Origin of the sequence: Micromonospora sp. MW-13, from assembly GCF_003434305.1 — a bacterium.
Classification (GTDB): domain Bacteria; phylum Actinomycetota; class Actinomycetes; order Mycobacteriales; family Micromonosporaceae; genus Micromonospora.
This window is the reverse complement of record NZ_QKKX01000031.1, coordinates 1-57,671: the sequence shown is the minus strand read 5'-3', so window position 1 is coordinate 57,671 and position 57,671 is coordinate 1. Positions and strand designations below refer to the sequence as shown.

Annotated in this window: 48 protein-coding genes and 2 pseudogenes (1 of these 50 running past the window's edge); 26 read left to right on the top strand and 24 right to left on the bottom strand. The window is 74.7% G+C overall.

Annotated features, from left to right (window positions below):
• Positions 1-1,198 carry the 3' portion of a low temperature requirement protein A gene (locus C5N14_RS16825; protein WP_165878136.1) on the top strand. Its footprint begins 113 nt before the window's first position, so only the last 1,198 of its 1,311 coding nucleotides appear in the window; its start codon lies beyond the left edge, outside the window; it ends in the stop codon at positions 1,196-1,198.
• Positions 1,199-1,507: 309 nt separating this feature from the next.
• Here the strand turns inward: C5N14_RS16825 and C5N14_RS16815 are convergent, their stop codons facing one another.
• Positions 1,508-2,065 (bottom strand): DinB family protein, encoded by a 558-nt coding sequence (locus C5N14_RS16815; RefSeq protein ID WP_371685858.1) that lies wholly within the window; start codon positions 2,063-2,065, stop codon positions 1,508-1,510.
• 61 nt (positions 2,066-2,126) lie between these two features.
• Here C5N14_RS16815 and C5N14_RS16810 point away from each other — a divergent pair.
• The 4 genes and pseudogenes from C5N14_RS16810 (at position 2,127) to C5N14_RS16795 (ending at position 5,780) form a co-directional block, all read left to right on the top strand.
• Positions 2,127-3,120 (top strand): annotated as a pseudogene (locus C5N14_RS16810) (helix-turn-helix transcriptional regulator).
• Positions 3,121-3,286: 166 nt separating this feature from the next.
• Positions 3,287-3,952 carry a hypothetical protein gene (locus C5N14_RS16805; RefSeq protein WP_117669041.1) on the top strand — a complete coding sequence of 222 codons (666 nt, stop codon included), beginning with the start codon at positions 3,287-3,289 and terminating at the stop codon, positions 3,950-3,952.
• Positions 3,953-4,145: 193 nt separating this feature from the next.
• Complete coding sequence (locus C5N14_RS16800; RefSeq protein ID WP_117669040.1) at positions 4,146-4,772, top strand: class I SAM-dependent methyltransferase; 627 nt, start codon at positions 4,146-4,148, stop codon at positions 4,770-4,772.
• A 273-nt stretch (positions 4,773-5,045) separates the two neighbouring features.
• Entirely contained in the window at positions 5,046-5,780 is a 735-nt protein-coding gene (locus tag C5N14_RS16795; protein ID WP_371685857.1) for a VOC family protein, read from the top strand.
• A gap of 71 nt (positions 5,781-5,851) precedes the next feature.
• Here C5N14_RS16795 and C5N14_RS16790 read toward each other — a convergent pair whose 3' ends face one another.
• Positions 5,852-6,223 carry a DUF4259 domain-containing protein gene (locus tag C5N14_RS16790; protein ID WP_117669039.1) on the bottom strand — a complete coding sequence of 124 codons (372 nt, stop codon included), beginning with the start codon at positions 6,221-6,223 and terminating at the stop codon, positions 5,852-5,854.
• 230 nt (positions 6,224-6,453) lie between these two features.
• Between C5N14_RS16790 and C5N14_RS16785 the strand changes: the two genes are divergently transcribed.
• Positions 6,454-6,828: a nuclear transport factor 2 family protein gene (locus tag C5N14_RS16785; RefSeq protein ID WP_117669082.1), complete on the top strand. Its 375-nt coding sequence runs from the start codon at positions 6,454-6,456 to the stop codon at positions 6,826-6,828.
• A 25-nt stretch (positions 6,829-6,853) separates the two neighbouring features.
• Here the strand turns inward: C5N14_RS16785 and C5N14_RS16780 are convergent, their stop codons facing one another.
• The 5 genes from C5N14_RS16780 to C5N14_RS16760 form a co-directional block, all read right to left on the bottom strand.
• Positions 6,854-8,362: a SulP family inorganic anion transporter gene (locus tag C5N14_RS16780; protein ID WP_117669038.1), complete on the bottom strand. Its 1,509-nt coding sequence runs from the start codon at positions 8,360-8,362 to the stop codon at positions 6,854-6,856.
• Between the two features lie 329 nt (positions 8,363-8,691).
• On the bottom strand, positions 8,692-9,129 hold the full coding sequence (locus C5N14_RS16775; RefSeq protein ID WP_117669037.1) for a hypothetical protein: 438 nt from the start codon (positions 9,127-9,129) through the stop codon (positions 8,692-8,694).
• 269 nt (positions 9,130-9,398) lie between these two features.
• Positions 9,399-10,622 (bottom strand): S8 family peptidase, encoded by a 1,224-nt coding sequence (locus C5N14_RS16770; protein ID WP_117669036.1) that lies wholly within the window; start codon positions 10,620-10,622, stop codon positions 9,399-9,401.
• A gap of 106 nt (positions 10,623-10,728) precedes the next feature.
• Positions 10,729-11,505 (bottom strand): nucleotidyltransferase domain-containing protein, encoded by a 777-nt coding sequence (locus C5N14_RS16765; RefSeq protein ID WP_117669035.1) that lies wholly within the window; start codon positions 11,503-11,505, stop codon positions 10,729-10,731.
• 166 nt (positions 11,506-11,671) lie between these two features.
• Positions 11,672-12,109 carry a roadblock/LC7 domain-containing protein gene (locus C5N14_RS16760; protein WP_117669034.1) on the bottom strand — a complete coding sequence of 146 codons (438 nt, stop codon included), beginning with the start codon at positions 12,107-12,109 and terminating at the stop codon, positions 11,672-11,674.
• Between the two features lie 289 nt (positions 12,110-12,398).
• On the opposite strand from C5N14_RS16760, the gene C5N14_RS16755 reads away from it, so the two are divergent.
• The 4 genes from C5N14_RS16755 to npdG all read left to right on the top strand — a co-directional run bounded on the left by C5N14_RS16755 (position 12,399) and on the right by npdG (position 15,934).
• A complete protein-coding gene (locus tag C5N14_RS16755; protein ID WP_117669081.1) occupies positions 12,399-12,602 on the top strand; it encodes a hypothetical protein in 204 nt (67 codons plus the stop codon).
• Positions 12,603-12,684: 82 nt separating this feature from the next.
• A complete protein-coding gene (locus C5N14_RS16750; protein WP_243639677.1) occupies positions 12,685-13,560 on the top strand; it encodes a histone in 876 nt (291 codons plus the stop codon).
• A 160-nt stretch (positions 13,561-13,720) separates the two neighbouring features.
• Complete coding sequence (locus tag C5N14_RS16745) at positions 13,721-15,154, top strand: RNB domain-containing ribonuclease (protein ID WP_117669033.1); 1,434 nt, start codon at positions 13,721-13,723, stop codon at positions 15,152-15,154.
• Between the two features lie 81 nt (positions 15,155-15,235).
• The gene (gene npdG, locus C5N14_RS16740) at positions 15,236-15,934 is read left to right on the top strand and encodes an NADPH-dependent F420 reductase (protein ID WP_117669032.1); all 699 of its coding nucleotides are present in this window, start codon (positions 15,236-15,238) and stop codon (positions 15,932-15,934) included.
• Positions 15,935-15,982: 48 nt separating this feature from the next.
• On the opposite strand, the gene C5N14_RS16735 is transcribed toward npdG, so the two are convergent.
• From C5N14_RS16735 to C5N14_RS16725, 3 genes are all read right to left on the bottom strand, one after another.
• Complete coding sequence (locus C5N14_RS16735) at positions 15,983-16,504, bottom strand: hypothetical protein (protein ID WP_117669031.1); 522 nt, start codon at positions 16,502-16,504, stop codon at positions 15,983-15,985.
• A gap of 57 nt (positions 16,505-16,561) precedes the next feature.
• The gene (gene panB / locus C5N14_RS16730) at positions 16,562-17,407 is read right to left on the bottom strand and encodes a 3-methyl-2-oxobutanoate hydroxymethyltransferase (RefSeq protein ID WP_117669030.1); all 846 of its coding nucleotides are present in this window, start codon (positions 17,405-17,407) and stop codon (positions 16,562-16,564) included.
• A 177-nt stretch (positions 17,408-17,584) separates the two neighbouring features.
• The gene (locus C5N14_RS16725) at positions 17,585-19,345 is read right to left on the bottom strand and encodes an NAD+ synthase (protein WP_117669029.1); all 1,761 of its coding nucleotides are present in this window, start codon (positions 19,343-19,345) and stop codon (positions 17,585-17,587) included.
• A 245-nt stretch (positions 19,346-19,590) separates the two neighbouring features.
• On the opposite strand from C5N14_RS16725, the gene glnA (C5N14_RS16720) reads away from it, so the two are divergent.
• From glnA (C5N14_RS16720) to C5N14_RS16710, 3 genes are all read left to right on the top strand, one after another.
• Entirely contained in the window at positions 19,591-20,940 is a 1,350-nt protein-coding gene (gene glnA, locus C5N14_RS16720) for a type I glutamate--ammonia ligase (RefSeq protein ID WP_117669028.1), read from the top strand.
• A gap of 102 nt (positions 20,941-21,042) precedes the next feature.
• On the top strand, positions 21,043-21,468 hold the full coding sequence (locus C5N14_RS16715; protein ID WP_117669080.1) for a DUF350 domain-containing protein: 426 nt from the start codon (positions 21,043-21,045) through the stop codon (positions 21,466-21,468).
• A gap of 31 nt (positions 21,469-21,499) precedes the next feature.
• Entirely contained in the window at positions 21,500-24,775 is a 3,276-nt protein-coding gene (locus C5N14_RS16710; protein ID WP_117669027.1) for an NACHT domain-containing NTPase, read from the top strand.
• Between the two features lie 156 nt (positions 24,776-24,931).
• On the opposite strand, the gene C5N14_RS16705 is transcribed toward C5N14_RS16710, so the two are convergent.
• Positions 24,932-25,414, bottom strand: coding sequence for a hypothetical protein (locus tag C5N14_RS16705; protein ID WP_117669026.1), 483 nt, complete (start codon positions 25,412-25,414; stop codon positions 24,932-24,934).
• A gap of 184 nt (positions 25,415-25,598) precedes the next feature.
• Here C5N14_RS16705 and C5N14_RS16700 point away from each other — a divergent pair, with 184 nt between their 5' ends.
• The gene (locus C5N14_RS16700) at positions 25,599-26,480 is read left to right on the top strand and encodes a virginiamycin B lyase (RefSeq protein WP_117669025.1); all 882 of its coding nucleotides are present in this window, start codon (positions 25,599-25,601) and stop codon (positions 26,478-26,480) included.
• 4 nt (positions 26,481-26,484) lie between these two features.
• Here the strand turns inward: C5N14_RS16700 and C5N14_RS16695 are convergent, their stop codons facing one another.
• The gene (locus tag C5N14_RS16695; RefSeq protein WP_117669024.1) at positions 26,485-27,417 is read right to left on the bottom strand and encodes an LD-carboxypeptidase; all 933 of its coding nucleotides are present in this window, start codon (positions 27,415-27,417) and stop codon (positions 26,485-26,487) included.
• 128 nt (positions 27,418-27,545) lie between these two features.
• Here C5N14_RS16695 and C5N14_RS16690 point away from each other — a divergent pair, with 128 nt between their 5' ends.
• Together C5N14_RS16690 and C5N14_RS16685 are read left to right on the top strand one after the other, a co-directional pair.
• Positions 27,546-28,313: a type 1 glutamine amidotransferase gene (locus C5N14_RS16690; RefSeq protein WP_117669023.1), complete on the top strand. Its 768-nt coding sequence runs from the start codon at positions 27,546-27,548 to the stop codon at positions 28,311-28,313.
• A 6-nt stretch (positions 28,314-28,319) separates the two neighbouring features.
• The gene (locus C5N14_RS16685) at positions 28,320-31,469 is read left to right on the top strand and encodes a bifunctional [glutamine synthetase] adenylyltransferase/[glutamine synthetase]-adenylyl-L-tyrosine phosphorylase (RefSeq protein ID WP_117669079.1); all 3,150 of its coding nucleotides are present in this window, start codon (positions 28,320-28,322) and stop codon (positions 31,467-31,469) included.
• Between the two features lie 71 nt (positions 31,470-31,540).
• Here the strand turns inward: C5N14_RS16685 and C5N14_RS16680 are convergent, their stop codons facing one another.
• Positions 31,541-33,127, bottom strand: coding sequence for a hypothetical protein (locus C5N14_RS16680; RefSeq protein ID WP_117669022.1), 1,587 nt, complete (start codon positions 33,125-33,127; stop codon positions 31,541-31,543).
• Positions 33,128-33,171: 44 nt separating this feature from the next.
• On the opposite strand from C5N14_RS16680, the gene mptB (C5N14_RS32220) reads away from it, so the two are divergent.
• The 4 genes from mptB (C5N14_RS32220) (at position 33,172) to C5N14_RS16665 (ending at position 37,252) form a co-directional block, all read left to right on the top strand.
• Positions 33,172-34,584, top strand: a complete 1,413-nt coding sequence (gene mptB, locus C5N14_RS32220) for a polyprenol phosphomannose-dependent alpha 1,6 mannosyltransferase MptB (protein WP_207892765.1) — start codon at positions 33,172-33,174, stop codon at positions 34,582-34,584.
• 14 nt (positions 34,585-34,598) lie between these two features.
• Positions 34,599-36,134: a polyprenol phosphomannose-dependent alpha 1,6 mannosyltransferase MptB gene (mptB, locus tag C5N14_RS16675; protein ID WP_165878134.1), complete on the top strand. Its 1,536-nt coding sequence runs from the start codon at positions 34,599-34,601 to the stop codon at positions 36,132-36,134.
• 279 nt (positions 36,135-36,413) lie between these two features.
• Entirely contained in the window at positions 36,414-36,773 is a 360-nt protein-coding gene (locus C5N14_RS16670; RefSeq protein WP_117669020.1) for a helix-turn-helix transcriptional regulator, read from the top strand.
• Positions 36,774-36,787: 14 nt separating this feature from the next.
• The gene (locus tag C5N14_RS16665; RefSeq protein ID WP_117669019.1) at positions 36,788-37,252 is read left to right on the top strand and encodes an SRPBCC domain-containing protein; all 465 of its coding nucleotides are present in this window, start codon (positions 36,788-36,790) and stop codon (positions 37,250-37,252) included.
• 207 nt (positions 37,253-37,459) lie between these two features.
• On the opposite strand, the gene glnA (C5N14_RS16660) is transcribed toward C5N14_RS16665, so the two are convergent.
• A complete protein-coding gene (glnA, locus tag C5N14_RS16660; protein ID WP_117669018.1) occupies positions 37,460-38,884 on the bottom strand; it encodes a type I glutamate--ammonia ligase in 1,425 nt (474 codons plus the stop codon).
• A 251-nt stretch (positions 38,885-39,135) separates the two neighbouring features.
• On the opposite strand from glnA (C5N14_RS16660), the gene C5N14_RS16655 reads away from it, so the two are divergent.
• Complete coding sequence (locus C5N14_RS16655) at positions 39,136-39,534, top strand: RDD family protein (RefSeq protein WP_117669017.1); 399 nt, start codon at positions 39,136-39,138, stop codon at positions 39,532-39,534.
• 172 nt (positions 39,535-39,706) lie between these two features.
• Here C5N14_RS16655 and C5N14_RS16650 read toward each other — a convergent pair whose 3' ends face one another.
• Positions 39,707-40,396, bottom strand: coding sequence for a DUF4191 domain-containing protein (locus tag C5N14_RS16650; protein WP_117669016.1), 690 nt, complete (start codon positions 40,394-40,396; stop codon positions 39,707-39,709).
• 162 nt (positions 40,397-40,558) lie between these two features.
• Here C5N14_RS16650 and C5N14_RS16645 point away from each other — a divergent pair, with 162 nt between their 5' ends.
• The gene (locus C5N14_RS16645) at positions 40,559-40,807 is read left to right on the top strand and encodes a hypothetical protein (protein ID WP_243639673.1); all 249 of its coding nucleotides are present in this window, start codon (positions 40,559-40,561) and stop codon (positions 40,805-40,807) included.
• A gap of 203 nt (positions 40,808-41,010) precedes the next feature.
• A complete protein-coding gene (locus tag C5N14_RS33780; protein ID WP_256371524.1) occupies positions 41,011-43,902 on the top strand; it encodes an AAA family ATPase in 2,892 nt (963 codons plus the stop codon).
• A gap of 108 nt (positions 43,903-44,010) precedes the next feature.
• On the opposite strand, the gene lipA is transcribed toward C5N14_RS33780, so the two are convergent.
• Positions 44,011-45,021, bottom strand: a complete 1,011-nt coding sequence (gene lipA / locus C5N14_RS16635; protein WP_117669015.1) for a lipoyl synthase — start codon at positions 45,019-45,021, stop codon at positions 44,011-44,013.
• Positions 45,022-45,469: 448 nt separating this feature from the next.
• Here lipA and aspS point away from each other — a divergent pair, with 448 nt between their 5' ends.
• Positions 45,470-46,756, top strand: coding sequence for an aspartate--tRNA(Asn) ligase (gene aspS / locus C5N14_RS16630; protein ID WP_117669076.1), 1,287 nt, complete (start codon positions 45,470-45,472; stop codon positions 46,754-46,756).
• 443 nt (positions 46,757-47,199) lie between these two features.
• Here the strand turns inward: aspS and C5N14_RS16625 are convergent.
• The 3 genes and pseudogenes from C5N14_RS16625 to C5N14_RS16615 form a co-directional block, all read right to left on the bottom strand.
• Positions 47,200-47,478: pseudogene (locus tag C5N14_RS16625) on the bottom strand (VOC family protein); the annotation flags it as partial.
• 25 nt (positions 47,479-47,503) lie between these two features.
• Complete coding sequence (gene lipB / locus C5N14_RS16620) at positions 47,504-48,151, bottom strand: lipoyl(octanoyl) transferase LipB (RefSeq protein ID WP_117669014.1); 648 nt, start codon at positions 48,149-48,151, stop codon at positions 47,504-47,506.
• 66 nt (positions 48,152-48,217) lie between these two features.
• Positions 48,218-50,032 (bottom strand): DUF2079 domain-containing protein, encoded by a 1,815-nt coding sequence (locus C5N14_RS16615; RefSeq protein ID WP_117669013.1) that lies wholly within the window; start codon positions 50,030-50,032, stop codon positions 48,218-48,220.
• Positions 50,033-50,147: 115 nt separating this feature from the next.
• Here C5N14_RS16615 and C5N14_RS16610 point away from each other — a divergent pair, with 115 nt between their 5' ends.
• On the top strand, positions 50,148-50,534 hold the full coding sequence (locus C5N14_RS16610; RefSeq protein ID WP_117669012.1) for an SCO5389 family protein: 387 nt from the start codon (positions 50,148-50,150) through the stop codon (positions 50,532-50,534).
• 204 nt (positions 50,535-50,738) lie between these two features.
• On the top strand, positions 50,739-51,989 hold the full coding sequence (locus C5N14_RS16605; RefSeq protein ID WP_117669011.1) for a PHB depolymerase family esterase: 1,251 nt from the start codon (positions 50,739-50,741) through the stop codon (positions 51,987-51,989).
• Positions 51,990-52,037: 48 nt separating this feature from the next.
• Here the strand turns inward: C5N14_RS16605 and C5N14_RS16600 are convergent, their stop codons facing one another.
• From C5N14_RS16600 to sucB, 5 genes are all read right to left on the bottom strand, one after another.
• A complete protein-coding gene (locus tag C5N14_RS16600) occupies positions 52,038-52,937 on the bottom strand; it encodes a TIGR01777 family oxidoreductase (RefSeq protein WP_117669075.1) in 900 nt (299 codons plus the stop codon).
• A gap of 210 nt (positions 52,938-53,147) precedes the next feature.
• Positions 53,148-54,080, bottom strand: a complete 933-nt coding sequence (locus C5N14_RS16595; RefSeq protein ID WP_117669010.1) for an LLM class flavin-dependent oxidoreductase — start codon at positions 54,078-54,080, stop codon at positions 53,148-53,150.
• Positions 54,081-54,264: 184 nt separating this feature from the next.
• Positions 54,265-54,780, bottom strand: coding sequence for a hemerythrin domain-containing protein (locus C5N14_RS16590; protein WP_117669009.1), 516 nt, complete (start codon positions 54,778-54,780; stop codon positions 54,265-54,267).
• Between the two features lie 143 nt (positions 54,781-54,923).
• The gene (locus C5N14_RS16585; protein WP_117669008.1) at positions 54,924-56,261 is read right to left on the bottom strand and encodes a low temperature requirement protein A; all 1,338 of its coding nucleotides are present in this window, start codon (positions 56,259-56,261) and stop codon (positions 54,924-54,926) included.
• A gap of 134 nt (positions 56,262-56,395) precedes the next feature.
• Positions 56,396-57,671: 2-oxoglutarate dehydrogenase, E2 component, dihydrolipoamide succinyltransferase (gene sucB / locus C5N14_RS16580; protein WP_117669007.1), on the bottom strand; the 1,276-nt coding region annotated here is incomplete at its 5' end.

The window sequence follows — 57,671 nt, the reverse complement described above, 5'->3', positions numbered from 1 at the left end:
GTTCGTCTTCGCGTTCATCCAGGTCACCGCCTTGATGGGCGACGACTTCACCGGCCACGGCATGCTGAACGCGATGCTTGTGCTGGCCCTGCTGTGGTGGACATGGTCCGTCTACACCTGGTTGGGAAACACCCTCCAGGCCCGGACCGGGCTGATCCGGATCGCGTTGCTGGCCGTGGCAATGATCACCTTCGTGATGGCGGTGGCGGCTCGGCAGGCGTTCACCGATCTCCCGGGTGCGGCCATCTCCGGGCCGCTGGTGTTCGTCGCGTGCTTCGTGGTCGTCCGGCTGGTGCATCTGGCGCTGCGCTGGCACGCCGTTCCCGGCACGGGCCCACGCATCGTCCTGCGGGTCGCCGTGCCACTGTTCGTCGCCTCGGTCCTGCTGTCCGCCGCCGCCATCGTGCCGCAGCGACTGTTTCACGACCCAGGGATGGTCAAGGGCAGCCAGACCGGTCTCTGGATGCTCGCCATCGCCATCGACTATGGCTGCAGCCTGCTGATGCGGTCGTGGGGGTGGCAGGTCGTCTCGGTCCGGCACTGGGCGGAGCGGCATGGCCTCATCGTGCTCGTCGCGTTCGGCGAGTCGCTCATAGCGGTTGGCCTTATCAGCAGCCGTGTGCCGATGACTTGGGGGCTCGTCGCGGCCTCCGCCTTCGCCGTCGTCATCGCAGCCGCACTGGGCTGGACATACTTCGACGTCGTGGCCATCGCTGCGGAACGCACGCTGATCGTCAAACCTGTCCAGCGCCGGCTTGCCGCTGCCCGTGACGCCTACACCTATCTGCATCTGCCGATGATCGCGGGCATCATGCTGCTCGCCCTTGGTCTGGAGAAGGTGGTGGCGATCATCGAACACAACGAACTGCACCGTGCGTCCGTGCCGCTGGCAGGTCTCGGCCTCTACGCCCTCTACGGTGGGGTGTCCCTGTTCCTGCTCTCCCACGTCGGCTTCCAACTGCGGATGACGCGCTTGGTCAGAAGGATCATCTGGTCACGACTGACCACCGCGGCGCTGCTGGCGGGGATCATCCCGATCGCCAACCAGTTCCCGGCGGTGGCAGCGCTCGGCCTGCTGGCGACCATCTGTGTCGGCATGGTCATTACGGAGGTCATCCTCGCCGGCGGACAGCGTAAGGAACTGCGCGAGGCCGCTCTGACCGGAAGCCTCTGGTCAGAGCGGCCAACGCGTCCCTGACCGCGATGGCGGGCAGGACCCTTCTTGGGTGTGGCCGGCGGATCATCTTGAATGCCGCAACCGGCACTCCCACTCGTTGCCATCCCGATGCCCTTATGGAGGTCAGGTGGTCAGGGCAGCGAAGTCGGCGACCAGGGCGGTGTAGACGTCACGGACGATGTGGCGCTTGAGGCAGCCCGGGGATCGCGGCACCTTCCCTCCAGGCGGGCGATCCATTGTGAATCCACCCGAGTGTCTCGGCCCACCAGTCGGCGAGCGGGTGCGGGTCGGCGCTGTCCTGCGTCACCTGGAACTGGTATGCCACTGCGGCTACCTCCGGTCTCGGTAGAGGTCACGGAGGAGGCAGACCTCGGCTCCGTGATGGATCATCTCCCGGTTGATGTGGAGCACGAGCATCGCCAGCGGAGAATCGGCGTACGGCCCCTCGGTCGGTCCGCAGGGGCGAACCAGTCCGTCGTCGCCCAACTCTCGTACGCCCCTGATCCAGGTGGCGTACGCCTCGTCGAGCTGTCGGAGTGCGTCGTCCGCCGTGCCGGCGTATTCGAAGCTGTCATAGTCGCACGGTGGGCCGCCGAAGTGGGCGGCGCTGCGCTGGCCGAGGACGCCGACGATGACGTGGCCCAGCCGCCAGGCGATCGTCGTGACGGGTGGCGGCTCCGGCGCCGGCCACTCGTACTCGATGACGTACTCGCCGGAGCCGTGCGCGGCCTCGGCGCGGCACTCCGCGCGCGATCGCACACTCCAGGATCCCGCGACGGGCTCCCATCCGTACTCGTCGTCGGTCAACCCGTCGAGCCGGCGCCGTAGCTGGTTGTGCCAGTGCCAGTCCAACTGGTCGGCAAGCTGCTCGTTCCAGTCGATGTCCATGCCCCTACGCTACGGGCAATTGCGGACAGATTCGGTCCTCGTTGTCTGGCAAGCTTGATTCATGCTCGACACGTCGGCCCGCCTGCTGCGGCTGCTCTCGTTGCTGCAGACACGGCGGGAGTGGGCCGGTCCCGAGCTGGCCGAGCGGCTCGACGTCACCGTGCGGACACTGCGCCGTGACGTGGCCCGGCTGCGCGACCTGGGCTACCCGGTCCGGGCGACGCCCGGCGTGGCCGGCGGCTACCAGCTCGCCGCAGGGTCGGCGTTGCCGCCGTTGCTGCTCGACGACGAGGAGGCGGTCGCGGTGGTGCTGAGCCTGCGGACCGCGACCAGCCACACCGTGACCGGCATCGCCGAGAGCTCGCTACGCGCGCTGGCCAAGCTGGAACGCGTACTCCCGGCCCGGCTGCGCCAGCGCACGGCCGCCCTGCGGTTGGCCACCGTGCCGCTGGTCGGCCAGGCGCCCACCGTTGACCCGGACACGCTCACCGTGATCGCCGAGGCGTGCCAGGACCAGCGGTGCCTCACCTTCGGGTACCGCAGCCGCGACGGCGCCGCCAGCGTCCGCACGGTGCAGCCGCACCGGTTGGTGCACACCGGCCGCCGGTGGTACCTGGTGGCGCGCGACGAAACGCGCGACGACTGGCGTACGTTCCGGGTGGACCGGATCGACGACCCCCGGTCGACCGGGGCTCGCTTCACCCCCCCGCGACCCACCCGACGCTGCGGCTTTCGTCTCGGAGTCCGTCGCAGCCGGGCCGTACCGTTTCCGTGCCCGCATCCTGATCCACGCCCCGGCCGACGTGGTCGCCGAGCGCTTTCCACCCACGACCGGCATCGTCGAGACGGTGGACGAGAGGAACTGCCTGCTCACCACCGGCGCGGACTCGGTGACGCTCATCGCGGTGCACCTCGCCCTGCTCGGCCACGACTTCACCGCACTCGAACCCGCCGAACTGGTCAAGGAGCTGAAGTTGCTGGCCGATCGGCTGCACCGCGCACACCTGGCCTCGGTGACGCAGGCACCGGGACCGACGCCAGACCGTGCCACCTAGCGCACCGGCGTACCGGTCGACTCGTCCGTCGCCCACCGACCCAGGGTCGCGACCAGGGCTCTGAGCAGCCTGCCACCTGAGTGGCGAGGAGGGACGTCGGCCCGCTTGTGGACCGACGTTGGCGGAGCCGTACTACGCTGCGGCCCGCTCCGAGAAAGGACCTCCGATGCGCAGGACCCTGCTGCCGCTGCTGACGATTGCCCTGGTCACCGGGTTGGCCTGTGGTGCCGGTGACGAGAGTCCGGCCGAGAGCGAGCGGGTTACCGGTGCCACCTCGGGCCCGGGCAGCCGGGCCACCGACGCGGATGACGCCCCCGCCGACAGGAGAACTGCGGCACCCACCAACCACAGCACCGCGCCGGCGAGAACCAAGCCGCTGACCTGCAAGCAGTTGGAGACCGCGTGGCTGGGCAGCGCGGGACAGCCGTACAACGGCTATCACAGCCCGATCCGACTGACCGACGGGCTCTGGTCCGGCGAGGACGGTGTGGTCGTCCAATTGCAGTGGCCGTGCGCGGTCGGCGAGCTGACCGGGGACGATGCCGCCGACGCGGTGGTGCCGGTGCTGATGGACGGCGGCGGTACGGGCAAGTTCTGGCAGCTCGCGGTCTTCCGCAATGCCAACGCCGGGCCGGCGTATCTGACCATGACCGAGATCGGTGACCGGACGCCGGTCGAGCAGGTGTCCATCAGTGGACGGCAGGTGACGGTGACGTTCCTGATGCGTCCGGACGACCCGTCGTCGCCGGTCGACGTCATCCGACGTACCGCCGCCTACCGGCTCGATGGCGACCAGCTCGTGGCGACCGGCCACACCGACGCCCCTGTCTGACAGGCCAGCACAACGATCGTCGAGACAACACTAAACAGATTGATCAGGATCACGCGGCGCCGGTGGCTACCAACTGCTGAGTCTCATTTCTTCGGCCACCGGGTTACGAGACGTCCCTTGGTCAGGCGGCGACTGAAGGCCCGGCTGGCGCGAGGGACCGGCAACCGACCCCGGGAATCGTAGACTCACCGGGATGGGCGGCAACGACGAGCGGGACCTGGTCCGACGAGGGTATGACGCGCTCTCCTACCACTACCGCCCGGACGATGCCGACGACGGTCAGTACGCGCCCTGGCTCGCCGACCTGCACCAGCGCCTGCCGGCCTCGGCCGCGGTCCTCGACCTCGGCTGCGGCTGCGGCGTGCCGGTCGCCCGCTTCCTCGCCCGCGCCGGACACCAGGTCACCGGCGTCGACATCAGCGACGTGCAGGTCGAACGGGCCCGCCGCCTGGTGCCCACCGCCACCTTCCTGCGTGCGGACGCCACCCGGCTCGACCTGGCACCGGAGTCGTTCGACGCCGTGGTCTGCCTCTACGCCCTCATCCACATGCCCCTGCCCGACCAGCCGGGTCTGGTCGAACGGATCGCGACGTGGCTACGCCCCGGCGGCTGGCTGCTGACCACCGTCGGCCACACCGCCTGGACCGGCACCGAGAACGCCTGGCTCGACGGTCCCGCCGCCATGTGGTGGAGCCACGCAGACGCCCCCACCTACCGGTCCTGGCTACGGCGGGCCGGGCTGACGATCACCGCCGAGGAGTTCGTCCCCGAGGGCGCCAGCGGGCACACGCTGTTCTGGGCGCGACGACCGGCGAGCTGATCCGTCAGCAGGTGGCGATCGTCGACGTGGCACCCTGGTCGTGCTCACCGATCCGGACGGGATGGTCGCACTCCGGGCCGCCGATCAGGTCGACTCCCGTGGGCGGCTGCCGGCGCGTAGCACCGGTCGACAGGTAGCCGATACCTGATGCCGCGGGTGCTGCCGGGGCTGCCGTCGAAAACCTGGGTGCGGGGGACGCCGGCTCACCCTTAGGCTCCCGTTCGACGAGCTGGTAGGCGGCCCTGTCGACAGCGGTCAGTCAGTGGATCGGAGATGGGCAGAGGGATGACTTGTCAACTGTTCGCGATGAGTTTCGACGCGAGCCAACCTCTGCGTCTCGCACGGTTCTGGTCCGGGGTCCTGGGTTGGGAGGTGGCCGATGATCCACACGATGGTGTCGCGCTCCTGCCCAGTGATGACACCGGGTTCCGAATCCGCTTTCTTCCGACCCGGCGGCCGAAGGCCGGCCAGAACCGGATGCACTTCGATCTGACGAGTACTTCCCTGGAGGACCAGCAGCAGACGGTGGCCAGGGCGCTGGGACTCGGCGCACAGCACATCGACATCGGCCAACGCCCGGAGGAGGGGCACGTGGTGCTCGCCGACCCCGACGGCAACGAGTTCTGCGTCATCGGGCCGGGCAACAACTTCCTTGCCGACTGCGGATTCGTCGGAGCGCTGGCCTGCGACGGTTCGCAGGAGGTCGGGTACTTCTGGAGCGAGGCGCTGGGCTGGCCGCTGGTCTGGGATCAGGACCAGGAGACCGCGATCCGCTCACCGCTCGGCGGTCCGAAGATCACGTGGGGTGGTCCACCGCTGATGCCGAGGACAGGCAAGGACCGACTGCACTTCGACCTCGCTCCGCCTGTGCACGGTGATCAGCAGGCGGAGGTCGACCGTCTGCTCTCCCTCGGGGCGACCCGAGTCGACATCGGCCAGGGCGGGGCCAGTCGGGTGGTGATGGCCGACCCCGATGGCAACGAGTTCTGTGTGTTGACGCCCCGGTAGCGCGGCCAGTGTCCGGCGGGTGGTACTCAGCAGGTCGCGATCATCGCCGATCCCAGGGCCGGTGCGGTTCGTCAGCCCTCGCTGATCGCCAGCTCGGCCAGTTGGTCGAAGGTCCGCACGAGGACCTCGCGCCGCTGTGCCCGGTACTCCGGGCCGGGCTCCAGGTCGTCGATCGCCCCGTCCCAGACCTCCAGGTACCGGGTCTTCCAGGCGGCGATGGTGGCCGGATCGGGCAGGATGGCGCCGGCGTAGTTCTGCCGCGCGACGAGGTGGAGCAGCTCCAGGTTGCACGGCACCACGACGCCCCAGTAGTCGTCCGGCTCGATCCAGGACGGGTCGCCGGACATCGCCTCGGTGACCTCGGCGATCAGTCGTTTGGTCAGGTCCGACAGGTGGTCGGCCGCCGTGTCGTCGTCGAAGTTCCCGCTGCCCCAGGTTCCCATGCTCTCCGCACCCTCTCCGCACTCGAATCCGACCGGCATTGAACCAGACCCCACCGACCGTTTCTCCCCGCCCGCCGGTTGTCCGGTGCCGGCCGGGTGACTCGCATAGGGTCGTGACGTCGTCCCGAGGCATCGGTGAGCCCGGGACGGGCCGCGCCCGGCGGACGAGCGACAGCGCGTCGGGCAGCGGCCGGACCGCCCACGAGCTCTGTCCCGAGGAGGAGGGCACGATGCCGGACAGCGAGCGTGAGGCCGAGCTGCTCGACGCCGAACGCCGGCTTCAGGCCGCCCAACGGGCGGGAGACGTGGCCGCCCTCGACGGGCTGCTCGACGAGCGCCTGATCGCCTTCGGCCCGGCCGGGAACAGGTTCACCAAGCAGGACGACCTGGCCGCCCACCGCGACCGGGCCTCCGTCGTCGACGAGCTGGTGGAGGAGGAGCTGGACCTGATCGTCGAGGGGGCGACCGGGGTGACGTTCTTCCTGGGGCGGGTGACGGGGACCTTCGGCGGGGCCCCGGTCACGGCGAGGCTCCGGTACACCCGGACGTGGACGTACGGCGCGCACGGCTGGCTGATCGTGGCGGCCCACATCAGCCCGGCCTGAGCGCGGCCCGGGCCACGGGACGGGGTCACTCGCTGGCGTCCACCGTCCGGGGCCGGTCGTCCTCGGCCGGGCGCGGCGCGACGATCTGCACGGACACCCCCGCGTTGCGGTTGTGCGTCTCGATCCACGAGTCCAGCGCCGACCGGCAGGCGAGGTCCACGTGCCGCAGCCCGCGCAGGTCCAGCCGTACGGCCCGGTCGACCGGCAGCCCGTTGAGCGTGGTGAGGATGGTGGGCAGCCGCAGGAACGTCGCGTTCCCGGAGATCGCGACGTCGATCGGCCCGGCCCTGCCGTCCCGTACGGTGACCCGCACGTGGGACGTCTCCCACGCCGTCTTCACGATGGCCAGGCCGAGGCCGACGAGCACGCCGACGAACATGTCGGTGGTGAGGATGGCCCCGGCGGTCGCCGTCAGCACCACCACCTCCCCCCGGTGCCCCCGCCACAGCTCCGGCACCGCCCGCAGGGGCAGCAGCTTCACCCCGGCGTGGACGAGCACGGCGGCCAGCGCGGGCAGCGGGATCAGCCCGAGCAGGCCGGGCGCGGCGGCGGCGAACAGCAGCAGCCACACCCCGTGCAGCACCCGGGACGCCTTCGTTCGCGCGCCGGCCCGCACGTTGGCGGAGCTGCGCACGATGACCGCCGTCATCGGCAGCGCGCCGAGCAGGCCGCAGACGGTGTTCCCCGCGCCCTGCGCCACCAGTTCCCTGTCGAAGTCGGTGCGTGGGCCCTGGTGCAGCCGGTCGACCGCCGCCGCGCCGAACAGGCTCTCCGCCGACGCGACCAGGGTGAACGTCGCGATGGTGGCGAGCACGCCCAGGTCCGCCAGCGTGCCCAGGTCCCCTAGCGAGGGCCGGACCGCCTCGATCAGCCCCTCGACCCTGATCGTGTCCACCGGTAGCCGGAGCGCGGCGGTCACCCCGGCCGCCCCGACGACGGCGACCAGCGCGCCGGGGACCGTCCGCAGCTGGCCGGGCAGGGCGTCCCAGAACACCATGGTCACAAGGGTTGCCCCGCCGACGGCGACCGAGAGCTGGGCCGTGGTGGAGGTGACGAGGTCACCTGCCAGCCCGGGCAGGGCGGTGAACTTGCCCGGCCCGGAGTGCGGCGCGGTGCCACCGGCCAGAACGTGGAGCTGGCCGGCGATGAGCAGCAGGCCGATGCCGGCGAGCATGCCCTGCACCACGGCCACGGAGATGGCCCGGAACCAGCGGCCGAGCCGCAGCAGCCCGAGGCCGACCTGGAGCAGCCCGGCGACCAGCACGATGGTGCCGAGGCCGGCCAGTCCGTAGCGGTCCACGGCCTCGGCGACCAGCACGGTCAGCCCGGCCGCCGGGCCGCTGACCTGCATGCTGCTGCCGGGCATGAACCCCACGACCAGGCCGCCGACCACTCCGGTGACCAGACCCAGTTCGGCGGGTACGCCGGAGGCGACGGCGATGCCCACGCAGAGCGGCAGCGCGACGAGGAAGACGACGAGGGAGGCGGGCAGGTCGGCGCGCAGCGTGCGCCAGGGCAGGGCGGGAGCCAGCATGATTCACGTCCGGGAGGCTTGGGGAGGGCAACGGGTGAACCACCGTGCCCGCCGCCGGCCCGGCGACCGCCGGGGTCGGCGGTACACAGACGGACGGCGCGGGTGGTCGGCGGTCGACGGTGCGTGGGGGCCGCTCCGGTGTGGCCGGGCGAGCGGTCGCCGCCCGGACCGGCGCCACGTCGACCGGACGGCGGGCGGGTGGCTGCGATGGGCGCCCCGGGGCGGGGCCCGTCAGCGGCGGGCCCGTCAGCGGCGCAGGATGCTCGGCGGCGCAGGCTCAGCGACGCGGGGCGCCCAGCGGCGCGGGCGCGTCAGCGGCACAGGGGCGCTCAGCAGCGCAGGATGCTCAGCCGGACCGGGTCGGGGCCGGCGTCGACGGTGAGCGGACGCCCGTCGGCGGTGTTGTCCCGGCGCAGGTGCGTGTCGGGCAGCGCCGACGTCACCTGCGCCACGCTGTCGCGGCGGTCGGTCGACTGGGCGCCCCGGCCGGAGCGGGTGACCGACCCGCACGCCTTGCCGTCGAAGCCCGCCACGACGGTGCCCGCCGGCGACCGGTCGGTCCGTGCGTGGAGCGTCGCCACCGCCGGGCGCGCTTCGAGCGTCACCCGCCCAGGGTGCGCCGCCGTCTCCGGCTCGGGCGTCGCGGCGGCGTGCGCCGCGACGGGTCCCTGGGCGGTCGTGGTGAGCGGCGAGCGGCAGGCGAAGCTGACGTGCAGCAGGAGCGCGCAGGCGAGCAGCGGGGCGAGGGCGACAAGTCTGCGCTGCACCGCTCACCCCCAGGCCGGTACGCGTGCTCGCGCGACCGCGCGTCCACGTGGGGATCAACCCGCCTCGCAGGGCATCGGTTACGCCCGTTCCAGCAGGTGAACGGGGTTGTCAGGGGGTCGGCGGGTGGAACGGCTCCCGGGCCGGCCCCGCTGCGGCCCGGCACAGCCGGCCGCGGATCTCGACCCCGACAGCATGCCTGCCGGACACGGGGCACGGGGCGGCCCCGGAGCGATCGGGCGCTCCGGGGCCGCACCAGGGTGGGGGGTGATCAGCTGGCGGGGGAGAGGTACAGCAGGCGGTTCGGGGAACCGGTGCCCGGGCTGCCGACCGCGCCGGTGGTGGCCGTGGAGACCAGGTACGAGGCCACCTGGGCCGGGGTCCAGGTCGGGTTGTTCTGCAGGACGCGGGCGGCGGCGCCGGCCACGTGCGGGGCGGCCATCGAGGTGCCGCTGATGGTGTTGGTCGCGGTGTCGTTGGTGTACCAGGACGACAGGACGCTCACGCCCGGGGCGAAGATGTCCAGGCAGGTGCCGTAGTTGGAGAAGCTGGCCCGGGCGTCGTTGCTCTGCGTCGCGCCGACGGTGATCGCCGTGCCGACGGCGGCCGGCGAGGAGTTGCAGGCGTTGGCGTTGGAGTTCCCGGCGGCCACCGCGTAGCTGACGCCGTCGGCGATGGAGTTCGCCACGGCGGTGTTCAGCGACGAGTTGAGCCCGCCGCCGAGGCTCATGTTGGCCACCGCCGGCTGGCCGGCCTGGTGGTTCGAGGTCACCCAGTTGACGCCGCCGATGACACCGGCGGTGGTGCCGCTGCCGGCGCAGTTGAGCACCCGCACGGCCACCAGCCGGACGCTCTTGGCGACGCCGTACGTCGAGCCGCCGACGGTGCCGGCGACGTGGGTGCCGTGGCCGTTGCAGTCGGCGGCCGGCAGGGCGTTGTCGACCGCGTCGTAGCCGTCGACGGCCCGACCGCCGAAGGTGGTGTGGGTGGTCCGGATGCCGGTGTCGATGATGTACGCGGTGACGCCCGACCCGGTGCTGGTGTAGCTGTAGGCGCTGTTCAGCGGCAGGCTGGTCTGGTCGATCCGGTCCAGGCCCCACGGCGGGTTCGTCTGGGTGGTCTGGATGCTGACCTCGTGGTTCTGCTCGACCCAGGCGACCGCCGGGTCGGCGGCGAGCCGCTTGGCGGCGGACTCGGACAGCCGCGCCTCGAAGCCGTTGAGCGCCTCGCCGTACACCTGGGCGACGTCGCCGCCGTAGCGCTTCGCGAGCGTGCCGGCGGAGCTGGTGACGGCGGCGGCCTGGGTGCCGGCCCGGCCGCCGACGGCCGTGTCCTTCAGGACGACGATGTAGCTGGAGGGGACGGCGGTGGCGCCGCCGGCGTAGCGGATCTCACCGGTCGCCGGTGCCGCGGACACCGGGCTGCCGATCAGGGTCGTGGCCATCGCCGAGATGGTCAGCACACCTAGAGCGGCGACCTTGCGGGGGAGCGTCATCTGTCGGTCTCCTCTGCATCTGACCGCGCCCGAACTGGTCGTACGCGGTCCGAGAACTTGGTGACAGGTTATCGACAGATCCATGTCTGGCTATATATCAGTAGGGTCATAGCATCGCGCGCAGCTCGTCGAGGACGGCCCGCTGGAAGGCCCGCGCCGCCTGGCCACCCGGCGGCGGGCCGCCGTGCCGGGCGGCGATCGCCCGCTCGATCGGCGCCGCGTCGGGATGCCCCCGCTCCACCAGCCGCCGCCCGGCCGCGACCTTGGGCAGCCACACCCCGTCGCGGCAGCGCACCAGCGAGCGGCAGGCGCCGAGCACGGCGTCCTCGGCGCCGACCGCCGGCGCGTCGCCGGGCGGCGTCGGCAGCGCGAGCCACCAGGTCAGCGCGTCCACCAGCAGCCGGCGCAGGTCGGCCGGCGCCAGGTCGGCGAACGCCTCCGCCGCCGGGGGCCCGGCCAGGGCCAGCCCGCCGGAGTGCAGGATGCTGCGGTCCAGCCCGTACCAGAACCGGCCATCCGCCGCCGGCCGCCCGTCGCCGGACCAGGTCACCCGGAACGGCATCCGGGCGCCGGTGTTCAGCTCGACCTCGAAGCCCGGCTCCGGGGTGCCGGAGCGGGCCACCGCCCGCCGGTAGACGACCAGCTCCAACCCCCGCGCGGGGCAGGGCAGCGCCTCGTGCCGCAGCCGGGCCACCAGCTCCCGCTTGCGCCCGTCGGCCAGGGCGTGCGCGCAGACCAGCGCCACGTCGACGTCGCTGCGCCCCGCCTGGTACGCGCCGAGGGCGACCGAGCCGGCCGCGTACGCCCCCACCAGGTCGGCGCCGAGCACGTCGCGGGCCGCCCCGACCAGGTCCGTCAGGTACTGCCGTACGTCCGGGTCCATGCCGCATTGTGGTCCGCCGGTCCGGGGCGGGTCGGCCCGGGCCGGCGCGCGGCCGGGCGGCCGGTCGCGGCGTCGGCGCGGCCCGCGCGTGGTGGTGGGCCCCCGCCCGCCTGCTCCCGGTCCGCCTGCTCCCGGCCCGTCAGCTCGGCCGCGAGCGGGCGCCGGGTCACTGCCGGTGGTTCGGCGTCACGCCGTGGAGCAGGGCGGCGAGCCGCTCGGCCACCGCCGGGGCGTGCAGGTGCAGCCGGGCCACGTTGATGGTGTCGCCCCCGACCACGGCCAGCAGCGCCTGCGTGCCGACCGCGTAGACGCTGAGGTAGCCGAGCGCGTTGCGGACCGTGGACTGCTGGAAGTCGCCCTGCCCCAGCCGCAGGCCGACCTGGCGGCCCAGGCCGTACGTGGTCGCGGCCAGTGCCGCCAGGTCGCTCGGGTCGACGTCGGTCTGCATGTTGTGGGTGATCATCAGGCCGTCCACCCCGCCGAGCACGCAGCCGAGCACCCCGGGGATCTGCACGCGCAGCTCGGCCAGCGCCTGACCGATCCGCGGGTACGGCAGCGCCGGGTTCCCCGCCAGCGACGGCGGGAGCGAGCGGGGCGGCGGCATCCCCTCGGGCGGTCGGGCGGTGCGGCGGGGAGGACCGTCCCGGCTCGGGTCCAGCTGATATCAAGTTCCCCAGGACGGGCGGTAGGGGACAGCAGACCCCGTACCGGCCCTCGTGGTCAGTCCGCCGCCGCCGGCACGCCACGGCGGGCCCGGCGAGTCGCCGACGCACCCGGCCCGGCGGATTTCGCGGTTCCGTCCCGGCCGCTGACCTGCACGTCTACTGTGGAAGCCGCCACCGGTTCTGGTTGAACCGGTGGCGGCCGGGCGGTTCGCGGTGCACAGTGATCCCATGAGCGACAGCGGAAGTGGTGGGCACTACTACTGGTGCACGCGACACCACCGGGTCGAGACCGATGCCGACGTCTGCGCGGCGCGGCACGTGCTCGGGCCGTACGCCTCGGCCGCCGACGCGGAGAACGCCCTGCACCAGGTGCGGGAGCGTAACGACGCGTGGGACGCCGAGGACGCCCGCTGGGCCGGGGAGGACAGATAAACGGCGCGGGACCGCCCGCGTCGAGGAACTCCGTGCCCCGTGAGGAGGCACGCGAGAGCATGTCCCCAAGGAGGGAACCGAGATGGCCGAAGCACAAAAGGCCACCACCCGCCCGGCCGCCAAACGTACGCCCGCGAAGAAGACCACCACGGCCGCGCGGGCCACGGGCGGGACCCGTGCCACGGCCGCGCGCCCCTCGGGGACGGCCGGCGCGGCGGCTCGGGGGGCGACCGTGACCAAGGCGTCCCCGAACGCCTCCGGCGCCGGGGCGGGACGGGTGCCGGCGAAGGCGGCGGTCGCGAAGAAGGCCGCCGCGACGAAGATCGTCGCGCGAAGGGCCCCGGTGTCGAAGACCGCCACGAAGAAGGCCCCGGCCGGCAGGACCACGGCGAAGAAGACCCCGGCCGCCCGGAGCACGGCGACGAAGACGGCCGCCGCGGGCGCCGCGACGAAGCGGACGAGCGCCGCCGCGGGCGCCGCGACGAAGGCTGCGGCGAGGAAGACCACGGCGACGAAGGCCGCAGCGACCAAGACTGCGGCGAAGGCCGCAGCGAAGGCCGCGCCGAAGAAGGCCACCGCGACGAAGGCGACGGCGGCGAAGGCGACGGCGGCGAAGGCGACGGCGGCGAAGAGGACGGGCGCGGCGGCGAAGAAGGCGACCGCCGTGGCCAGGAAGGCCCCGGCGAAGAAGACCGCCGCCGCGACGAAGAACGCCTCGACCCGGCCCACCGGCGGCGCCCGCAAGGCCGCCGCGAAGGCCCCGGCGAAGAAGGCGACCGCCACCTCGTCGAGCACCACCCGCAAGGCGGCGGCGAAGAAGGCCCCGGCGAAGAAGACCACGGCGAGGAAGGCGACCGCCCGGACGGCGGCGCCCCGGACGGCGGCGCCCCGGACGGCGGCGGCCCGCGCGAGCGCGCCGCGCGGCGCCCGGGCGACGGCCCGCAAGGCCACCGGCTGAGCGCTGCCGCCCGGCGCTGACCGCCCGGCGCGGATCCGCCGCCCGTACCGGTGCGGGCCGCGTACCGGTACGGGCGGCGGATCCGGTACGCGGCCCGGGCGGCGGATCCGCGCCGGTGCCGGGGGAGCGGATCACAGGTTCCGCTGTCAGGATTGACCCCGTGGTGATCCGACGCGTACTGGCGCCCCGCATCGACTTCGGCGCGCTGCGCCGCGAGCTGGGGTTGCCCGAGCAGTTCCCGCCCGCGGCGCAGCGCGAGGCCGAGACGGCGGCCGCCGCGCCGCCCCGGCCCGCCGCCGACCGCACCGACGTCCCGTTCGTCACCGTCGACCCGGCCGCCTCGCGGGACCTCGACCAGGCGATGCACCTCGCCCGCCGCCCCGGCGGCGGCTACCGGGTCCGGTACGCCATCGCGGACGTCGCCGCGCACGTGCGCCCCGGCGGCGCGCTGGAGGAGGAGACCTGGCGGCGGGGGCAGACCGTGTACCTGCCCGACGGCAACGTGCCGCTGCACCCGCACACCCTGAGCGAGGGCGCGGCCAGCCTGCTCCCCGGCGAGGACCGGGCGGCCGTGGTGTGGACCCTCGACCTCGACCCCGACGGCGGCACGGTCGCCGTCGCGCTGGAACGCGCCCTGGTGCGCAGCCGCGCCAAGCTGGACTACGCGGGCGTCCAGGCCGACGCCGACGCCGGGCGGCTCCCCGAGCCGATCGCCCTGCTGCCCGAGATCGGCGCCCTGCTCACCGCGCGCGGGCTGCGCCGGGGCGCGGTGAACCTGCCGCTGCCCGAGCAGGACGTCGAGGCGGACGGCGACGGCTGGCGGCTGGTGCTGCGCGGGCCGGCGCCGATGGAGGACCACAACGCCCAGATCTCCCTGCTCACCGGGATGGCCGCCGCCGACCTCATGCTGGCCGGCGGGATCGGGCTGCTGCGCACCATGCCGGCGCCGAAGCCGGAGGCGGTGGCCCGGCTGCGCACCGCCGCCGCCCCGCTCGGCGTCGACTGGCCGGCCGGCGCGGGCGTGGGCGAGGTGCTCGCCGGGCTGGACGCCGCGGAGCCCCGGGCGGCGGCGTTCGTCGACCAGGCGGCCGAGCTGATGCGCGGCGCCGCGTACACGGCGTTCGACGGCGCGCCGCCCGACCGGCCGGAGCACGGCGGGGTGGCCGCCGCGTACGCCCACGTCACCGCGCCGCTGCGCCGGCTGGCCGACCGGTACGCCACCGAGGTCTGCCTGGCCCTGCACGAGGGCCGGGCGGTGCCCGACTGGGCCCGGGCGGCGCTGCCGAAGCTGCCGGAGGTGATGGCCGCGACCGACCGGACCGCCGGCGCGGCCACCCGGGGCGCGGTCGAGCTGGCCGAGGCGGTACTGCTGGAGCACCGGGTCGGCGAGACGTTCGACGCGGCGGTGCTCGACGTGGACACCCCGCTGAACGGCCAGCCGAAGCCGGGCCGGCAGCCCGGCGGCACGGTGGCCCTGGACGCCCCGCCGGTGCGGGCCCGCTGCACCGGCGAGCTGCCGCTGGGGGAACGGGTCCGGGTCCGGCTGGTCACCGCCGACCCGGTCACCCGGAAGGTCCTCTTCGCGTTGGCCTGAGCGCGGCCGGGCCGGTAGCAGCGAAGATTCTCACACCGGCGGGTGCTGCCGGGGCATCGGGCCGTTTGCGAGGATGGGCGGATGGCATACGACGCGAGCAGGCTGCCAGACGTGTCCGGGCTGACCGTCGGGATCATCGGCGGCACGGGTGACCAGGGCCGGGGCCTGGCCTACCGGTTCGCCCGGGCCGGGCAGACCGTGCTGATCGGCTCCCGGTCCGCCGAACGGGCCGCGCAGGCCGCCGAGGAGATCGCGGCCCTGCCCGGGGTGCCGTCCGGCGCGACCGTCACCGGCGCCGACAACGACGAGGTGGCCCGGGGCAGCGACGTGGTGGTGATCGCGGTGCCGTGGGACGGCCACGCCGCCACCGTCGCCGCCCTCGCGCAACCGCTCGCCGGCAAGATCGTCGTGGACTGCGTGAACCCGCTGGGCTTCGACAAGCAGGGCCCGTACGCGCTGGCCGTCGAGGAGGGCAGCGCCGTCCAGCAGGCCGCCGCGCTGCTGCCCGACTCCCGGGTCTGCGCCGCGTTCAACCACGTCAGCGCGCCGCTGCTGGCCGACCCGGAGATCGACCGGATCGACCTCGACGTGCTGATCTGCACCGAGGACCGCGAGCTGGTGGACGTCGTCGGGGCGCTCGCGGCCCGCATCCCCGGCATGCGTGGCGTCTACGCCGGCCGGCTGCGCAACGCCCACCAGATCGAGGCGTTCACCGCCAACCTGATCGCCATCAACAAGCGCTACAAGTCGCACGCCGGCATCCGCGTCACCGACGTCTGATCCGTCGCCCGCCCGGGCGAAAGATCCCGGGCGGCGGCGGCCCGGGGGCTACCGGCGCCGGGGCAGCGGATGGCGGCGGTAGCGGGGAGCGGGCGGACCGAAGGCCAGGGCGTTCTCGTCGAGGGCGTTGTGGACGACCAGGTCGCCCCGGGGGAAGGTGAAACCGAGCGCGACGGCGCCGTTGGCCAGGTCGCGCTTGCCGCCCCGCCACTCCAGCAGCGTGACCGCGCGCAGCTCCTGCCCGCGCAGCGCGGCCAGGCCGGGCAGTGGCTCCGCGCGCCAGGCCAGCCGGAGGCCGGGCCAGTCGGGCCCGCCGACCGGGGACACCGAGTTCCAGGTGACCGAGAGGTCGTCGAGCTTGCGGTGGTTGATCTCGACCTGCTCGCCGGCGAAGTCCAGCAGCACCGGGCAGTCGGCGAACCAGGAACCGTCGTCCAGGTCCCAGGCCAGCCAGGCCCGGGTCAGCGGGCGCCCGGCCAGCGCCGCGAGCCGGGCACCGTGGGCCGCCTCGACGGCCGCCCGCCCCTGGAGCCACGCCGGCCGGTAGCCGGGGACGCCGTAGTCGACCATCTCCCGATTGTGGACGCGGTGGGCGCCCGGCGGGCGCCCACCGCAGCCGCGTACCGGTCAGAAGGTGTGCTCGGCGGCCGGGAACTCGCCGCCGCGGACCTCGTCGGCGAACCGGCGGGTGGCGTCGGTCAGCGCGCCGGCCAGGTCGGCGTAGCGCTTCACGAAGCGCGGGGCCCGCCCGGTGCGCAGGCCGGCCATGTCCTGCCAGACCAGCACCTGCGCGTCGGTGTCCGGGCCGGCCCCGATGCCGACGGTCGGGATCGGCAGCTCCGCGGTGATCCGCTTGGCCACCTCGCCCGGCACCATCTCCAGCACCACCGCGAACGCGCCCGCCTCGGTCACCGCCCGCGCGTCGGCGAGCACCTCGTCGGCCGTGTCGCCCCGCCCCTGCACCCGGTACCCGCCGAGGGTGTGCTCGCGCTGCGGGGTGAAGCCGATGTGCGCCATCACCGGGATGCCGGCGTCGACGATCGCGCCGATCTGCGCCGCGTAGCGCTGGCCGCCCTCCAGCTTCACCGCGTGGCAGCCGCCCTCCTTCATGAACCGCACCGCCGTACGCAGTGCCTGCGCCGGCCCCTCCTCGTACGAGCCGAACGGCAGGTCGCCGACGACCAGCGCCTGCCGGGTGGCCCGTACCACCGCGCGGACCAGCGGCAGCAGCTCCTCGGCGGTCACCGGCAGCGTCGTCTCGTAGCCGAAGACGTTGTTCGCCGCCGAGTCGCCGACCAGCAGCGCCGGGATGCCGGCGGCATCGAAGATCGACGCCGTGTACTGGTCGTACGAGGTCAGCATCGACCACCGCTCACCGCGCTCCTTGGCGGCGAGCAGGTCGCGGGTGCGGACCCGTCGGGTGGCCGGGCCGCCGTACAGCGCCGTGACCTCGGTCGGGGTGGACTCCACCATGACTGTCTCCTTTCCTCGAGGCCGCCTGCGCGGTCCCCGGGCTCCGCCGATCGTCGCACCGGGCGGGCGGCGGCGGGAGGAGGCAGTGCAGGATCTCACTCTCCGGCGGCGGCGCGGTCCGGCCGCCGGGCACCCGGCGGACCCCGCTTCCGCGCCGCCCCGGCGACCGGCGCCGGGTCAGCCGTCCTCGCGCCAGCGGTTGGTGATCGGCAGCCGGCGGTCCCGCCCGAACGCCTTCATCGAGATCTTCGTGCCGGGCGCCGACTGCCGGCGCTTGTACTCGGCGGTGTCCACCATCCGCAGCACCCGGTCGACGACCGCCGGGTCGTGGCCGGACTCGACGAGCCCGGTCCGGCCGAGGTCGCCGTCGACGTACCCGATCAGGATCGGGTCGAGCACGTCGTAGTCGGGCAGCGTGTCGCTGTCGAGCTGGCCGGGGCTCAGCTCGGCGCTCGGCGGCTTGCCGATCGAGTTCTCCGGGATCGGCGGCGTCTCGCCCCGGCGGGCGGCGTCGGCGTTGCGCCACTTCGCCAGCCGCCAGACCAGCGTCTTCCACACGTCCTTGACCGGGTTGAACCCGCCGACCGAGTCGCCGTACAGGGTGGAGTAGCCGACCGCCAGCTCGCTCTTGTTGCCGGTGGTGAGGACGAGGTGGCCCTCCTGGTTCGACAGCGCCATCAGCAGCACCCCGCGTACCCGGGCCTGGAGGTTCTCCACCGCCACCCCGGACAGCGACAGGTTCGCCAGGTAGGTGTCCACCATCGGCTGGATCGGCTGGACCCGGTAGTCCAGCCCGGTGCGCTTGGCCAGGTCCTCCGCGTCCTCCCGGGAGTGCTCCGAGGAGTGCTGGCTGGGCATCGACACCCCGACCACCCGGTCCGGGCCGAGCGCGTCGACCGCGAGGGCCGCCGCCACCGCCGAGTCGATGCCGCCGGAGAGCCCCAGCACCACCGACGGGAACCGGTTCTTGTCGACGTAGTCGCGCAGGCCCAGCACCAGCGCCCGCCACACCTCGGCCTCGGCGGCCACCGGCTCGATGATCCCGCCGACCGCCACCTCGCCGGTGGCGGGCGGCGGCACGTCGCCGACGTCGGCGCGCACGATCCGCATCCCGTCGGCCAGCTCCCCGTCGCCGCCGACCGGTGCCGGCGCCGCCGGCAGCTCGACGTCGTGCACCAGCAGGTGCTCGACGAACTGCGGGGCGCGGGTCAGCAGCGTCCCGTCCGCGCCCACGATCATCGAGTCGCCCTCGAAGACCAGCTCGTCCTGCGCGCCGACCATGTTGACGTACGCCACGGCGGCGCCCGCCTCGGCGGCCCGGCGGCGCACCAGCGGCAGCCGGATGTCGTCCTTGTTCAGCTCGTACGGCGAGCCGTTGATCGTGACCACCAGGCCCACCCCGGCCCGCCGGGCCACCGCGAACGGGCCGCCGGCCTGCCACAGGTCCTCGCAGATGGTCAGCGCCACGTCCACCCCGCCGACCCGCACCACGGTCAGCGTGTCGCCGGGCACGAAGTAGCGGTCCTCGTCGAACACGCCGTAGTTGGGCAGGTGGTGCTTGAAGTAGGTGGCCACCACCTCGCCGCGGTGCAGCACCGCGGCGGCGTTGCGGGCCCCGTGGCCCGGCTGGGCGTCGGCGCTGACCTGGGGCGGGCCGTCCGCGTCCAGGTAGCCGACCACCACCGGCAGCTCGCCGAGGCCGTCGGCGGCCAGGTCGGCGGCGAGGCGGCGCAGCGCGGCCTGGGACGCGGCGACGAAGGACCGGCGGAAGACCAGGTCCTCGACCGGGTACCCGGGCAGCACCATCTCCGGGAACAGGACGAGCTGGGCGCCGGCGTCGGCGGCCCGTCGGGTCCACCGGCGGACCAGGCCGGCGTTGCCGGCGAGGTCGCCGACGCTCGGGTTGACCTGGGACAGGGCGAGACGCAGGGTGGGCATGCCCTCATCTTGCCCCAGCCGGGCAGACCCGACACGACCGGCGGCGCGAGACGGCGGACACCGGGCCGGGGCGCTCCGGAGACCCGGTCCACGGCCGTGGGGACTCGGCCCCGGCCCGCCCGCCAGGGGGGCGGGACACGACAGGACGGGGCCGGGATGGTCGCGTAACGTCTTCGTAAAGGACCCGGTGGAGACTGGGCGGTCAGGCCCGACCGGTGGTGGGCAGAGTGTCGCGAGGGGTGGAAGTGGACCGTCAGCAGGAGTTCGTCCTCCGTACGCTGGAAGAGCGCGACATCCGGTTCGTCCGGCTGTGGTTCACCGACGTGCTGGGCACCCTCAAGAGCGTCTCGGTCGCGCCCGCCGAGCTGGAGGCGGCCTTCGAGGAGGGCATCGGGTTCGACGGCTCGGCGATCGAGGGCTTCGCCCGGGTCTTCGAGTCCGACATGGTGGCCATGCCCGACCCGACCACCTTCCAGGTGTTCCCCTTCGAGGGCGGGGTGAGCGGCGAGAGCGCCCGGATGTTCTGCGACATCCTGCTCCCCGACGGCGGCCCGTCCTGGGCCGACCCCCGGCACGTGCTGCGCCGGATGCTGTCCAAGGCCGCCGAGAAGGGCTTCACCTTCTACACCCACCCGGAGATCGAGTTCTTCCTGCTGGAGAACGGCCCGCAGGACGGCTCGGTGCCCATCCCGGTCGACACCGGCGGCTACTTCGAGCACACCACCCACGCGGTGGCCCGGGACTTCCGCCGGCAGGCCGTGCTGGCCCTGGAGCGGATCGGCATCTCGGTGGAGTTCAGCCACCACGAGGTCGCCCCCGGCCAGCAGGAGATCGACCTGCGCTACGCCGACGCGCTGACCACCGCCGACAACATCATGACCTTCCGGCACGTGGTCAAGGAGGTGGCCCTGTCCACCGGGGTGCAGGCCAGCTTCATGCCGAAGCCGTTCACCGACCAGCCCGGCAGCGGCATGCACACCCACCTGTCGCTGTTCGAGGGGGAGCGCAACGCGTTCCACGACGGCGGCGACCCGATGAAGCTGTCGAAGGTGGCGAAGTCGTTCATCGCCGGGCTGCTCGTGCACGCCCGGGAGTACACGGCGGTCACCAACCAGTGGGTCAACTCGTACAAGCGGCTGTTCCCGCAGGCGCTGCCCGACCGGATCACCGAGAGCCCGGCGTTCGTCTGCTGGGGGCACCTGAACCGATCCGCGCTGGTCCGCGTCCCCGCGTACGGCAAGCCGAACTCCGCCCGGGTGGAGGTCCGCTCGCTGGACTCGGCGACGAACCCCTACCTGGCCTTCGCGGTGCTGCTCGGCGCCGGCCTCAAGGGCATCGAGGAGGGCTACGAGCTGCCCCCGGGCGCCGAGGACGACGTCTGGTCGCTGAGCAGCGCCGAGCGGCGCGCGATGGGATACGAGTCGCTGCCGGAGAACCTGTCCGAGGCGATCGACGTGATGGCCGGCTCCGAGCTGGTCGCCGAGGTGCTCGGCGAGCACGTCTTCGACTTCTTCCTGCGCAACAAGCGGGCCGAGTGGGAGCAGTACCGCCGCGAGGTGACCCCCTACGAGCGGCAGCGCTACCTGTCGCTTTAGGCCGCCGGCGACGCGGGTTGTCGGGGGGTTGCGGCGGGCCGCTATCGTCTCGATCACCGCGCCGGCACCCCCGCCGGGCGGTAGGTGGTCGGGAGGCAGTCGGTGCTGGAGGATCTGCTCAGCGGAGCCTGGCAGAGCGTCGTGTTCGGGGTCGTCGGGGTGGGGCTGATGGCGGCCGGCTTCGGCCTGGTCGACCTGCTCACCCCGGGGAAGCTGCGCGAGCTGATCTGGGTTCGGCGTAACGCCAATGCCGGGCTGCTGCTCGCCGCGAACCAGCTCGGCATCGCCGGGATCGTGTTCACCGCGATCCTCACCAGCTACAGCGACTTCGCCAAGGGGCTGGCCTCCACCGTCGTCTTCGGGCTGATCGGCCTGCTGGTCATGGGGCTGGCCTTCTTCGTGCTGGACCTGCTGACCCCGGGCCGGCTCGGTCAGATCATCTGCTCCGACGAGCCGCACCCGGCGGCCCGGGTCAGCGCCGCCACCCACTTCGGCGCCGCGCTGATCGTCTGCGCCTGCATCGCCTGAGGCCGGTCCAGCCTGGGGAGGGGTCGCCGTCGTGCCCGACGTGCTCAGCTACGCCGATGCCGTACGCCTGCTGGGCGGCGAGAAGAGCCGCCTCGTCGACTGGTTCGACCGGCTGACCGGGGGTGTGCTGCTGGCCGCCTCGGTGTCGACGCCGGCGCTGCTGGGCATCTTCGACGCCAAGTCGGAGTTCGTCCGGCTCGGCCACGACCTGGTGCGCTCCGTCGTCGAGCAGCGTTCCGGCCTGTCCCGGTACGGCCGCACCCGCCGGCTGGAGGCGGCGCACGCGGTGATCGCGGTGACCGCCTTCTTCGAGGCCCTCCAGGAGTGCGACCTCCCGCTGTCCCTCGCCGAACTGGGGGTCAGCAAGGCCGAGCAGCTCACGCTCGCCGGCTCCGGCGCCACGCTGCCGGAGACGGTCGTCCGCGACATGTTCGCGCTGCCCACGCCGGTGCCCCGGGCGGAGCTGCCCTACCAGCGGCTGCGGCATGAGCTGGCCGACTACTACCTGGGACTCGCCGCGCGGCTTGAGGCATTCCTCGAAGGGCTGACCAGGTGGCTGGAGGTGCCCGCGCACCGCCGGGCGGCCTTCAGCGCCGCCATGCGTGAGCTGCCGGCCCTGGCCGCGGACCGGCACCGGGACCTGCTCACCGCGCTGGCGGCGGACTTCCCGGAGGTCGCCTTCTGGGCCGGGATCCACGAGCACCAGGCGACCCGGGGCGAGGTGGCAGCCCTGGCCGTGGGGCTCGGCGAGCTGCGCCGGGAGCTGCGTGACCTGGCCGTCGGCCGGGCGCCCGACGCGCGACGGGAGGCGCTGGCCCGCGCGTGCGCCGCCCAGCTCGACCGGCCGGTCATCGAGTCGGGGGACGTCCCGGACGGGCTGCGGGTGCCGACCCTCGGCGCGGCGTACGTGCCGCCGCTGTGCCGGGTGGCCGCGCTGGACGCCGACGCCCGGCCCAGCGACGAGTCGTGGTGGGAACAGCAGCCGGTCCGCGCCGACCTGCCCGCCTTCCTGACCGGCCACCTGACCTCACCCGGGGCCCCGCACGCGCCGCTGCTCGTGCTCGGGCAGCCCGGCTCGGGCAAGTCGGTGCTGACCCGGGTGCTCGCCGCCCAACTGCCGGCCACCGACTTCCTCGCCGTCCGGGTGGTGCTGCGCGAGGTGCGAGCCGAGGCGGACGTCCAGGACCAGATCGAGCAGGCCGTCCGCGCGGCCACCGGGGAGCGGCTCGACTGGCCGGCGCTGGCCCGGTCCGCCGGCGACGCCCTGCCGGTGGTCGTGCTCGACGGCTTCGACGAGCTGCTCCAGGCGACCGGGGTGACGCAGACGGACTACCTGTTCCGGGTGGCCGCCTTCCAGCGCCGGGAGGCCGAGCAGGGACGGCCCCTGGCGGTGCTGGTCACCAGCCGGACCAGCGTCGCCGACCGGGCCAAGCCACCGCCCGGCACGGTGGCCCTGCGGCTGGAGCCGTTCGACGAGTCGCGGATCTGGCACTGGGTGCGGATCTGGAACGAGACCAACGCGGGCTCCTGGCGGGCCGCCGGGAAGCGTCCGCTGGATCCGTCCGTGGCGCTCGCCCACCGGGAGCTGGCCGAGCAGCCCCTGCTGCTGCTGATGCTCGCGCTCTACGACGCCGACGGCAACGACCTGCGGGCCGCCGGGGGCCTGCGCCAGGGCGAGCTGTACGAGCGGTTGCTGACCCGGTTCGCCCGGCGGGAGGTGGCCAAGCACCGGCGCGGCCTGCCGGACCGGGAGCTCGACCGGGCCGTGGACGACGAGCTGGGCCGGCTCGCCGCGGTGGCGTTCGCCATGTTCAACCGGGGCACCCAGTGGGTGACCGAGGACGAGCTGGAGGCCGATCTCGCGGCCCTGCCGTTCCTCGCCGCGCCCCTGCCCGAGGCCCTGGGGCCGGCCGGGTTCCGGGCCCCGCTGCGGCCCGCGGAGACCGTCTTCGGGCGGTTCTTCTTCGTGCACCGGTCCCAGGCCCTGCGGGCCGACGACCGGGTGGCGACCTACGAGTTCCTGCACGCCACCTTCGGGGAGTACCTGGTGGCCCGCACGACCGTGGCGGTGCTGACCGAGCTGGCCGCGCGGGAGGCCGCCACGAGCCTGCTGCGCACGAACCAGCTCGACGACGACCCGCTGCACGCCCTGCTGTCGTTCGCGACGCTGACCGGGCGGGTACCGATCGTGGGCTTCCTGTCCGACGCCCTGCGGGCCCTGGCGCCCGAGCGGCGGGCCGCCGTGGCCGACGTGCTGGTGCGGCTGTTCCGGGCGGCGCACGAGGCCCGCCCGCCCCGGCGCTTCGAGGCGTACCGGCCCCGGCCGCTGCCGGTGCCGGCCCGGCACGCGGCGTACAGCGCCAACCTGCTGGTGCTCGGCCTCTGCGCGGCCGACGCGCTGCGCGGGCGGGACCTGTACCCGGGGCACCCCGACGTCCGGTCGGCGTGGCGCGGTCAGGCCCTGCTCTGGCGCTCGCAGCTCGACGAGACGCAGTACCGCGGCCTCGTCGAGGCGGTCACCCTGCAACGGCTCGGGACCGGGGTGTACCCGGACGTCCGGCTGCGGCTGGCCGACCCGCGCTCGGTGCCGGAGCCGGTGGACCTGTCCTGGACGTACCCCGACCCGGAGCCGGAGGACCGCAACCGGGTCCGGTTCGTGCCGCAGCTCGAACAGTCGGCCGCGGAACAGGCGAACTTCGAGTGCGTGCCTCGGGCGGACGCGAACCGGCACGCCCTGGAGTCGTTCGTCGCGGCGTTTCCGGACGCGTTCCGGATGGTCGTGGTCACCGGCTCGGGTCACCGGTCGGCGGCGCGGGCCGTGATCGACCTGCTGCTGCTGCCGGTGAGCGACGTCGCCCCGGCGGTGCGGGCCGGGATCTACCGCACGGTCCGGGTCCTGCTGCACGCGACGCACAGCGTTTCGCAGAGCAACCGCCTGTTGGTCCTGCTGTTCGACGGGCTGGCCGTGGACCCGCACGTTCCGCCCGCGCTGGTGGCCGAGCTCGCCGACCCCGGCGCCGTGCCGAGATGGTCGTACCCGGCGCGGGCCGCCCAGGTCCGCTGCTGCCTGGCCTTCCTGGGGCGGGACGCGACCGCGGACCGGTTGCTCGGCGCTCGGGTGGTGTATGGCCTGACCGAACTGCTGGGCTCGGCCGATCCGGAGCACGCCCGGCTCGTCGCCGAGGCCGTCCGTCGTCTCGACGAGCGGAACCTGCTCGACGGCCACCGGATCCCGCCGGAGGTGGCCGACCTCCGGCACCCGACCCGGGTGAACCGGCGCGGCGCGGCGGAGCCGCCGGCCCCGTGACCGGCCCCGGGTCACCGCCCCGGCCGGTTCCAGCGTCGGCCCGGCGGCCCGGAGGGGACCACGCCCGCGGGCGCGGCCCCACCCGTTCCCGGGCGGGGCCGCGCCACGCGTCAGGTGTCACGCGGCCCGCGGCACGGGCGCGTCACGTGAGAGGCGTCACCTGCCGGCGGACTCGCCGCCCGCCGGGCCGCCGCCGTGGCCGCGGCCACCCCCGCCGGGGAAGACCCCGGCCTCGACGGCCTTGGTGATCGCGTCGGCCTGCTCCTGGGTGAGCCTGCCGTCCTTGACGGCCTGGTCCAGCCGATCCTTCAGCTTGGCCTGCCGGTCGGCGGCGTCGGGGCGCTCGCCCCGCTCGCCCCGCTCCGGCCGGTCGGCCCTGTGCTGCTCGCGCACCTTGTCCAGGGCCGCGGTCACCTTGTCCGTGGAGACCCCCAGCTCCTTGGCGAGCGCCTCGGCGAACTCGGACTGCCGGTCGGCCCGCTGCTGCTGCCGGTCGGTGCCCTCGCTGCTGCTCGCGCTCGGGGTCGGGGTCGAGCTGTCCTCGGTGAACGCGACGGCCGGCGCCGCGATCCCCACGGTGAGTACGCCCGCCGCCGCGAGGCCGGCCAGCAACTGCTTCTTGGAAATCGTGCGGGACATTCGTTCTCCACTTCGTCGCTCGGATGCGATGACCTCACCGACAGTGATGGAGTGAGCTGGGTGAGGGCCGTGGCGAACCTGTCAGGAAGCTGAAAATCCGGTTTCGAATCGGGGACAAACCAGTTGCCACGGGATGGTCCGGCATAAAGGGTGGGATCGAGTCGAGCAGAGAGGCGGGCACCCGTTGACCACCCCCACCATCCGAGAGACCGTCCTGCCGGACGCGGGCTGCGGGCCGTACGGGATCACCGCCGGGCCGGACGGCGCGCTGTGGCTGACCCTGGTCCGCACCGGCGGGATCGCCCGGGTGACCGCCGACGGCGCGGTGTGGACCCACCCCGGCGACCCGGCGAGCCGCCCGCTGGTCATCGCGGCCGGCCCGGACAACGCGCTCTGGTTCACCCGCTCCGGGGACGACCGGATCGGCCGGGTCACCACCGACGGGTCGGCCACGTCGGTCGCGTTGCCGGCCGGCAGCGCACCGTGCGGCATCGCCGCCGGCCCCGACGGCGCCCTCTGGTACGCGGGGATGAGCAACGACACCGTGGGCCGGGTCGGTACCGACGGGACGGTGACCGCGTACCCGCTGCCGGTCAGCGGCGGATTCCCGTCGATGATCACGGCTGGGCCGGACGACGCCCTGTGGTTCACCCTCAACCAGGCGAACGCCGTCGGCCGGATCGCGCTGGACGGCGCGGTGCGCCTGCACCCGCTGCCCACCGACGCCGCCGGGCCGGTCGGCATCACGCTGGGCGTCGACGGGGCCCTCTGGTTCGTCGAGATCGCCGCCGGCCAGCTCGGCCGGATCACCCCGGACGGCCGGATCGAGGAGTACCCGCTGCCAGACCGGGCCGCCCGGCCGCACGCGATCGTCGCGGACCCGGCCGGCGGCTGCTGGTTCACCGAGTGGGCGGCCAACCGCATCGGCCACGTCACCCCCGACGGCCGCGTCGACGCGTACGACCTGCCCACCCCGGACTCGGAGCCGCACGGCCTCGCGGTCCTGCCCGACGGCACGGTCCACGCCGCCCTGGAACGCGGCGCGGTCGCCCACCTGACCCCCTGAGGGGTCAGCGGACGGCGGGCGCGACCGTGAGGGTGCCGGCGTCGGCGTCGAGGGTGGCCGGGACGCCCACGCCGACCGTGAGCTGGCCCTGGCCGTGGCCGATCGGCAGGCCGCCGAGAACCGGGACGCCGAGGTCGCCGAGACGCTCGGTCAGCACGTCGGCGACGCTGGTGTCCCAGCCGTCGGCGCAGTCGGTGAACTGCCCGACGGCCACCCCGGCCAGGCCGGCCAGCGCGCCGGCCCGGCGGAGCTGGGTCAGCATCCGGTCCACCTTGTACGGCGGCTCCCCGACATCCTCGACCAGCAGCACGGCCCCGGTCAGGTCCGGCATGTCCGGGGTGCCCAGCGAGGCGACGACCAGGCAGAGGTTGCCGCCGAGCAGCGTCCCGGTGGCGCGGCCGGGGACGCGGACGGCGAAGGTCTCCTCCCCGGGCCCGGCGGCGACGGTGACCGGCTCGGTGGTCATCAGCGCGGCGTGCAGCGACTCGGACGAGCGCAGCGGGGTGCGCTCGTCCAGCCAGGCCGCGCCCGGGCCGTGCACGCCGGCCAGCCGGGCACCACGCCAGAGGGCGAACTGCAACGCGGTGATGTCGGAGAAGCCGGCCACCACCTTCGGGTCCCGGCGCACCGCCGCCATGTCGACGGCGTCCACCACCCGCTGCGCGCCGTAGCCGCCCCGGGTGCAGACCACCCCGCGTACCGCCGGGTCGGCGAACGCCGTGTTCAGGTCGGCGGCGCGCAACTCGTCCGCCCCGGCCAGGTAACCCCGCCGGGCGTACACGTTGGGCGCGAGGACCGGCCGCAGCCCCCAGCCGGTGAGCAGCTCGACGCCCCGGGCCACCCGCTCCGGCCGGGTCGGCCCCGACGGGGACACCAGCATCACCGTGTCCCCGGGCCGCAGGACCGGTGGGCGCAGGACGGCGTCGTCGGTGATCACAGCCGCTGAGCCTAGCCGCCGGCCGGGACCCCCGGGCCGGCCCGCCGGCGTCCGGCCGGTGCCGTCCCGGGAAGCGTCGCGCCGAGGCGTTCCGGGCCGCGGGCGGGGCACCCGATAGCCTCGACGGCGTGGCAACCGCACTGGTGATCGAGAACGATCCGACCGACGACCCCCGACGGCTGGGGGACTGGCTGGTGGAAGGGGGCCTGGAACTGCGGGTGCTGCGCCCGTACGCCGGGGACGAACTGCCCGCCGACCTCGACGGGTACGTGGCCCTCGTGGTGCTCGGCGGTCCGCAGCAGCCGTACCCGCTGCCCGACGGCACCCCCGGGGCGCCCTGGTTCCCGAAGCTGGAGGGGCTGCTGCGCAAGGCGGTCCGGCGTCGGGTGCCCACCCTCGGCATCTGCCTCGGCGCGCAACTCCTGGCCACCTCGCACGCCGGCCTGGCCGAGCGGAGCCCGTCCGGGCCCGAGGTCGGCCCCGCCGTGGTCGGCCGCCGCGACGCCGCCGAGGCCGACCCGCTGTTCCGGTACGTGCCGCTGATCCCCGACGTGTTCCAGTGGCACGTCGACGAGATCACCGAGCTGCCGCACGGGGCGACCCTGCTGGCCGCCTCCACCCGCTACCCGCACCAGGCGTTCCGCCTCGGCGACCGGGCCTGGGGGTTGCAGTTCCACATCGAGTGCGACACCGCGATGATCGCCGACTGGGCGACCGACTCCGCCCTGCTCGACGAGCTGGGCTACGACCCGGAACTGGTGGTGGCCGCCTGCGACCGGGTGATGGCCGACGTGGAGGAGGTGTGGCACCCGTTCGCGATCCGGTTCGCCGCCCTCGCCCTCGGTGAGCTGGGCGACGACGACGTCCGGCGCAACCTGCCCCTGCTCGGGCACTGACCCGTGATCAGCAGACCGGCCCGGGGCCGGCTGGCCCGCTACGGCTTCGGCGCCGCCGACGGCGACAACGGCTCCCGGGCCGCCGACCTGCTCGGCCCGGCCGGGCTCGGCCTGTGGCGGCCGGAGGAACAGGAGCCGGTCGACGAGCGGGCCGCCGAGCTGCTGGCCGCCCTGTCCCGGGCCGCCGACCCGGACCTGGCCCTGCGCCAGCTGCACCGACTCGTCGAGGCCGAGCGCCGCGCGGCCGGCAGCACCGGCGGCGGGTCGACGGGTGCGCGCCGGGCCGCGGGTGCCACCGGAGCAGGCGGCGGGCCGGCGGACCCCGCGCGCCGGGCCCCGGGGGGCACCGGCGTCGCCGGCAGGCCCGCCGACTCGGCGCTGCTGCACGCCCTGCACGCCGACCCGGGGCTGTGCCGGCGGCTGGTCGCCGTGCTCGGCGCGTCGTCGGCGCTCGGCGACCACCTGGTGGCCAACCCCGACCAGTGGCCGGTGCTGGCCACCGCCCCGGACGGGCTCGCCCCCGCCGCCGAGGGCCGGCTGGACCTGGCGGCGGCAGCCCGGGTCACCGCGTCCACCCAGCCGATCGCGGTGCTGCGCCAGGGGTACCGGCTGGCCCTGCTGCGGATCGCGGCGGCCGACCTGACCGGCGGACGCGCCCTGGAGCAGACCATGGCGGCGCTCTCCGCGCTGGCCGACGCCACCCTCGGCGCGGCCCACGACATCGCGGTGGGCGAGCTGCCCGAGGGCACGCCACGGCCCCGGCTGGGCGTGGTGGCGATGGGCAAGTGCGGCGGCGGCGAGCTGAACTACGTCTCCGACGTCGACGTGATCTTCGTCTGCGCCGAGGACGACGAGCTGCCGGCGGCCACCACGGTCGCCACCCGGCTGATCCACATCTGCGGGCTGGTCGCCTGGCCGGTCGACGCCGCGCTGCGCCCCGAGGGCAACCGGGGCCCGCTGGTCCGCACCCTGGCCAGCCACCTGGCGTACTACCGGCGCTGGGCGCGCACCTGGGAGTTCCAGGCGCTGCTCAAGGCCCGCCCGGCGGCCGGCGACCTGGCGCTGTCGCAGGAGTGGATCGACCGGCTCGCCCCGCTGGTCTGGCGGGCCGCCGAGCGGCCGGAGGCCGTCGAGGACGTCCGCTCGATGCGCCGCAGGATCATCGACAACATCCCGCCGAAGGAGCTGGACCGCGAGATCAAACGCGGCCCGGGCGGGCTGCGCGACATCGAGTTCGCCGTCCAGTTGCTGCAACTGGTGCACGGCCGGGGCGACGAGGCGCTGCGGGCACCCGGCACCATCCCCGCCCTGCGCGCCCTGGTGGCCGGCGGCTACGTGGGCCGGGCCGACGGCGAGGGGCTGCTGCGCGGGTACCGCTTCCTGCGCGGCGTCGAGCACCGCCTCCAGCTCCAGGGCCTGCGCCGCACCCACACCGTTCCGGCCGACCCGGCCGGGCTGCGCTGGCTCGCCGCCGCGCTCGGCTACGCGGCCACCCCGGGCCGCAGCGCCGTCGAGGAGTTCCGCGCCGAGTGGGTCACCCACGCCACCGAGGTACGCCGGCTGCACGCCAAGCTGCTCTACCGGCCGCTGCTGGAGTCGGTGGCCCGGGTCCCCGCCGACGGGCTGCGGCTCACCCCGGAGGCGGCCCGGCACCGGCTGGAGATCCTCGGCTTCGCCGACCCGGCCGGGGCGCTGCGCCACCTCCAGGCCCTCACCGGCGGGGTGAGCCGTACCGCCGCCATCCAGCGCACCCTGCTGCCGGTGCTGCTCAGCGAGTTCGCCGACGCGCCCGAGCCGGACCGGGGGCTGCTCAACTACCGGCAGGTCTCCGACAAGCTGGGCAGCACCCCCTGGTACCTGCGGCTGCTGCGCGACTCCGGCCCGGTGGCCCGCCGACTGGCCCGGGTGCTCAGCTCCTCCCGGTACGCGGCCGACCTGCTGGCCCGGGAGCCGGAGGCGCTGCGGCTGCTGGCCGAGGAGAACGAGCTGACCCCCCGCCCCCGCGGCGTGCTCTGCGAGGGCTTCGCCGCCGCCGCGGCCCGGCACGCCGACCCGGTCGAGGCGACCCGGGCGGTGCGCGCGTTGCGCCGCCGGGAACTGGTCCGGATCGCCTGCGCCGACGTGCTCAGCCGGGCCGGGTCGCTCGCCCCCACCCCGACCCGCCCCGACCCGGACGGGCGGGCCGCGCTCGGCCTCGCCGACGTGACCGCCGTCGGCACGGCCCTGGCCGGCGTCACCGACGCCACCCTCGCCGCCGCGCTGCGCGCCGCCCGGGCCGCCCAGCCGGGCCTGCCCGGGCTGCGGTTCGCGGTGATCGGCGTGGGCCGGCTCGGCGGGTACGAGTCGAACTACCTCTCCGACGCCGACGTGCTGTTCGTCTACGACCCCCCGTCCGGGGCGGACGAGGGCGCGGCCAGCGCCGCCGCCCACGCCGTCGCCGAGGAACTGCGCCGGCTGCTCTCCGCCCCGGCCCCCGACCCGCCGCTCGGGGTGGACGCCGACCTGCGCCCGGAGGGCCGGCAGGGCCCGCTGGTGCGCAGCCTCGCCGCGTACGCCCAGTACTACGCCCGCTGGTCGAAGGTGTGGGAGGCGCAGGCGCTGCTGCGCGCCCGGTTCGTCTGCGGCGATGCCGACCTGGGTACGGAGTTCGAGGCGATGGTCGACCCGGTCCGCTACCCGGCCGACGGGCTGACCCGGGAGCAGATCGTCGAGATCCGCCGGATCAAGGCGCGGGTGGAGACCGAGCGGCTGCCCCGGGGCGCCGACCCGGCCACCCACACCAAGCTGGGCCGGGGCGGCCTCGCCGACGTCGAGTGGGCGGTGCAGCTCCTCCAGCTCCGGCACGCCGGCCGGCTGCCGGCGCTGCGCGGCACGCGCACCCTCGACGCGCTCGCGGCGGCGGCGGACGCCGGCCTGGTCGACCCGGCGGACGCCGGCGAGATGGCGGTCGGCTGGACCCTGGCCGCGCAGGTCCGCAACGCGCTGATGCTGGTGCGCGGCCGGGCCGGGGACCAGTTGCCCCGGCACGGCGTGGAGTTGGCCGGGGTGGTCCGGCTGCTCGGCCGGGACGACCCGGGCGAGTTCCTCGACGAGTACCTGCGCACCGGCCGCCGCTCCCGCGCGGCGATGGAACGGGTCCTCGACGCCGGGGCCTGAGCACCGGCGCCGAGGACGGTTGGCCACCCGTCGATCCGAACGCGACCCAAGGGGGACGTTATGACGAGAAATCAGCCGGTGACGCGGTAGTTGCCGGCGCTCGGCACCGTCACCACGGTCCATGCACCGTCCGGGGCGAGCGCCGCCTGACCGTCCACCCGCAACCAGCGGCTGTGTCGTACCCGTACCCGGACCGTTCCGGGGCCCGACATGCGCAAGGTCAGCGACGCGGCATCCTGCCCCACCAACTCCCCGGGGGCGGCCACCAGCGGGGTCGGGTCGGACACCGCGTAGAGCCGCCAGTGCCGCTCGGACCAGACCTCGGTCAGGTACGGCAGGCCGCCGTCGACCAGTTCCGCCTCCGCGCGCCCCACCCAGGACAGGTCGGCGTCGGGCACGGCGACGTACTGCACGGCGTTGTCGGCCAGCCAGGCCCGGTAGCTGTCGGCGGTCAGCGGAACGCCGGTGCCGGCGGCGCCCGGCACGGTCGTGAAGAAGAGCGGATTGCGGGCGATGTCGGCCTGCCGCAACCAGCCCCGCGCCAGCGGGACGTCGCCGAGGTGGGCGGCCTCCCAGTAGTCGCGGGTCGGCGGCACCTCGACCCGCCCGGTGAGCCCACGCCGGGCGAGCTCGGCGCGCAGCGGGGCGAAGTAGGCCGGCTCGGTCGTCGGGCCGCCGACGCCACGCAGGTCGGCCGGCACCACCGGGGGCTGCCACCAGCAGACGGCGGCCAGCAGCGCCGCCAGGGCGGTGCCGGCCGTCCCGCCCCGACGCAGCGCGGCCGGCAGCCGACAGGTGGCCCGCTCCGGCAGCCGGGCGGCAGCGGCCAGCACCGGCAGCGCGAACATCACCACCAGGCGGGTCGCGTTCAGGCCAACGGGCGTGTGCACCAGCGCGGCGACGAGCACCCCCGCCGCCGACAGCAGCGCGCCCACCCGCACCGGCCGGTACGCCACCAGCGCGGCCACCACCAGGCTGGTCAGCGCGGCGCGCAGCGTGTCAGTGCGGCTGATGTTCATCCAGCCGCCCTCGCCGAACAGCAGCCCGGTCACGGCCAGCGGGGCCGCCGCGGCGACCCCGAGCAGCAGGCCGTCGCCGAACCGGCGGGTGAGCAGCAGCGCGGCCCCGGCCAGCCCGACGAACAGGCCGGCGACCGGGCTGGTCGCCGAGGCCAGCAGTGCCGCAGCAGCGACCAGCCCGACGCGCAGCCGGCGTCGCCCCGCAGCGGCGCCCGGGGGCAGGGTGAGCGCGAGCAGCGCGGCGAGCCCGAACGCCACACCGAGGCCGTAGGTGACCCGGCCGGAAACGAGGTTGCCGGCGATGGTGACCGCCCCGACCAGGCCGCCGAGCAGCGGGCGGGGCACCCCGGTACGCACCAGCAGCGCAGCGAACGCCGCCGCCGCGACCACCAGCGCGAGGACGCCGGTCACCCGGACGCCGAGGACAGCCATCACCGGCGGGGAGACCAGGCTGTAGCCGAGGGGCTGGATGCCGCCGTACCACCGCAGGTCCACCAGGGCGGGGCCGTGCGCGGCGAAGAAGTCGGCGCGGGCCACCTGGGCCGAGAGATCGGAGCCCATCGTCGGCAGGAGCAGGTACCCCACGCCCAGGACGGCCGAAAACCCGGCGGACACCGCCACCACCGCACCGCGTCGCATGCCCACCTCCGTACCGCGACCACCGTACTGGCAGCATGGCGGGCGTGCCTCACCACCTCGCGCGCTGGACGGGTCTGACCGGTTCCCTGCTGCTCGCCGTGTCCGCGTACCTCGGCGGGGCGTTCCCGAAGGGTGACCTGCGCCCCAACCCGGTCAGTATCTGGCAGGGGCCGAACGGGCCGCTGATCATCGCGGCCTGGCTGCTCGGCACCGCCCTGATGGCCTGGGCGTGGTGGTCGCTGCGGGACGGGCTGCCGTCCGCGCGCTGGGCCCTGGTCACCGTCGGGCTCTGGCTGCTGCCGCTGCTGGTCGTCCCGCCGATGGCCAGCCGGGACGTCTACGCGTACGCCTGCCAGGGCGCCAGCTACGCGAACGGGATCAGCCCGTACGAGCAGGGTGTGTCCGCGCTGCCCTGTCCGTGGCTGGACTCCATCTCGTACATCTGGCGGGACACCCCGGCCCCGTACGGGCCGCTGTTCGTGGTACTCGCCGGCGCGGTGATCAAGGCGACCGGGTCGTTGACCGCCGCCGTCGTTGCGTTCCGGGTGCTCGCGGTCGCCGGGGTGGCGCTGACCGCCGCCTGCCTGCCGGTGCTGGCCCGCCGCTGCGGGGTCCCCGTCGGGCGGGCGCTCTGGCTGGCCCTGGCCAGCCCGCTCATCGGCGTACACCTGGTGGCCGGTGCGCACAACGACGCGCTGATGGTCGGCCTGCTGGTGGCCGGCCTGGCGGTGGTGGCCGCCCGGCCCGGGCGGCCCGGCCCGCTGCTGGCCGGCGGGGTGCTGCTCGGGCTGGCCGTGTCGATCAAAATCACCGGTCTGGTGGTGATCCCGTTCGCCGCGCTGGCCGCGTCGGTCGGGCCGTACCGGATCCGGACGCTGGTCCGCGACGGCGGATGGGTCGTCGGCGGCGCGGTCGCCACCGTGGTCGGGGTGACCTTCGCCGCCGGCCTGGATTTCGGCTGGATCAGCGGCCTGGAGAGCGGGGGCGACGTGATCGCGTGGACCTCGCCGTCGACCGCCGTCGGGCAGACCGTCGGTTACCTCGCGGTGATCTTCGGGGCGCACGTCGACGCCCTGCCGGTGGCCCGGGCGATCGGCGTGGTCGTGCTGGCCGTGGTGCTGGTCTGGCTCTGGTGGCGGGCCCGCACCCGCGACCCGCTCTTCCATGCCGGCCTGGCGCTGGCCGCCACCGTCGCGTTCTCCCCGATCGTGCACCCCTGGTACTGGATCTGGCCGCTCACGGTGCTCGCCGCCACCGCCCGCGACGGCGTCTGGTTCGCCGGGGTGGCGTTGGCAGGATCGTTCCTGGTACTGCCCGACGGCACCGGGCTGGCCCGGTACACCAAGCTGCCCGGTGCGCCGCTGATGACGCTGTTGCTGATCTGGGCGGCCGTCCGGTTGGTACGGTCGGCCAGGGCCGACCGCGCGCCGACCCCAGCCGCCGCAGGAGCCGACTGAACAGGGGTGCGCCGGTGACCGTCCCCGGCGAACCGCCCGCCCCCTCCCGCCGGCGGGCCGCGCTCGCCCGTTGGGCCGGGCTGCTCGGCGCGGTGCTGCTCGCCGTCGCCGGCTGGCTGGGCGGGGCGCTGCCCGAGATCGCCGACGGCGGCCCGGTCGACACCTGGCGGGGCCCGCACGGGCCGGCGGTGCTTGGCTGCTGGCTGGCCGGCACCGCGCTGATGGTCGGGGCGTGGTGGGCGCTGCGCCGGGGTGCCCCGTCGGCCCGGTGGGCGTACCGCACCGCCGGGCTCTGGCTGCTGCCGCTGCTGGCGACGCCGCCGCTGGGCAGCCGCGACGTCTACTCGTACGCCTGCCAGGGCTGGTCGTACGCGCACGGGCGCGACCCGTACGAGGTGGGGGTGGCGGCGGCCGGTTGCCCGTGGCTGGACTCGGTCGCCCCGATCTGGCGGGACACCCCCGCGCCGTACGGGCCGGTTTTCGTGCTGCTCGCCGCCCTGGCGGCGACCGTGGGTGGCGGGTTGGCCGGCACGATCGCGGTGCTGCGGCTGTACGCCGTGGCGGGGGTGCTGCTGACCGCGCTCTGCCTGCCGGGGCTGGCCCGGGCGGCCGGCGCGCCGACCCGGCGGGCCGCCTGGCTGGCGCTGGCCGCGCCGCTGGTCGGGGTGCACCTGGTGGCCGGCGCGCACAACGACGCGGTGGCGCTCGGCCTGCTGCTGCTGGCCCTGCTGGTGCTGGTCCGCCGGCCCGGCCGGCCGCGACCGCTGCTGCTGGCCGGGGCGCTGCTCGGGCTGGCCGTGTCGGTGAAGGCGACCGCCGTGGTGGTGCTGCCGTTCGCGGCGCTGGCCGCCGTGCTCGGCCGGTACACCTGGCGGGCGCTGCTGCGCGACGGCGGCTGGCTGGCCGGCGGCGCGCTGGGCGCGGCGCTGGCGACCTCGCTGGCCTCCGGGCTGGGCCTGGGCTGGGTCGGCGGGCTGGCCCGCAGCGCCGACTCCGCGCAGTGGACTTCGCCGCCGACCGCCGTCGGCTTCGTCGTCGACTACGCGGGGGAACTGGTCGGCCGGCGGCCGGACGCCGTGCCGGTGGCCCGGGCCACCGGCCTGCTGCTGCTCGTGGTGCTGCTGGTGGCCCTGTGGTGGTGGGCCTGGCGGTCGCTGCGCCGGCTCAACGACGTCCGGCGGCGGGCCCGCGCCGTGGCGGCGGCCCGCCCCCGGGTGGCCCTGCTCGGGGCGGGCCTGGCGCTGGCCGCCACGGTCGCCCTCTCCCCGGTCTTCCACCCCTGGTACGCCCTCTGGCCCCTGACGCTGCTGGCCGTCTCGGTGATCCGGGCCGCGCGGACCACCTGGTTCGTGCTGCCGTGCGCCGTCGCCGCCGTCCTGACGCTGCCGGACGGCAGCAACCTGGCCCGGTTCACCAAGGCCCCCGGCGCGATCGCGATGACGGTGCTGGTGGTGGTGCTGGCGGCGTGGGCGGCGTGGGCGGGGCGGGCGTTCGCTGCCCGCCCCGACGCGGGTGGTGCCGACCCGGAGGCGCCGGGCATCTCCTCCTGACGCCTTGGGAGCTGAATCGTTTACGACATCGCACGCGGCGGCCGGCGCGGGTCGCGTGCCGGCCGGCCGCGGGACGGTCCGCCGAACGCCGCCGAGCGACCCGGCCCGGTGGCGGTCGGGCGGCCGGGGTCGGAGTGGGCGGCTGGGGCGATCAGGCACTCGGTCCCCGGTGCGGCGTCCGGGCCTCGGGGGCGGTCGAAACACGGCGGAGGTGCTTGACGGGGCCGGTGCCGGGACCTACGTTTAACGCGTAAGTTAATTAACGAGGTGGTTAAGAGCGTGGCAACCGATCGACTCAGCGTCATCTTCGCGGCGTTGGCGGACCCGACCCGCCGGGCGATCCTCGCCCGGCTCGCCGAGGGGGACGCCACGGTCTCGGAGCTGGCCGAGCCGTTCGCGATCAGCCTTCCGGCGATCTCCCGGCACCTGAAGGTGCTCGAAAACGCCGGGCTGATCTCCCGGAGCAGGTCCGCCCAGTGGCGCTCCAGCAGTCTCAACCCGGAGCCGCTGCGAGAGGCGACGGCCTGGATGGAGCGGTACCGGCAGTTCTGGGACGCGAACTTCGACCGGCTCGACGCGCACCTGCGGCGGATGCGGCAGGCGCAGGCGACGCCCACCGACGACGAGAGCACGCAGTGAGAGAGGACGACACCATGACCGAGACCGCAGCCACCGAGACGCTGGTCATCACCCGGGTCTTCGACGCCCCGCGCGAGCTGGTCTACCGGGCCTTCACCGACCCCGACCAGCTCGCCCAGTGGTTCGGGCCGGTCGGCTTCTCGGTGCCCCGGGAGACCGTCAGCGTCGACGCCCGGGCCGGCGGCCACCAGCGCTTCACGATGGTCAACGACACCGACCCGAGCTTCACCTCCCCGGTCGACGCGACGTTCACCGAGGTGGTCGAGAACGAGCTGCTCGTCGGCTACGAGGAGGTCCAGGGCGTCCCCGGGTTCCCGGACGGGGCCCGGCTGGAGGTGCGGATCGAGTTCCACGACGAGGGTGGAGACCGGACCCGCCTGGTGCTGCGGCAGGGCCCGTACACCCGGGAGGTCGAGGCCGACGCCCGGGAGGGCTGGGGCAGCTCCTTCGGCAAGCTGGACGCCCTGCTCGCCCGCTGAACGGGGGCGGTCGCCCCGCCCCCCGTCGGCCGGCGGGGCGACCGGCGGTGCAGCGTACCGCCCGCAGGTGGGGCAGGGGCGCGTCGAGTCGGGTGCGACGGTGTGTCCGGCGGCGGTGCGTCAGGCGACGGACGCAACCGGCCGGGCCGGCCCCGCGGGTGCGGAGCCGGCCCGGCCGGTGCTGAGGGAGCGTGCTGACCCGAGGGCTCAGCAGTCGAAGTACATCGCGAACTCGTGCGGGGTCGGGCGCAGGCGCACCGGGTCGACCTCGTTGGCCCGCTTCCACTCCACCCAGGTGGAGATCAGGTCCGGCGTGAACACGCCGCCGTCGAGCAGGTAGTCGTGGTCGGCCTCCAGCGCGTCGAGCACCTCGGGCAGCGAGCCCGGAACCTGCTTGACCGAGCCCCACTCCTCCGGCGGCAGGTCGTACAGGTCCTTGTCGATCGGCTCCGGCGGCTCGATCTTGCTCTTGATGCCGTCCAGGCCGGCCATCATCATCGCCGAGAAGGCGAGGTACGGGTTGCTCGACGGGTCCGGCACCCGGAACTCGACGCGCTTGGCCTTCGCGTTGCTGCCGGTCACCGGGATGCGGGTGCAGGCGGACCGGTTGCGCTGCGAGTAGACCAGGTTGACCGGGGCCTCGTAGCCGGGCACCAGGCGGCGGTACGAGTTGATCGTCGGGTTGGTGAAGGCCAGCAGCGACGGGGCGTGGTGCAGCAGGCCGCCGATGTACCAGCGGGCCATGTCGGACAGGCCGGCGTAGCCGGTCTCGTCGTAGAACAGCGGCTCGCCGTTCAGCCACAGGCTCTGGTGGGTGTGCATGCCCGAGCCGTTGTCGCCGAAGAGCGGCTTCGGCATGAACGTGGCGGTCTTGCCGTTGACCCAGGCCTCGTTCTTGATCAGGTACTTGAAGAGCTGGAGCTGGTCGGCCGACTGCAGCAGGGTGGAGAACCTGTAGTTGATCTCCGACTGGCCGGCGGTGCCGACCTCGTGGTGCGAACGCTCCACGGTGAAGCCGGCGTCGACCAGGCGGCGGACCATGCTGTCGCGCAGGTCGGCGTAGTGGTCGACCGGCGGCACCGGGAAGTACCCACCCTTGTACGGGGTCTTGTACCCGCGGTTTCCGCCCGGCTCCTCGCGGCCGGAGTTCCAGGCGCCCTCGATCGAGTCGATGTAGTAGAACGACTGGTGCGCCGAGGTCTCGTGGCGGATCGAGTCGAAGATGTAGAACTCCGCCTCGGCGCCGAAGTAGGCGGTGTCGGCGATGCCGCTCGCGGCGAGGTACGCCTCGGCCTTCTTCGCCACGTTCCGCGGGTCCCGCGAGTACGCCTCGCGGGTGAACGGGTCGTGGATGAAGAAGTTCAGCGCGAGGGTCTTCTGCGCGCGGAAGGGGTCGATGAAGGCGCTCGCGACGTCCGCGAGCAGGAGCATGTCCGACTCGTGGATCGCCTGGAAGCCGCGGATCGACGACCCGTCGAAGGCGAGACCGTCGGTGAAGACGCTGTCGTCGAAGGACTCCACCGGCAGGTTGAAGTGCTGCATCACGCCGGGCAGGTCACAGAAACGTACGTCGACGAACTTCACGTCCTCGTTCTTGAGGTATCGCAGGAGTTCCTCGGGATTGGCGAACACACGTCCTCCTGGCACGTCCACGGTGGCTGGCTCCTGGCGACGCTATGACCGCACGGTTGCCCGGCCGTATCTTGAGTGTTTCTGTCGTGTTACGTCGCTCGCGCTGCGTCATCTTCGCCGGTCAGTCGCCATCCGCTGTCCGTTCGGACGATACCCGGCATGGCGTTGTAACGCAGATTACCGCCTTTGGTCCGATTCGGCGGTCGGTGCCACTCCGGCCACTCCGGCGCGCCTGACTACCCTTGGCGGCTGTGACCACGCCGCAGCATCCCGCACCGCCCGCCGCCGACCCCGGTTTCGTCCCGCCCTCCCTGGGCCGCCGGTTCGGCGCCCTGGTGATCGACTGGGTGCTCTGCCTGCTGGTGTCCAACTTCTTCGCCGACCCGGTCCGCGACGGCTGGGCGCCCGTCGTGGTGCTGATCGTCGAGTACGCCTTATTCCTCGGCCTGTTCGCCCAGACCCCCGGCATGTACGTCACCCGGATCCGCTGCCTGTCCTGGGCCGACGGCGGCCGGGTCGGCCTGGCCCGTGCGCTGCTGCGTGGCGTCCTGCTGGCCCTGGTGATCCCGGCCCTGCTCATGGACGAGCACCGCCGCGGCCTGCACGACCGCCTCACCGGCTCGGTGATCACCCCCGCCCCCCGCCCCTGACGCCCCGCCCCCGCCCCGCTCGTCACCGCGCTGATACACGGAAAGAGTGGCCTCCCCGCCGTGGAAGGCCACTCTTTCCGTGAATCTGCGCGAAGCTGCGGTGCTCGGGGCGGCCCGGGACGTGGGCGTCCCGGCGCGCGGGGCCGGGGGGAGTGGGGTCGGGGGAGCGGGGTCAGCGGCCCCTGGTCTGGCGGAAGGCGCTGCGCGGCGGGCGCATGTTCTTCGGGATCGCGCCCTTGGGCATCTGCGGGCGGGCGGTGAGCGCCTTGAGCCGCTTGTCGAGGGCGTTGACGTCCTTGCCGCTGAGGTTGCGCGGCAGCCGCATCAGCGTCATCCGCAGCTTGCGGATCGGCAGCTCGCCCTCGTCCTGGCCGATGACGTAGTCGTAGAGCGGGGCCGTGCCGATCACCTTGGCCAGTCGCCGCTTCTCCTGCCCCAGCAGGCCGCGGATCCGCTGCGGGTTCCCCTCGGCCAGCAGGATCACGCCGGGACGGCCGATGACCAGGTGCACCATGTCCATCTGGGTGGTGGCGCTGACCGCCGGGGTGACCCGCCAGTCGCCCCGCATGTTCTCCATGATCTGCGCCGCCGCGCCGGGCTGCCCCTCGGCGGCGTTCATCATCGCCTTGTTGGACCGCAGGTTGAGCACGATCAGCACGGCGAGCAGGGTGAGCAGGATGCCCAGCGGCAGCCAGAGCCAGCCCCAGAGGATCACCGCGACCACGGTCAGCGCGAGCGGGATCAGCACCGCGCCGGCGGTCAGCGGCGCGAACCACCGGTCCTGCTTGGCGGTGAACTGGAACACCATCCCGATCTGCTTCAGCCGCTGGCCGAACGAGACCTTCTCCTGGGGCTTTGCCATGTCGAGGAGTCTAGTGGTCGCCGTGCAACCGGTTGATCCGCGGCCGGTGCCCCGCCCAGGCGGGGGCCCTCCCGGCGGCGGGCTGAGTACCTTACGCCGCTCCGGGGCGGCCCGGACGGCCTGGTAAGGAGGCGGGGCGGTCGAAGATCAGGTGCTGCCCTCATGCGGCGGGGGGACCTGCGCGCGGAGAGTCAGTGTCGGCAGCTCAACCCGCACCACGAGGAGCCCGACATGTTCGGCAACGACGCAGGCTTCCTGCTCTCCATCCACCGCGCGCACGCCGCCGAGCTGCGCGCCGACGCGGACGCGGACCGGCTCGCCCGGTCGGTGCCCCGCCGGCACGGCCGCGACTGGCTCGGCCGCCGCCGCCACTCCCACCACTCCCACCACACCGGTGACACCCGCCGGTGACGCCGCCCACGCCGCCGGCAGCTCCGCCCGCGCCGGCGGCGTCCTCGCCCGCACCGGCGGCGGCTCCGTTCCCGGCGGCTCCGTTCGCGGCGGCGGCGGATCGGCTCGCGCAGCCCGCGTCGGCGGCGGCGCCGCAACGATCGGCCGCGACCGGGCCGGTCGGCCGGGGCGACGCCGGTGGCGGCCGTGGCATGCTTCCTGCCGTGACCGCACGAGCCGCCAGCACCGTCCTCGTCGGCCGGGAGTCCGAGCTGACGAGCCTGTACGACGCGCTGGCCCGCACCGGCGCCGGCGAATCGGCCACGGTGCTGGTCGGCGGCGAGGCCGGGGTCGGCAAGACCCGGCTGCTGGAGGAGTTCGGCTCCCGGGCCACCGGCGGGGGAGCGCGGCTGCTGGTCGGCCAGTGCCTGGAACTCGGCGAGGCGGGCCTGCCCTTCGCGCCGTTCGCCGCCGCGCTGCGCGAGGTGCTGCGCCGCGACGGCCCGGGCGCCTTCGAGGGGTACGAGGCGGAGTTCGCCCGCCTCCTGCCCGAGCTGGCCCGGGTCCCGGCCGGCGTCGCCGCGCCCGGCCGCCCACCGCTGTCCGACGCCCCACGCGGGTACCTGTTCGACCTGGTCGCGGAGCTGTTCCACCGGCTGGCCGCCGCACAGCCGCTGGTGCTGCTGATCGAGGACCTGCACTGGGCCGACCGGTCCACCCGGGACCTGATCGGTTTCCTGGTGCGCGCGGCCCGCACCGCCAGGCTGCTGCTGATCTGCACGTACCGGACCGACGAACTGCACCGGGGTCACCCGCTGCGGCCCTTCCTGGCCGAGCTGGACCGGGCCCGGGGCGTCGAGCGGATCGAACTGGGCCGCCTGGACCGCGACGGCACGGCCGCGATCCTCACCGACCTGCTCGGCGCCGAGCCGCCCGCCCGGTCCGTGGACGACGTGCACGCCCGTACCCAGGGCAACCCGTTCTTCATCGAGGAGCTGGCCGCCGCCGGTGATCCGGTCGGCTGCGCCGCCCTCCCGGAGACCCTGCGCGACCTGCTGCTCGCCCGCGTCGACCGGCTGCCCGACGCGGCCCAGCGGGTACTGCGGATCGCCGCCGCCGGCGGCACCCGCTTCGCCCACCAACTCCTCGCCGAGGTCGCCGGCCCGCCCGAGCCGGAGCTGGAGGACGCGCTGCGCGCCGCCGTGGCCGCCCAGCTCGTGGTGGCCGATCCGGACGGCGACTACGAGTTCCGCCACGCGCTGGTGCGTGAGGCGGTGCACGACGAGCTGCTGCCCGGCGAGCACGCCCGGCTGCACGCCCGGTACGCCGCCGTGATCGAGGCGCACCCGCACCTGGTCGCCGCCGGCCGCGCCCCGGCCGAGATCGCCCACCACTGGTACGCCGCCCACGACCACCCCCGCGCCCTGGTCACCGCCCGCGCCGCCGCGGACGCCGCCGCCGAGCGGTACGCGTACGCGGAGCAGAGCCGGCTGCTGGAACGGGTGCTGGAGCTGTGGGAGCAGGTCCCCGACGCGGCCGACCGGCTCGGCATGGACCACCTCGCCGTGCTGGAGGAGACCCTGGCCGCGGCCACCACTGCCGGTGACCTGAACCGGGCGGCCACCCTCGCCCGGGCCGCCCTCGCCGAGGTGGACCGGGACGCCGAGCCGCTGCGGGCGGCCCGGCTGTTCGACCGGCGGGGCCGGCTGCTCGCCCTGCTCGGCAAGGCCGACGGCACGGCCGAGCTGGGGGAGGCGTACCGGCTGGCCGCCGGGGTGCCGGACGGGCCGGAGCGGGTCCGGCTGCTCGCCGACCTCGCCGCCCACCTGGTGCGGATCGACCCCGAGCAGGCCGCGCGGATCGCCGCCGAGGCGACCACGGCGGCCGAGGCGGTCGGCGAGGACCTGGCCCTGCTGCCGACCCGGATCGCCATGATCTGCCGCTCCGACCGCGCCCCCGACCTCGGCCTGGCCGAACTGCGCCGGGCCGAGACCCTGGCCCGCGCCGCCGGCAACGCCCCGGCCCTGGTCAGCGCGGCGGTGCACCTCTCCGACGTGCTGTACGAGCTGGGCCGGTACGCCGAGTCGGTCGAGGCGGCCGACGCCGGGGTGGCCGAGGCACGCCGGGTCGGCATCAGCCGCTCCACCGGGGCGTACCTGCTCTCCAACAAAGCCGAGGCACTGATCGCCCTGGGCCGGTGGGACGAGGCCGACACGGCGTGCGTCGAGGCGGCCCGGACCGACCCGCCCGGCGTCTCCGGGCTGCACTGGCTCCAGCTACGGGCCGGCCTGCGGCTGGCCCGGGCCCACCCGCGCGCCGACGAGCTGGTCGGCCGGGCACTGGCCTTCCTCGGGCGGCCCTACCTGTGGCCGAACCACCGGCTGCCGCTGCACGAACTGCGGATCGAGGCCGCGCTGGCCGCCGGCGATCCGGCCGGGGCGGTCCGCGCCGTGAGGGCCGCGCTGGCCGACGAGCGCCTGCCCGAGCTGCCCCGGGAGGGCTGGCCGGTGCTGGCCGCCGCCGCCCGGGCCGCCGCCGCCGCGCCGGACGCCGACCTCGCCGCCGCGCTGGCCGGGCCGGCCGTCGACCTGCCCGCCCGGTTCCCGACGGAGCGGGCCCACGCCGTCGAGGTCGCCGCCCTGCTGGCCGAGGGGCCGCCGGCGCTGCCCGCCTGGCGGGCAGCCGTCGCGGCATGGCGGGCGGCCGGGTCGCCGTACCCGCTGGGGCGGGCGCTGCTCGCGCTGGCCGAGGCGGCGGCCGGGGCGGGGGAACGGGACGAGGCCGCGGCGGCGGTCCGGGAGACGGCGGCGATCGCCGCGAAGCTGGGCGCGACGCCGCTGGCCGAGCGGGCCGCGACGCTGGCCCGCCGGGTCGGGCTGCGCGGCACGGCCGGCCACCGCACCGGGCGCGACCTGCTGACCGTACGCGAGCAGGAGGTGCTGCGCCTGGTCGCCGAGGGGCTGAGCAACAGCCGGATCGCCGAGCGGCTGTTCATCTCGCCGAAGACGGCGAGCGTGCACGTCTCCCGGATCATCGCCAAGCTGGACGTCGGCAACCGGGTCGAGGCCGCCGCGGTCGCCCACCGCCTCGGACTGCTCGCCCCCGACGACCGCTGACCCCACCCCCACCGACCCGAACGACCGGGCGAACAGCGGGGCGGCGCGGTACGCCTGCGGGGGCGCCGCCGAATCGGAGCGCCCCTGGCCCGTACCCCCGCCGACGGGTCAGGCGCGGACGGCCTCGCGGGCGTCCAGCGCCTGCCGGTAGAGCCGGCCGGCCCGGTACGACGAGCGCACCAGCGGCCCGCTCATCACCCCGGCGAAGCCGATCTCCTCGGCCTCCTCGCGCAGCTCCACGAACTCCTCCGGCTTGACCCAGCGGGTCACCGGGTGGTGCCGGGGCGACGGGCGCAGGTACTGCGTGATGGTGATCAGCTCGCAGCCCGCCTCGTGCAGGTCGCGCAGCGCCTGGGACACCTCGGCCCGCTCCTCGCCCATGCCGAGGATCAGGTTGCTCTTGGTGACCAGGCCGTCGGCGCGGGCCTGCCGGATCACGTCCAGCGAGCGCTCGTAGCGGAACGCCGGCCGGATCCGCTTGAAGATCCGCGGCACCGTCTCGACATTGTGCGCCAGCACCTCCGGGCGCGAGCCGAAGACCTCGGCGAGCTGCTCGGGGACCGCGTTGAAGTCGGGGATCAGCAACTCCACGCCGCAGCCCGGCTGGAGGGCATGGATCTGGCGGACCGTCTCGGCGTACAGCCATGCGCCGCCATCGGGCAGGTCGTCGCGGGCGACGCCGGTGATCGTGGCATAGCGCAGTCCCATCGACACCACGGACTCGGCCACCCGGCGCGGCTCGTCGGCGTCGAACTCGGCCGGCTTGCCAGTGTCGATCTGGCAGAAGTCACAGCGCCGGGTGCACTGGTCACCACCGATGAGGAAGGTGGCCTCCCGGTCCTCCCAGCACTCGTAGATGTTCGGGCAGCCGGCCTCCTGGCAGACGGTGTGCAGCCCCTCGCGCGAGACCAGCCCGCGTAGCTGGGTGTACTCCGGCCCCATCTTGGCCTTGACCTTGATCCACGGCGGCTTGCGTTCGATCGGCGTCTCGGCGTTGCGCGCCTCGATCCGCAGCATGCGCCGCCCCTCGGGGGCCACCGTCGCGGTACGCGCAGCGGGGCTGGTCGTCGGCTGCTCGGTCGTCGGCGTCGTCGGCGCGGATTGCTGCTCGATCGTCACGAAACGAGCCTACGCCCGACGGTCTGCGTCGATGAACGTGAGGCGACGCCCATCACCCCCTAATCCCTGTGACGCCGCCCACCGGTGGTGCAGAAACCGCGTTACGCCCGCCACGGCCGGGTGCTACCTTGCCGGAAAGCTGTGACGGAGCCGAGTAGCGCGCCGCCCCGCCAGTTCAGAGAGCCGCCGATCGCTGCGAGGCGGTCTGGCGTCGGCGCGCGAAGACCCTCCCGAGCTGCGGGAAGAACGGCGCGTGCGCGACGGCGCCCTCCGACACCGGAGGGGTCCGGTCGGCACCGCCCAGTAGAGCCCGCCCGGCTGGCCCCGGTCACCAGGCGACGAACGAGGCCCCCGCCGCGGCGGGGGCGAAGGTGTGGTGGCACCGCGAGGACCCGCTCGCCCACACCTCCCGGGGATCGCGTTGCGATTGATCGAGGAGGTACCCGCCGTGCAACGCATCCTGTCCACCCAGCTCCCCGCCCACGCCGGCGCGACCGTCCGGGTCGCCGGCTGGGTGCACCGCCGCCGGCTGCTCAAGTCGGTGGCGTTCCTGATCGTGCGGGACGCCGCCGGCCTGGTCCAGGTGGTGGTCACCGACCCGGCCGTCCGCGCCGCCGTCGAGGCGCTGACCGAGGAGACCGTCGTCGAGGTGGTCGGCACGGCCACCGCGAACCCGACGGCCCCCGCCGGGGTCGAGCTGACCGACCCGACGGTACGACCGCTCGGCCCGCCTGCCGTCCCGCCCCCGTTCGACCTGTACCGCCCGGCGCTGACCGCCACCCTGCCCACCCAGCTCGACCACGCGCCCGTCGCGCTGCGCCACCCGACCCGGGCGGCGACGCTGCGCATCTCGGCGGCGGCGGTGGCCGGGTTCCGGGCCGCCCTCGACGCCCGCGACTTCGTGGAGATCCACACCCCGAAGGTGGTCGGCTCGTCCACCGAGTCGGGCGCGAACGTCTTCGCGCTGGACTGGTTCGGCCGGCCCGCGTACCTGGCCCAGTCGCCGCAGTTCTACAAGCAGCTCATGGTCGGCGTCTTCGAGCGGGTGTACGAGGTCGGGCCGGTGTTCCGGGCCGAGCCGCACGACACCGTCCGGCACCTGGCCCAGTACACCTCGCTCGACGCCGAGCTGGGCTTCGTGGCCGACCACCGGGACGTCATGACCGTGCTGCGGGACACCGTCGCCGGGATGCTGGCGACGGTGGCGGACCGGGCCGGCGGCGCCCTGGCCACGCTCGGCGTGAACCCGCCGGAGGTGCCGGCGCGGATTCCGGCCGTGCACTTCACCGAGGCCCTGGTCATCGCCGGGGCCCCGGCCGACGAGCCGGACCTCGCCCCCGCCCACGAGCGGGCGCTGGGCGACTGGGCCCGCCGGGAGCACGGCAGCGACTTCCTCTTCGTCACCGGGTACCCGATGGCGAAGCGGCCGTTCTACACCCACCCCGACCCGGCGCGGCCGGCGTACTCCAACGGGTTCGACCTGCTGTTCCGGGGTGTCGAGCTGGTCACCGGCGGGCAGCGCCTGCACCGGTACGACGACTACCTGGCCGCCCTCGCGGGGCGCGGCGAGCCGGTCGGGCCGTACGCGGGCTACCTCGACGCGTTCCGGCACGGCATGCCGCCGCACGGCGGCTTCGCGATCGGGCTGGAACGCTTCGTCGCCCGCCTGGTCGGGGCGGCCAACGTCCGCGAGGCCACCGCGTTCCCCCGCGACCTGCACCGCCTCACCCCCTGACCGACCGATTCCTGTTCGGCGCCTACGCGGCGTCACGGCCCGGCCGGTCGGGCGTCCCCGTCACCCACCGTCAGGTGTGGCGGGGTGGCTGCCTCAGGCCACCCCGCCACGGCTGCCCCTGACCTGAGCCGACCCCGCCCACCTCAACCCCCCACTCCCGCCCTTTGCTCTGCACCCACCGATGCGACAGGCACGTGAAGTAGCTGCCGCGTCGGTGGGTGCAGAGCAAAGCGAGTGGGGGAGGGGGGTGGGTGCGGGGGCGGGTGGTGACGGTGCGTCAACGGAGTGGTTGGTCGCGTTGTCGAGCACGCGACGAGGAGCGTGCCGGGCGCGTCCGGCCGGGAGAGCACGGGGGCTCCGGAGGGGGCGCAGGGGACGCGGTGGAGCTGGAGGGCGGATTGCACCGCGCCGGGGCAGGTCGCGCCGGGGCAGGCCGGGATGGGTCAGGCCGGGCCGAGGAGGTCCCAGGGGTTGCCGGCGATGTCGCGGAAGACGGCCACCCGGCCGTACGGTTCGGTGCGCGGGGGCTTGACGAACTCGACGCCCGCGTCGACGAGGCGGCGGTGGGTGGACTCGAAGTCGTCGACCCGGAGGAAGAAGCCGACCCGGCCGGCGGTCTGGTCGCCGACCGCCGCCTCCTGCCGCTCCCCGTCGGCGCGGGCCAGCAGCAGGCCGGTCCGCGCGCCCGGCGGGCGGACCACCACCCAGCGCTTCGGGCGGCCGTGAAGGCCGCCGGGCCTGGGCGGCTCAGGCGGGCAGGGTGACCAGGGTGGGCAGGCGGCGCTCGACCACCGGCAGCACGTCGGCGACGGTGACCGGACGGCCCAGCTCGGCGGTCAGGCTGGTGACCCCGGCGTCGCGGATGCCGCACGGCACGATCCGGTCGAAGTACGCCAGGTCGCAGTCGCAGTTGATCGAGAAGCCGTGCAGGGTGACCCCCCGGGCGACCCGGATGCCGATGGCGGCGACCTTGCGGGCCGGGCCCCTCGCGTCCTCGGGCACCCAGACCCCGCTGCGCCCCTCGACCCGGCCGGCGGCCAGCCCGAACTCGGCGCAGACGTCGATCAGCAACTGCTCGGTCCGGCGCACGTACGCGACCACGTCCACCGGGTCGGGCAGCTTGACGATCGGGTACCCGACGAGCTGCCCCGGCCCGTGCCAGGTGATCTTGCCGCCCCGGTCGACGTCGACCACCGGGGTGCCGTCCATCGGCCGGTCCCACGGCTCGGTGCGCTTGCCGGCGGTGTAGACGCTCGGGTGCTCCAGCAGCAGCACCGTGTCGCCGCGCAGGCCGGCCACCACGGCCTCGTGCAGCCGCCGCTGCTCGTCCCACGCGGCCTGGTAGTCGAGCACCCCTGCACGGACGGCGGTAAGCCCCGGAATCGTCGCGGTCACGCCACCAGCCTAGTCCCGTACCCGCCGGTCACCTGCGGTGAGCCGCCTCACCACCGACGTGTCGGGTCAGGCCGGGGGGACCTTCCAGAGCCAGACGTCGTCGACGCGTTGCGGGGGGCCGAGCAGGGCGGTGGCGGTGCGGCGCAGGGCCTCCTCGTCCAGGTCGTACTTGGCGCCGTGCACCCGGTCGGCGAGGACGACCACCTCGACGCCCCAGTACCGCAGGTCGGCCAGGGACTCCTCGATGCTGCCCTCGGTGATGATCGGCACCAGCCCGGTCCGGCCGGCCTGGTCCATCAGGGTGTCGAAGGTGCGCGGGGGCGGCCCGATCCGGCCCCGGCCGTCCGGGCCGCCCGGGCCGAGGAAGAACCCGGCCGGGATGCGGAACTCACCCTGCCGGTGGGCCAGCGCGTACGCCTGCCAGCGCTGCCCGTCCGGGGTCACGTCGAGGGTCAGCGGCAGCGGGGTGAGCACCCCGCCCGGGGAGACGTACTGTCGCCAGGTGCCGGCCGTGACGAACGCCGGCACCGGCTCGCGGACGCTGGTCAGCAGCGGGGTGGGCAGCAGTGGCAGCAGCGCCGCCGCGAAGCCGACGACCCAGGCGGCGGACGCGGCGCGCGAAGGCGGATCGGCCCGCAGCCGGTCGACGGTGTACGCCAGCAGCAGCCCGATCACCGGGGCCACCACCAGGGCCAGCCGGGACGGCAGGGCGGCGTTGACCACCGGCAGGTTGTCCAGCAGCAGGAACGGCAGCGGCCGGTCGGTGCGCTCGCCGTTCCATGTGGCCCGGGGGCCCCAGGACAGCACCGCGAAGACCACGGCGGTGACGCCGAGCGCCCACACGGTGGCCCGGCGGGCCCGGTCCCGCCAGCAGAGGAAGGCGAAGCAGACCCCGGTGAGCAGCAGCAGCGGCACCCCGAAGAACGAGTTCTCCTCGGTCGGGTTGGGCGCGAGCGAGGTGCCCAGGCCCGCCTCGCCCGCCAGCGACCGGCGCGGGTACGCCCCGTACGCGGCGATGTCCTCGGAGTGGATGATCGGGTCGAAGCCGGTGCCGTGGAACCGCTGCGGCCCGGCGAAGTGCAGCCACAGCGGGTACGCCAGCAGCACCCCGGCGGTCAGCGCGGTGACGCCGAGCCCGCGCAGGAAGGTGGGCAGCGCGGCCCGGGCGGCGGCCCGCCGGCTCGGGTGCAGCGCCCAGACGGGCAGGAAGACGCCGAGCGTCAGGGCGGTGAAGAACAGCCCCTCGGCGGCGATGGAGAAGGCCACCGCGACGGCGACGCCGAGCGCGACCCCGTCGCGCAGCCAGTGCCCGGGGCGGCGCAGCGCGAACAGCCGCCAGACCAGCAGCGGCACGAGCCAGCCGGCCGTCCAGTTCAGGTGGGCGTTGGCGTGCGACACCATGCCGGGGGAGTACGCGACGAACAGCGCGCCGACCGCCGCCGCGAGCCGGCTGCGGACGAACTGCCGGGACAGCAGCAGGTACCAGGCCACCGCCGTGGCGGCCAGGTTGAGGGTGAGGATCACCAGGAACGTCGCCGGCGGCCCGACGAGGTAGGTCAGCGGGGCGAAGACCGCCGCGTACACGGTGATCGAGGTGTTGACCGCGAGGTTCACCCCGTCGGGAACGTTGATCAGGTACGTGAACAGCGGGTTCTCCCCGTGCGTGAGCGCGTGCCCGCCGAAGGCGAGCAGCCACTCGAACAGCGCCTGGTCGCTGGAGTTCACGGTGATCGCCCGCTGGTCCGGATCCCGCCACAGCCCGCTGGTCACCCAGACCGCGAGCGCCAGCGCCACGAGGACGACGGTCAGGTCGGCGCGCCGGTCGTGGCGGCGGGCGGCGGCGGGCGGCGGCCCGGTGGTCGGGGACGGGGAGGACGGCACGCAGCGGACGTTACCAACCGGAACTGGACACGCCGGTCAGACACGAAGGCTTGACCGTTTGTTGGAAATGACTTCCAATTGCATCAACGCTGTCCTGTGTTGATCGGAGGAGAACATGTCTCTCGACGTACCCACCGCCCTGCTGGAGCGGGCCGAGGCGGGCCGGATCGACGACGCCGAGTTCGTCGACTGCGTGCGGCGCTCCCTGCCGTACGCCTGGCTGGTCGTCTCGGACGTGGCCGGGCGCGCGGCCGGCGGCCGGGTGGCCGACCACGCCGTGCCGCCGCCGTCCGAGGCCGAGCGGGGGCAGTTGCTGCGCGCGCTGGCCAGCGACGCCATCCGGGGCGGCCTGGAGCGGCACTTCGGGGTGCGGCTCGCCTTCCAGAACTGCCACCGGGTGGCGGCCTTCCCGCCCGCGCTGGTCGACAGCGACGAGTACCGGCAGTTCGTCTCGCCGCTGGCCCAGATCCGCAACCAGTCCCCGGAGCTGCGCAACTGCTGACGGGGGCGCGGGGGTCCCGGCCGCGCATCCCGCGCGGCCGGGACCCCCGCGGCGTCCGCCCGGCGGCCGGGTGCCGCCGGGCGGGGGCACACGTCGGCGGGCGTGAATGTGTGAGCGGCGGCCATGTCGCCGGTCGGAAACAGGGACGTAACGTCGCGGCAACTCGGGGGTGACCCAGTTCACAATCCGCCACAGGAGGCCGCCGTGCGCCGCTCCACCACCCTGCTCACCCGGCTCACCGGGGCGGTCGCCGGGGCCGCGCTCGCCGCGGCGGCCACGGTCGCCGTCGCCGCGCCCGCCCAGGCCGCCAGCCTCACCCAGGTCACCGGTTTCGGCTCCAACCCCGGCAACCTCGCCATGTACGCGTACCGCCCCGACGGCCTGCCGGCGGCTGCCCCGGCCGTCGTGCTGCTGCACGGCTGCACCCAGAACGCGTCGGGCTACTTCGCCAGCTCCGGCTGGCAGAAGTACGCCGACCAGTGGAAGTTCGCCCTGATCGTGCCCCAGCAGTCGTCCGCCAACCAGGCGCTGAGCTGCTTCAACTGGTTCACCGAGGGGGACATCACCCGGGGCCGGGGCGAGGCGCTGTCGATCGCGCAGATGGTCGGGTACGCGAAGTCCACCTACGGCCTCGACGGCAACCGGATCTACCTCAGCGGGCTCTCGGCGGGCGGGGGGATGGCCTCGGTCATGCTTGCCACCTACCCGGACCTCTTCGCCGCCGGCTCGGTCATCGCCGGCCTGCCCTACCGCTGCTCGCCGCCCGCCGCCACCAGCACCTGCCAGTACAGCGGGGTGGACAAGACCCCGGCCGCGTGGGGCGACCTGGTCCGGTCCGCGTACCCCGGTTACACCGGCCGCCGACCCCGGGTGTCGATCTGGCACGGCACCTCGGACAGCACCGTCGTGCCGGCCAACGCCGTCGAGTCGCGCGACCAGTGGACCAACGTGCTCGGCGTCTCCCAGACCCCCACCAGCACGGCGTCGCTGCCCGCCGGCACCAGCCTGGAGGTGTACGGCAACGACGCGGTCCGCCTCCAGCGGGTCTCCGGGATGGGCCACGGCACCCCCGTCGACCCGGGCTCCGGCGCCGACCAGTGCGGCACCGCCGGGGCGTACTTCCTGGACACCATCTGCTCCACGTACCGCGACGCGCAGTTCTTCGGTCTCGGCGGCGGCGGGACCACCCCGACCCCGACGGCCACCCCGACCCCGACGGCCACCGCGTCGCCCACCCCCACGCCGACGCCGACCGCCACGCCGACCGCCACCCCGACCGCCGCCCCGACGTGCGTCACCGCCAGCAACTACGCCCACGTCAGCGCCGGGCGGGCGTACCAGTCCGGCGGCTACGCGTACGCCCTCGGCAGCAACCAGCGGATGGGCCTCTACAACACCTTCTACACGTCCACGCTCAGGCGCACCGCCACCGACTACTGGGTGATCGGCTGCTGAGGGCGCTCCGGCACGGGTCCCGCCTGCCCGGGCCGGGCCCCGTACCGGTCAGTCGGTCAGGGCGGCGTGCAGGGCGCCGGCCAAATCGGGGTGGTGGTAGGCGAAGCCGGCCCGGCGCAGCACGGCGGGCAGGACCCGGGCGCTGGTCAGGGCCTCCTGCGCGAAGCCGCCGAGGGCCACCCTGAGGGCCACCGCCGGGATCGGCAGCACCGCCGGGCGATGGAGCTGGCGGGCCAGCTCCCTGGTGAACTCGGCGTTGGTGACCGGGGCCGGGCCGACCCCGTTGACCGGTCCGGCCAGGTCGTCGCGGTCCAGCAGGAACTCCGCCACGCGCAGCCAGTCGGCCATCGAGATCCACGGCAGCCACTGCCGGCCGCTGCCCAGCCGTCCCGCGACGCCGAGCCTGAACGGCAGGAGCTGCGGCTTGAGCATCCCGCCGTCGCGGTGCAGCGGCAGCCCGGTGCGCAGCCGGACCACCCGTACCCCGGCGTCCTCGGCCGGGCGGGTGGCCGCCTCCCAGACCCGGCAGACGTCGGCGAGGAAGCCCTCGCCCGCCGGGGCGTCCTCCTCGACCATCCGGTCGCCGGTGTTGCCGTACCAGCCGACGGCGGAGGCGTTCAGCAGCACCGCCGGCCGGTCGGCGGTCGGCAGCCCGGCGATCGTGATGGCCAGGGTGGTCGTGCTGTCCACCCGGCTGGACCGGATCAGCCGCCGGTACCCGTCGTTCCACCGCTTGTCGCCGACACCGGCGCCGGCCAGGTTGACCACGGCGTCGGCGTCGGCGACCACCCCGGGGTCGAGCTGGGCGGCGGACGGCTTCCACTGTCGCTCGTCGGGAGTGCGCGCCGGCCGCCGGACCAGGTGGGTGACCTGGTGTCCCCCGGCGGTGAGGCGGCCGACCAGCCGGGTGCCCAGGAAGCCGGACGCGCCGGCCATGAGAATGCGCATACCCATATCTTCGCCGCCCGCGGCACCGACCGGACGCGGCGAGCGGATCTCGATCAGCCGCACCTGGGCGACCCGGGTCGCCCAGGGCGCGTCGGGCCGCCCGTCGGTGAACCAGCCCAGCCACTGCGGGGCCCGCCCGCGCACGTCGTCGGCACCCCGGACTTCGCCGGCTCGCTGTTCCGTCGGTACCGGGACCACCCGAAGGGGCACCTACGCCGGGCGACCGTCACCGGCCAGGCGGGCGAGTACCGGGGTGAGCGGGTCGAGGGCGTCGGCGCGGACCACGAAGCGGGTGACCCCCCAGCGGCGCTCGTGCTCGGCGACCGCCGCGACGATCTCGTCCTCGGTGCCGATCAGCACGAACGGCGTGGCCAGCAGCTCGGCGACGGTGAGCCCGGTCCGGCCGGCCTGCTCGGCGGCGGCGGCCTCCGCGTCGTCGGTCACCACGACGGTCTGCACCAGCGCCTCCAGCGCCGGTGGGTTCGCCCGGCCCGCCGCCCCCTCGGCGACGCGGGCGAGCTGCGCCCCGATCTGGTCGGCCCGCCACCGGGCCTCGTGCTGGTGGCCGTCCTCGAGGGTACGGCCGAGGCCGGCCAGCCCGACCACGTCGGCGTGCGCCCCGGCCCAGCGCAGCAGCGTCGAGTTGGACGTCCCGACGGTCAGCGGGATGCGCTCCTGCACCGGCCGGGGCGAGGTCAGCCGGGCGGCGTGCACGGTCAGCTCGGGGGAGTCCACGGTGACCTCCGCCCCGTCGAGCAGGGCGCGTACCGCCTCGGTGACGGCGAGGCAGCGGCGGACCCGGCCGGCCACGTCGGGGCGTTCCCGGCCGACCGCGCGCCACTCGGCCGGGGTGTGGCCGGCGCCGACGCCGAGGCGGGCCCGCCCGCCGGAGACCACGTCGAGCGTGGCCACGTCGGCGGCGAGCAGCATCGGCTCGCGGACGCCCAGGTTCGACACGTACGAGCCGAGCCCGATCGTCGAGGTCACCGACGCGGCGGCGGCCAGCGCGACGAACGGGTCGCCGCAGGAGCCCGGGTGGTCGGCGGCGAGCAGCGTGTCATAGCCGGCGGCCTCGGCCCGACGGGCCAGGGCGAGCCAGCTCGCGGCGTCAGTGGGGGCGGACTGGAGGGAGAAGGTCGCCATCAGCCCAGCGTGCGGTGCCGGTGCCGAACGGGCCAGCGCGCCGGGCCGGATTCTGCCGACCGGCGAATCCGCCGACCGCTGAACCCGACCCGGCCCGCTGAACCCGGCGCGGCCGTCGCGGCCCGGCCCGGCCCGACCCGACCCGACCCGGCCCGGCCCGGCCCGGCCAGGTCGGGGGTCGGGGTCACCAGGCGGGCGGGGCGAGGCCGTACAGCTCCTCGGCGGTGCCGGCGTCGGCGCGCAGCGCGTCGAGCGCGGTGACGATCGCCCGCTCCTCGAAGCCGAAGTGCGACTCGACGATGGCGGTGAGGCCGTCCAGCTCGGCGAGCACCCGGGCGGCGGCGGCCGGGTCGGCGGCCGGCGGCCCGGCGACCAGCTCCTCGATCCGGCGCACGATGCCGTCGATCAGCCGGTGGTCCTGGGCGAGCTTCGCCAGGACCGGCCGCAGTTGCGGCGCCTCCTCGGCCAGCACCCGGAACGCGCCGCCGTCCTCGCCGGTGTGGTGCGCCGTGAGGGCGGAGCAGAAGCTGAGACAGTGGGCCCGCAGGCTGCGCAGCCGGTCGCCGCCGTTCGGCGGGACCGCGCCGGGTTCGAGGCTCGCCCGGAGCCGGGCCAACTCCTCGCGGAGCCAGTGGTGGATCTCGATCAACTGGGTGCCGAGCGCCGTGAATCGGTTGCCCGGCCCGGGGGAAGGGTGCACGTCAGTCCCGTACGGTCCCGCGCCTCCATGCCCTCGGCGGTCTCCTTGCCGGGTGCACCGCGACGCTGGCGATGATCCTACCGACCGTGCTGGCCGCGTACCGCCCGCTCGGCCCGCGCCGGCGCGCTCGGCCGGCGGGTCGGTCACCGCTCGCCGGAGGGCTGCTCGCCGGGGGCCTTCGCGCGCCACCGGGCCCGCCAGGCGGCCTCGAGCGCCTCGTGGTTGGTGCGCTCGCGGGCGATTTCCTCGTGCAGGGCGAGCCGGCCCTCCGCCATGGTGATCACCTCGACCGCGACCAGGCCCACACAGATCGCGGTCAACAGCCCCAGGGCGGCCAGCCCGGGCAGGCGGGCACCGACCGGGATGCCGGCGGTGAGCAGCACGACGGCGACGACCCGGGTCCAGGACAGCGTGCCCAGCGTGCGGAGCTGGAACAGCATGTTCCCGCACAGGTAGCAGATCACCCCGCCGAAGAGCAGGGGCACGGACGGGCCGTGGGCCGGCTCGCCGACGGGCACGGTGGGGCTGGCGATCCCGTGCACGATCTCCTCGGCGCCCAGGGCGAACAGGATGATTCCGGCGATCATCGGCAGGTAGAGGTAGGCGAACGCGTCGCGGGCCATCGTCGCCCGGGGACGGCCCTTCGCGACGTGCAGCGCGATCCGGGCGGCCGGCCCGATGACGTCGTAGTGGGCCCACCACAGCGCTGCGGTGAAGAAGATGCCGAGGACGGCCGCGGCGAGCGCCGGCCAGGTCGGCGGCTGGCCGAGGAGGTTGCTGCCGACGCCGACCGAGATGACCGACTCGCCCAGCGCGATGATCAGGATGAGGTCGTAGCGTTCCGTCCAGTGCTCCGCCGACTGCACCTCCCAACCCTTGGTGCCGAAGAGCCCCGTGGCGTACTGGAGCAGCACCACGGCCGCCCAGAGCCCGTCCCGGACCAGGCTCGCCCGGCCCGGGTCGTGGACCATGGCGGGGAGCAGCGCTGCGGCGAGCAGCAGGAACGTGCTGAGCCCCATCACCGGGGCGAACCGGAGAAACTGCCGGCGCCCCTCCGCGCTGTTCCGTTCGGCGTGCAGGGAGAGGAGGAACAGGTGCACGCCGAGGATGACCACGTAGCTGACCACGACGACCACCGGCCCGGCGGCTCCCCCGCGCGGGTCGCCGAAGGCCTGGGGCAGCGCCTGCGCGAAGCAGAAGAGCGCCGCCATCGCGACGACCATCAGCACCGGGACGAAGCCCTGGCCGAGCCGGATCCGGGTGGCCACCACGCTGTGCACCACCCAGGTCCACCAGAGCACGGCGAGCACCAGCATGGCGTGCAGCAGGGACGCGCCGGTGATCTCGGCGGCGGTGGCCCGGGTGATGATGAAGAACGAGAAGACGAAGACCAGGTCGAAGAAGATCTCGAACCTGTCGACGCGGGCACCCGGGGCGACTGCCACGACCGGGCCGAGCCTCCGCAGTCGATTGCCGCCCACCCGTCAACTCTCGCAGCGTCCGGGGGGCTCCCGGTGGGGATTCGGCTTAGCTCCTCGGGCGGTACGTCGAGGACTGTGGCGACGGGCGCCCCGGTCGGTGTGACCGGGGCGCCCGTCGGGTGGGACAGCGGGAGTTACAGGCCGAGTTCGGCCTCGAAGTTGCCGGCCTCCAGCCGCTCCTTGACCGCGACCAGGAAGCGGGCCGCGTCCGCGCCGTCGATCAGCCGGTGGTCGTACGACAGGGCCAGGTAGACCATCGAGCGGACCGCGACGACCTCGCCCAGCTCCGGGTCGTTGACCACGACCGGGCGCTTCACCACGGCGCCCGTGCCGAGCATCGCCGACTGCGGCGACGGCACGATCGGGGTGTCGAACAGCGCGCCCCGGCTGCCGGTGTTGGTCAGCGTGAACGTCGCCCCGGCGATCTCGTCCGGGCTGATCTTGTTGGTGCGGGTGCGCTCGGCCAGGTCGGCGATCCGCCTGGCGATCCCGCCCAGGTTGAGGTCACCCGCGCCGTGGATCACCGGCACCATCAGGCCGCGCTCGGTGTCCACCGCGATGCCGAGGTGCTCGGCCTGCGGGTAGGTGATCGTGCCGGCGTCGAGGTCCATGCTGGCGTTGACGATCGGGTACGCCTGGAGCGCCTCGACCGCAGCGAGGGCGAAGAACGGCAGGAACGACAGCTTCACGCCGTGCCGCTGCTGGAACGAGTCCTTGGCCTTGGCCCGCAGCTTGGCGACCTTGGTGACGTCCACCTCGACGACCGTGGTGAGCTGCGCCATCTCGTGCAGCGACTGCTGCATCCGCTTGGCGATGGTCGCCCGGATCCGGGGCAGCTTCTCGGTGGTGCCGCGCTTCGCGCTCGGCTGCGGCTTCGCGGCCGGCCTGACCGGGGCCGCCGGGCCGGCCGGCTGCGCCGCCGGGGCCGGCGCGGCCTTCGCCGCCTTGGCCTTCTCCGCCGCCGCCAGCACGTCCTGCTTGCGGATCCGGCCGCCGACGCCGGTGCCGGTGAGCGAGGACAGGTCCACGCCGTGCTCGCCGGCCAGCTTGCGCACCAGCGGGGTCACGTAACCGGCCGCCTCCTCGCCGCCCGCGGGCGCCGACGGGCGCGCCGGGGTGGCGGTCGGGGCCGTCGGCTGGGCCTGCTGCTCGGCCTGCGCCGGCTTGGCCGCCGTCTCGGCCTCGGCCGCCGGCTCGTTGTACGACTGTCCCGGGGTCGGCTCCTCGACCTTCGCCGGGGCGGCCTCGGCCTTCGGTTCCGGCTTCGGCTCGGGCTTGGCCTCCGGCTTGGGCGCCGGCTTCGCCTCGGTCGGAGCGGCACCGGCCGCGCCGACGATCGCCAGGTCGGCGCCGACCGCGGCGGTCTCGTCCTCGGCGACCTTGATCTCCAGCAGGGTGCCGGCGACCGGC

Bases quoted from the DNA above. Each gene is read 5' to 3' on its own strand.
- C5N14_RS16705 (WP_117669026.1), bottom strand. From the start codon at position 25,414: ATGTCCCGCACGATTTCCAAGAAGCAGTTGCTGGCCGGCCTCGCGGCG.
- C5N14_RS16750 (WP_243639677.1), top strand. From the start codon at position 12,685: ATGGCCGAAGCACAAAAGGCCACCACCCGCCCGGCCGCCAAACGTACG.
- npdG (WP_117669032.1), top strand. From the start codon at position 15,236: ATGGCATACGACGCGAGCAGGCTGCCAGACGTGTCCGGGCTGACCGTC.
- C5N14_RS16790 (WP_117669039.1), bottom strand. From the start codon at position 6,223: ATGGGAACCTGGGGCAGCGGGAACTTCGACGACGACACGGCGGCCGAC.
- C5N14_RS16610 (WP_117669012.1), top strand. From the start codon at position 50,148: ATGTCTCTCGACGTACCCACCGCCCTGCTGGAGCGGGCCGAGGCGGGC.
- C5N14_RS16650 (WP_117669016.1), bottom strand. From the start codon at position 40,396: ATGGCAAAGCCCCAGGAGAAGGTCTCGTTCGGCCAGCGGCTGAAGCAG.
- C5N14_RS16595 (WP_117669010.1), bottom strand. From the start codon at position 54,080: ATGGCGACCTTCTCCCTCCAGTCCGCCCCCACTGACGCCGCGAGCTGG.
- C5N14_RS16600 (WP_117669075.1), bottom strand. From the start codon at position 52,937: ATGCGCATTCTCATGGCCGGCGCGTCCGGCTTCCTGGGCACCCGGCTG.
- C5N14_RS16645 (WP_243639673.1), top strand. From the start codon at position 40,559: ATGCGGCGGGGGGACCTGCGCGCGGAGAGTCAGTGTCGGCAGCTCAAC.
- C5N14_RS16770 (WP_117669036.1), bottom strand. From the start codon at position 10,622: ATGACGCTCCCCCGCAAGGTCGCCGCTCTAGGTGTGCTGACCATCTCG.
- C5N14_RS16795 (WP_371685857.1), top strand. From the start codon at position 5,046: ATGGGCAGAGGGATGACTTGTCAACTGTTCGCGATGAGTTTCGACGCG.
- C5N14_RS16725 (WP_117669029.1), bottom strand. From the start codon at position 19,345: ATGCCCACCCTGCGTCTCGCCCTGTCCCAGGTCAACCCGAGCGTCGGC.
- C5N14_RS16735 (WP_117669031.1), bottom strand. From the start codon at position 16,504: ATGGTCGACTACGGCGTCCCCGGCTACCGGCCGGCGTGGCTCCAGGGG.
- C5N14_RS16755 (WP_117669081.1), top strand. From the start codon at position 12,399: ATGAGCGACAGCGGAAGTGGTGGGCACTACTACTGGTGCACGCGACAC.
- C5N14_RS16780 (WP_117669038.1), bottom strand. From the start codon at position 8,362: ATGCTGGCTCCCGCCCTGCCCTGGCGCACGCTGCGCGCCGACCTGCCC.
- panB (WP_117669030.1), bottom strand. From the start codon at position 17,407: ATGGTGGAGTCCACCCCGACCGAGGTCACGGCGCTGTACGGCGGCCCG.
- C5N14_RS16800 (WP_117669040.1), top strand. From the start codon at position 4,146: ATGGGCGGCAACGACGAGCGGGACCTGGTCCGACGAGGGTATGACGCG.
- C5N14_RS16760 (WP_117669034.1), bottom strand. From the start codon at position 12,109: ATGCCGCCGCCCCGCTCGCTCCCGCCGTCGCTGGCGGGGAACCCGGCG.
- C5N14_RS16805 (WP_117669041.1), top strand. From the start codon at position 3,287: ATGCGCAGGACCCTGCTGCCGCTGCTGACGATTGCCCTGGTCACCGGG.
- C5N14_RS16665 (WP_117669019.1), top strand. From the start codon at position 36,788: ATGACCGAGACCGCAGCCACCGAGACGCTGGTCATCACCCGGGTCTTC.
- C5N14_RS16785 (WP_117669082.1), top strand. From the start codon at position 6,454: ATGCCGGACAGCGAGCGTGAGGCCGAGCTGCTCGACGCCGAACGCCGG.
- C5N14_RS16765 (WP_117669035.1), bottom strand. From the start codon at position 11,505: ATGGACCCGGACGTACGGCAGTACCTGACGGACCTGGTCGGGGCGGCC.
- C5N14_RS16680 (WP_117669022.1), bottom strand. From the start codon at position 33,127: ATGCGACGCGGTGCGGTGGTGGCGGTGTCCGCCGGGTTTTCGGCCGTC.
- C5N14_RS16815 (WP_371685858.1), bottom strand. From the start codon at position 2,065: ATGGACATCGACTGGAACGAGCAGCTTGCCGACCAGTTGGACTGGCAC.